Below are 56,175 nucleotides of genomic sequence, written 5' to 3'. Positions count from 1 at the left end.
GCTCCTGGTCGACCGGGCCGGGCTACCCCCGATCCGGCTGCACGACCTCCGCCACGGCGCCGCCACCCTCGCCCACACCGCCGGCGCCGACCTGAAAACCATCCAACATCAACTCGGCCACGCCACGATCCGGATCACCGCCGACACCTACACCACGAGCCTGCCCGCCACCCAGCACAAGGCTGCCGAGGCCACCGCCCGCCTCGTCCTCAACGCCGGCAAACCGGGCGCCGAGATGCGGCGGCCCGCTGGACGTCGCGACGCCGCAACGCGGTGCCCGACGACCGCCGAGAGAACGAAGCCAGCCGGCGACGCCCGCGCAGCGCAAAGGCGGTCCAAGACAAGGGACCAGGTCACGCCGACGGGCCGGAGTAGGCGGGAACGCGAAAGCCGGTGACGATCTCGTCACGGGCTGCCCGGGGAGGCGGGAACATGTCCCTGCCTCCCCGGGCAGCCCGACCGATTCCGGCGACGCCCAGCCCACCTGCCCACCCCACCGCAGGGGTTCGGTGACAGCGATCGCCAGGACAGTCAGGCCTGCGAGGCTCCCTCCAGCGACATACGGATCTTCGCGTGCGACAGCAGTAGTTCGGCGCTCGCCCGCACCGCCTCCTTGGCCATCTTCTTGAATACGTAGATGTAGGTCTCGGCGGTGGTGACCGGGCTGGCGTGGCCCAGGTCGTGCTGGATCATCTTCAGGTCCACCCCGGCCGCCGACGCCAGCCCCGCGGCCGCGTGCCGCAGGTCATGCAACCGCACCGGCGGAAGCCCCAACTGCTTGACCAGCTTCGCGAACCGGCGCGTCAGCCAGTCCGGGCTCACCGGGCGCCCGTTCGCGTGGACGAAGACCCGCCTCTTCGGATCCACCCCACCGCGTCGGCGCCGCTGCTCATGCCACAACTCCCATAACAGCTTCACCGTGGCCTCGTCGAGAGCCAACGTCCGCACCCCCGCCACCGACTTGGGTGGGCCGAGGTGCTCCCTCCCGCCGATGACGATGACCTGTTCCCTGATCGTCAGCTCTCCCGCGGCCAGGTCGATGTCCTCCCAACGCAGGCCCGCCATCTCACCCCGACGCGGGCCGCGCAGCGCCACCAGCCACCACAGCACGAACAGCGGATCGTCGCGCACCACCTCAAGGAACCGCGCCAGGTTGTCCAGGTCCCACACCGCGACCCGTGGGCGCACGCCAGTCTCACGCCACACCACCTCGTGCTCGTCATCCCACACCACAGCGTGCGGGCGAGCCCCGTTCGGCAGCCGCAGATTCCGCGCAGGGTTGTGGCCGACGATGCCCTGCCGTCTCGCCTCCGACAACGCGCTGCGCAGCACGGCCCGGATCCGGCTCACGCTGCCCGGCGAGATCAGCCGCCCACCGCGCACGACCTGACGACAGATCGCGTCCATGGCCCGCTGAACAGTCTTCACGCGCAGCTTGCTCAACCGAAAGCGGCCCAGGTGCGGGATCAGGTACTTCTCCACGATGCTGCGGTAGTTGAGCACCGTCGTGGGCCTCAACCGGCCCTCCAGCTCCGACAGCCAGAAGCGCAGCCAGCGGCGCACCGTCCAGGTTCGCGCCACCGCCTCTGGCCCCGGCAACTGGGCCAACTCCCAGCAGGCCCGCTCCGCCTCCGCGAGAGTCGCGAAGCCACCCCGCCGAACCCGATCACGACCGCCATCCACGCCGGGTACCTGCAGCGAGAAGTACCAGCGCCCGTGGCTGAGGTCCGCCAGGCGCTCGCAGCGAACGCCGAACTGCTTACCCGTCTCCTCGTCACGGCAGCCACACCGCCGGTACACCCGGCCCAGCCCATCCGAGGTGCACATCAGCGGCACCACCTGAAGGCGTCGCGACGCCCACCGACGGTGTGCCCTGACCTGTTCGAATCAGGCGAGCAACCCGCATGCGGACCCCGAGACCGGGCATTACGGCCGTACTTCTCGTTCCCGTAGCTTAGATGCAAAATTTTTCCTTAACGAATTTGGCATCTAACCAGGGACCAGAGGTCAGGGATCCAGGCCCTTCGGGCGCGTCCAGCCGATCCGCTGCGCGCTGGCACGAACGACCAGCTCAGCAGCGTCCGGCGAGTCACCGAACGTGAGCCACAGGCGTGACTCACACGTGACTCATACGACGACAGGGAAGATAGCCAATCGGCTATCTTCCCTGTTCAGATAAGCGCGCCCGAAGGGACTCGAACCCCTAACCTTCTGATCCGTAGTCAGATGCTCTATCCGTTGAGCTACGGGCGCTGGTGCTCGGCCAGTCTACACACCCCGACCTTGCGCGGAGACTCCGGGATTCGAACCCGGGAGGGGCGGTTAACCCCAACCGCATTAGCAGTGCGGCGCCATAGACCAGACTAGGCGAAGTCTCCACGGCGGCCCCACGGACCGCCGTCGACCGAGGATACAGGTCCGGCGTAGGACGGGCAAAACGGCTGGCCGATCGCGCCCCGACGAAGCACCACCCGGGCCGTTCAGACCTCGGAAACCGGCCAGATCATCCCGTCCCGGACGGTACGGGGGTGGCGCCCCGCGTCCGGTCCGGGCAACAGACCGAAGGACTGTCCGTTTCCAAGAGGTGAAGATCTATCGACCCGGTTAGGCTGCCTGGCTATGGAGGAGCAGCCGTCCCGCGAGCCCAGCAACCGCCCCCGGTCGACGTCGGCTCCGCGTTCACGCGGCACCCGCCCGGCGGCTGATCCGGCACAGCGGTCCACCCCGGCCCAGCCGCAGCAGCGCACCGCAGCCGGGTCGCCGCAACCCGAGCCGGCCGGGCCGGCACGGTCCGAGCCGACCGGGCGACCGGCCCCGGCCCGGCCCGCCCCGCGCCAGGTGCCAGGGGTGCTGTTCCAACCTCCGACCTCTCCGCCGGTCCGCGCCGAGCCGGATCCCGACCGGCCGCCCCGGGCCAGCACCACGCCCGGAAGCGGGACCACCCCGCCGACCGACGCCGCCGGCAACGGGGGAACAACGCCGCCCACCGGAAGCACCCCGGCAACCGAGGCAGTCCCGACCCGGAAGACCCCTGCGAGGAAGGCCGCGCCGGTGCGGCGGGCGACCCCGGCAAAGGAGCCCGCGCCGGTGCAGGAGGCCACCCCGGCCGAGGAAGCCGCACCCGCTAAGAAGGCCGCAGCAACGAAGAGAGCCACCCCGGCCAAGAAGGCCGTCCCCGCCCACGATGCCGTCCCCGCCAGAAAGGTCGCGGCCGGCAAAAAGGCCGCGCCCGCCAGGAAGGCCCCGCCCCCCGAGGCGGCACCAACCGAGGCGACGGCACCGACCGGGACCGCCACACCGACCAGGAAGACGCCCGCCGCCAAGAAGGCCGCGAAGAAGGCGGTAGCCGCCGAAACCACAACGGTCACCGGGACGCCGGCCGCCGTCAAGCAGGCCGGCGCGGTGCGGAAGCCCACCGACGCACCGGCAACCGCTACCCCGCCCACGGAGCCCACCCCGGCCGCGGCCACGGTCGCCACCCCGGACCGTACGCCGGTCGACCGACCGCCTGCGGAATCGGACGCGCCGGTACGGCGTACCCCGGAGCGGGTTGACCTGGTGGTGGTCGGCCGGCTCCTGACCGACCGGCCGGAGCAGGCACCCGAGCTGCTCGCCCTGGCCGCGGTGGCGTCGATCGGCCCCCGGGCCCGGGACTGGGCGGCCGGGATCCGGGCCGACTACCCGAACGCCACCCCGGACGGCGTGGCCGCGCTGGCCACCCGGCGGTTCGTCCGCCGGGCCGGTACGGGCGCGGCGATGGCCACCGCGGTCGGGCTCCTCGCCCCGTTCGCCGAGTTGGCGCTGACCTCGTGGGCGCAGGCCGGGCTGGTGCTGCACCTGGCCGCCGCCTACGGCCAGGATCCGACCCATCCGGACCGGGCCGTCGACCTGCTGCTGCTGTCCGGCATCGAGCCCGACGAGGACCGGGCCCGGCGGGCGCTGGCCGAGGCCCGCGCCGGCGGGCGGCCGGACGTGCGGGACCGACCCGCGGCCGGTCCGGACCACGGCGGCGATCAGGTCCCGTCGGTGGAGAAGCTGGTTCTGGCCGGTCAGCGGCTGGCGGCGCCGCTGCTGGCGCAGGGCGGCGGTTGGATGGCCGTACGGTTGGTGGCCCGGCTGTTGCCGGGTGCCGGACCGCTGGTGGCGGCCGGTGGTGGCGCGGCCGGCGCGGAACGGCTGGCCGCCCGGGCGGTGGCCCGGTACCGCCCCCGGGGCGCGGCCGGCCGGGCTCAGAGCCAGTCGAGCCAGGAGCGGGGCAGCACCGAGTAGCCGACGAAGGCCACCACGTCCAGCAGGGTGTGCGCGACGACCAGCGGCAGCACGCGGCGGGTGCGCAGGAAGAACAGGGTGAAGATCACGCCCATCACGGCGTTGCCGAGGAAGGCGCCGAAGCCCTGATAGAGGTGGTAGGAGCCGCGCAGGACGGCGCTGGCGCCGATCACCGTCCAGGTCCGCCAGCCCAGCTCGCGCAGCCGGGTGACCAGGTAGCCGACCACGACGATCTCTTCCAGGACGGCGTTCTGCGCGGCGGCCAGGATCAGCACCGGCACCGCCCACCAGACGTGCGGCAGGCCGGCCGGTACCACTGTCGCGTTGATGCCGAGCTGCTTCGCCGCCCAGAACAGGCCCAGCCCGGGCAGCCCGATCACCGCCGCCAGCAGCGCGCCGTACCCCAGGTCCCGGCCGGGCCGCCGCCGGTCCAGGCCGAGCAGCCCGCGCGCGTCGCCGGGCTGCCGGCCCAGCAGGTGTACGGCGAGCAGCACCGGCACCAACGCGAAGAAGATCCCCAACAGCTGGTACGTCAGGTCGAGCCAGGGCCGGTCCGACTGCGAGGCGTTCAGCGTGGCGGTCTGCTGGGACAGCGGCTTGTCGGCGGTCAGCCGGGCCACGATGGTGACCGCGGAGTAGATCGCCGACTGTCCCAGCGAGACGCCCAGCACCAGTAGGACCTCGGTGCCCGTGGTGCGCCGGGACACCGGCGTCGGAAGATCGACCGTCACGGGACCACTGTGCCGGAACGGGCGGCATCCGGCGAGACCCGTACTGGTTTGCGGCGATGTGTCCGTCAGAGACCCGTCAGTGGGAACCCGAATCGCACAGATTGTGCGACTCGCCGCGACGCTACGTGTTCATGCTCGTTACAGAGCACACAAATTTGATCCGCATCGACTTTGATCCGCGCGGATCAAAGTCGATATCGACCGACCACGGTCGTCACGGTCGTCACGGTCGGCGCCGGGGCGCACCCGACGCTCGACAATACCGAGAAGGACGTCAATGGACAACCTTGCGCGGCTGTTGAAGGAGAGTTGGGTTCTCGTCGAGGATCGGCGGGACCAACTCGCCAGCCACTTCTACGCCCGGCTCTTCGTCACCGATCCGACGTTGCGCACCCTGTTCCCCGTGCAGATGTCCGTCCAGCGCGAGCGGTTGCTGGAGGCCATCGTCGCCGCCACCGGATCGGTCGGCGATCCCGAGCGGTTCGACGAGTTCCTGCGGTCGCTGGGTCGCGACCACCGTAAGTTCCACGTCCGCCCGGAGCACTACACCGCACTCGGCGCGGCCCTGCTGCACGCCCTGCGGACCTTCGGCGGCGACCAGTGGACGGTCGAGTACGACCAGGCGTGGACCGAGGCGTACGCGGCGATGGCGGAGCGGATGCAGGCCGGCGCGGCGGCGGACGACAACCCGCCGTACTGGAACGCCGAGGTGCTCGGCCACGAGCGGCGCGGCACCGACATCGCGGTCATCACCTGCCGTCCGCTGCTCGACCCGCTGCCCTACCGGGCCGGCCAGTACGTCAGCGTGGAGGCACCCCGGCACCGGCCCCGGTTGTGGCGCACCTACTCCATCGCCAACGCCCCGCGCGAGGACAACGTCCTGGAGTTCCACGTTCGGGTGCTCGGCGCGGGCTGGGTGTCCGGTGCCCTGGTCCGGCAGGTCCAGCCGGGTGACCTGCTCCGGCTGGCGGCGCCGATGGGGTCGATGACGCTGGACCCGACCTCGACCCGGGACGTGGTGTGCGTGGCCGCCGGGGTCGGGCTGGCCCCGATCAAGGCGCTGGTGGAGGAGCTGAGCCGCGGCAACCGGACCCGCTGGGTGCACGTCTTCGTGGGCGGCCGTACCCGGGAGGACCTGTACGGGCTGCCCGAGCTGAACCGGATCGCGGCCCGGCACCCGTGGTTGTCCGTGGTCCCCTGCTGCAGCGACGACCTCGGCTTCGACGGCGAGCAGGGCGACGTCTCCGACGTGCTGGCCCGGTACGGCCCGTGGAAGGGGCACGACTGCTTCGTGGCCGGTTCCACGACGATGGTCCGCTCCGCGCTGCGGGTGCTGGCCGAACACGAGGTGCCGGCGGAGTCCATTCGCTACGACACGTTCGGCACCGTCTGACCTTCCCTCCCCCCGCCGGGGTCCGGGTCCCTGCCCGCGGGACCCGGACCCCGGCACCCCGCGTCGGTGCCGGGGTCGAATCCTCACTGCCAGGGTCGGCCGGTCTCCCGGTACGCCTCGATCGGCACGAGCGGGATGCCCGGCGCCATCCGGTCCACGTACAACCGCCCGTCCAGATGGTCGATCTCGTGCGCCACCAGCCGGGCCACCGCGAACTCGAAGGACGTGATCACCGGCCCGCCGTCGACGTTGGCGTGTTCCACGTCCAGCCGCAGCGACCGGGTCACCAGGCCGCGCTGGTCGAAGAAGGACAGACAGCCCTCGTACTGCTCGTCGGTGTCCGGCGACGCGTCCACGATCCGGGGGTTGAGCAGCACGATCGGGTCGGCGTCCCGGTCCGGTGGCCGGACGATCGCCGCGGCCCGGGACAGGCCGAGCTGCGGGGCGGCCAGGCCGACCCCGGTGTTGAGCGGGTGCAGGTCGTCGATCCGGTCCAGGGCCGCCCGCAGCTGGTCGATCACCGCCCGGGCCTCGGACTCCTCCCGGGGCAGGTCGAACGGGCGTACCGGTTGCCGCAGCACGTCGTCACCGAGCTGCGCGATCCCGGCGGCGCGCAACCGGTCGCTGGCCTTCGTCCCGACCGGACCGGCCGCCGCGGGCGGCCGCGGCGGGTTGCGGAACCGCCACTCCAGCCGGTAGCGGGCGTTCAGTGGCGGCTCGTCGGTGGACCATTCGTACGTCACCCGTCCGTTCGCCTCGGCCCGCGTCACCGGCGTACGCAGCGGGCCCTCCTCGGCGGACAGCGACGTCTCCACCCCCCAGACCTGTGGGTCCAGGTCGGCCGGCAGGTCCAGCCGGACCACGAGCTGCCGGGTCGGCAGCCGGACGGCCCGCTGGAACCAGTTCCCCCACTTCTCCTGGTTGACGGTGTAGGCGTACTCGATGACGACCCGGTTGCCCGGGTAGAGCGGGAACTTGCCGTTCTCGTTCTCGAACAGCAGCCAGACTTCCTTGAACGCGTCCCGGTCGTGCTTCTTGCGCCACTCCATCGGCTCCCGGGTGCCCTCCCCCTCGCAGTACGCCGCGAGGGTGAGTTCGGCGAAGGTCAACGGGTGCTCGCGGTGGTGCCGGTTGGACCGGCCCGGGTCGCTCGGGAAGCGGTCCACCGCGATCCGGGCCAGGTAGCGGGTGACCGGATCGGTGCCGGCGTTGTAGAGCGCCCGGCGGATGACGCACCGGTACGTGTCGTCGACGTAGGTGAGGGTGGCCACCTCCTGTTCGACGATCAGCCCGGTGCCCGGTGGCAGCCACTGGCCCGGTGCCGGCGGGTCGCGGTGGGCGGTCGTGGTCGCCCGCGCGTGCCGCAGTTCGTCGTACTCCTGGAAGCGTTGCCAGATGGCGCCGGCCGCGCCGAGGACCGCCTCGGCCCGCCGGGCGAAGTCCTCCGTCGGTCGGTGTCGACGACCTTCCACGTGGCTGACGTACGACGGGTCGAAGCCCATCCGCGCGGCGAGTTGCTTCTTGGTCATGCCCCGGGCGACCCGCCGCCGGGCAAGCTCCGCCGCGAACGAGTCGGCAGCCCGTTCGATGGGCGAGGTGGTCATGGGTTCCTCATGTGGCCGGGAATCTCAGTGTGCTGGGCGCACTACGCAGCCGGGCAGAACTGCCCCGTTCCCGACTTTTATCTTGACAAGATAACCAAGAGCATCGAGTATCGCCCTCCCGTCGCCCCGGTTCTGGTTAGGCTTGCCTTAGCTCGTACCGGAAGTTAGCCTAACCTTACCGAGCCGGCCGACCTGGCCGGTGGCAGCCGACGGGGGGACCGGAGTCCAGTGATCTCGACGCGCGACCGACGGTCGCTCCGAGCCGGCGGCTCCGCATGATCCGCCTCGCCGACCGCGCCGCGGCGGCCCCGCCGCTCGCCCCGGTCACCTCGGTGCTGCGGACCACCTTCGGCACCGACGACCTGCCCGGCCTGCATCCCGGCCTGCTCGTCGCCGACGAGACCGACTGGCACCCCGCCACCGCACTCACCGACAGCGGTCGGATGCCGGAGCTGCTCGCCTCGGCCCGTCGGCGCTGGAACGCCCAGCCGCCGGCCGCCGCCGCGCTGACCTGGAAGACGTACTGCTACTGGCTGGCCCTGCCGGCGGTGCTCGGTTGGGCGTCCGCCCGTCGGGTGCCGCTGCTGCGCGCGCCGGACGTGCTGGTCCGCTTCGAGGACCACCGGCCGTCGCTCACCGTCGGCCTGCGCCGGTCCACCCCGGTGGCGGTGCTGCCCACCGATCCGCTGGCGCTGGCCGGGCCGCCCGAGGTCCGGGTGGTGGCCGACGAGGCCGAGTTGCTGGCGATCCTGCGCTCCACGCTGCTGGACGACCATCTGGCGCACGTGCTCGCCGCGATCCGCCGGGAGGTACGAGTCGGCGAGCGCACCCTGCTCGGCTCGCTGGCCTCCGGCGTCGCCACGGCGATCCTGCGTTCGGCCGACGCGCTGCCCGGCTCGTCCGCGACGAACGTCCAGACGCTGCTCGGCACGCTCGGCGTCGACGACCTGATCGAACTCATTCCCGGACCGACCGGGGAGCTGACCGTGCAGCGCAAGACCTGCTGTCTCGCCTTCACCCTGCCGAGTCCCAAGATCTGCTCGGGCTGCTGCATCCGCACGGCCTGAGGGCGTACGTGCCGCCCGGCGGCGGGACCCGCCCGGCGGGCCGGCACACGTTCTGCGAGGTTTTGTCGTAGCGTTTCGGGGCGTAGCGGACCTTGCACGCACGGCGTGCTACGGTCCAGGGTTAGTCGCCGGAAAAACAGGCATTCGTCCGCATTGCGTACCTCCGATTTCCATACAGTGTGCTGAGATGGTTCACTCTGTCGGTCCGGGTGCAGGTCGAGTTCAGATTCGTGAGGAATCGACGCATGGCAGAGATCACGGGAGACCAACGGGTCCAATCGGAGGTACTCGAAGGGCTCGCCACCGCCGTGAACCACCGGCGCTGGTTCGTCGAACTGGCCGTGCCGTACCTCGGCGACAACCCGATCGAGATCGGCAGCGGCCTGGGCGACTACGCCCTGGAGTGGGCGCCGCACTTCGATCGGTTCACCGCCACCGAGGCCGACCCGGAGCGGCTGATCGCGCTCAAGGAGCGGCTCGCCACCGAGCCCAAGATCGAGGTGCGGGAGATGCTGCTGCCGCACTCGGGCCGGGGTGACTACTCGGCCGCCGTCTCGTACAACGTGCTCGAACACATCGAGGACCACGTCGGCGCGCTGCGCAGCATGCGCGACCTGGTCCGGCCCGGCGGGGCGATCGTGCTGATCGTGCCGGCGTTCGAGTTCGCCATGGGCCCGGCCGACATCGCCACCGGACATGTGCGCCGCTACACCAAGAAGACGATGCGGGCCGCGCTCACCGACGCGGGCCTGACCGTCGAGAAGCTGCACTACGCGAACGCGCTCGGCCTGATCGGCTACTTCATGGCGACCAAGGTGTTCCGCCTGATGCCGAAGGAGGGGCCGATGGTCAAGGTCTACGACACCCTCGTCCTGCCGGCGACCAAGGCCGCCGAGCAACTGGTCAAGCCGCCGTTCGGGCAGTCGGTCTTCGCGGTCGCCCGCGTGCCGGGCTGACCGCACCGCACGCCGGGCCGCCGGCGCCGCGAACCAGGTCGCGGCACCGGCGAGCGGGCCGTCCGGGTCAGTCCTTGACCTGGTACGTCGGGCGGATGACCGCCCGGGCCAGGGTGTGGAACGTCAGGTTGAAACCGACGTACGCCGGGGTCGCCTCCGGGGTCACCTCCAGCCGCTCCACGTCCAGGGCGTGCACGGCGAAGACGTACCGGTGCGGGCGGTCCCCCGGCGGCGGCGCGGCGCCCCCGTAACCCTGCGCGCCGTAGTCGTTGCGCACGCTGAACCCGCCGGCGGCGGCCTCGGAGCCGGCGCCCCGGGGCAACTGGGTGACCGACGCCGGCAGGTTCACCAGCACCCAGTGCCAGAAACCGCTGCCGGTCGGCGCGTCCGGATCGAAGCAGGTGACGACGAAACCGCGGGTCTCGGCGGGGAAGTCCGACCAGGCGAGCTGGGGCGAGACGTTCCCGCCGCCCACGCTGTCATGGGCGAACTCGGCGTCCATCGGCTCCCCGTTGGCGACGTCCTCGCTGGTCAGCGTGAACGTCTGGACCTGCGGGAGCAACTCGTACGGGTCCGGGGCGATCGGTCGATCAAGGGTCATGGGTGCATCCTTCCGCAAAACCTGTCGTGGCGGACACTTACCCAACCGCAGCCACCCCACCCGTGGACGCGGGGCGGCGGGGCGGCGATCGTCACCGGTACAGTGCCCGCCATGGGTGCTCTCCGGCCGTGGCATCTCGCGGTGCTCTGCTGCCTCATCACGTCGACGGCGCTGATCGCGGGCATCGTCCTGCTGGTCATGAAGCGGAACACCAACCGCCGCGGTTAGCGGCACCAGTCGTCGCATTCGGCGACAACACCGTCACGATTAGCGACCGGCCGGCCCAGGGCCCGCCGGTCGGCCGACGCCCGGCCACTGCCGCCCGGCCGGACCCGCGAAACCGATGACCGGTTGACAGCTTTCACGTTCGCCGATTTATCCGCTTCCCGACAGGCGGGACGCGAGTCGGGCCTGGACGGTCGACGACGCGGCGGACCAGCATGGACGCCGGACCGACCGGAACCGGATCCGCCCGGCAACACCGGGACGCGCTGCAGCCCACCGGTCGGGCGTACCCGCGACAGCACGCCGACGGGCGACGGACGCGGAGCCGGCGGGATCGCAACGACCCGCGCGGCGTAGGACACCCCCCGCTCGGCGTGGGAAAGCCACAAGGGACAGACGGATTCCGCGGAAAGGCGGCAACCGTGACACGAGACTGGAAAACAACCTACGCGGCAGCGTCCGCGACCACCCAACACACGATCACCTTTCCCCAGCCGGCCTCGGCCGGGCACCGCCTGGTGGCGTTCGCCTCCTCGGCGGCGACCATCGCGCTGCCGGCCGGCTGGACCGAACACGCCGGCCCGGTCGGTACGGTCGGCGAGCTGTCCGGGGCGTCGCGCACCGCGGCGGGCGGGGAAACCTCGCTGACCTGGGGCCGCGACCCGGGATCGTCGTTGTCCCCGCGCAGCCTCGCCGGCTGGGCCGAGTCCCGCGACGACGTGGGGGGCCTGCACGGCACGCCGCTGGTCTACAACGGCGTCACGATCGGCCTGGCCGAGACGTTCACCCTGGACCCGATCGTCACGGCGGTGGACGGCTGCCGGATCTACCTCGCGCTGTCCACCTTCGACAACCCGTGGCCGTGGGTGCCGTCCGTGGCCGCGCCACTGACCGTCGAGAACGTCGTCGCGGCAAACGGGTACGGCTACGAGAAGGTCCGGCTCGCGGTCATCTCGGGCGTCGCGCCGACCGCGGGGTCATACGCCATCACGGTGAGCGGACTGCCGGAGGGCGGGCGGTTCCAGATCGTCGCGTTCGCCCTGGCCCCCGCCGGTGGCGGTGGCGTCCCACCGGCCCAGACGGCGGTGGAGGCGGAGAACCGGCTGACCGGCACGATGGCCTGGGACGTCGACGGCGCCGGGCACCCGAGCATCCAGGGATTCGCCACGGCGATGAACGTGACCCGCGGCTCGACGCTCACCCTCAAGGTGCACAGCCCCAACTCGGCCTGGACCGGGAAGGTGTACCGGCTGGGCTACTACGGCGGGCAGGGCGGTCGGGAGGTCGACTCGGTGTCGGGCGCGCAGACCAGCCAACCGACCGGCACCACCGACCCGACCACCGGGATGGTGTCCTGCGCCAACTGGTCGGCGAACGGGTCGTGGTCGGTCCCGGCGACCGCCGCCGCGGGGGTGTACGTCATCAAGATCGCCCGTACCGACAACCCGGCCATGGCCAGCCACATCGGACCGTTCGTGGTCACCGATCCGGGCCGGAAGGCGGCGATCGCCGTCAAGCTGAGCGACTCGACCTGGCAGGCGTACAACCACGCCGGCGCCAACCCGGCCGCCCCGTTCGACGGCAAGAGCATCTACGGGATCGGCACCCAGCAGTCGTGGAGCTGGAACAACGACCAACGGACCCGGGCGGTCTCCTACGACCGGCCGCTGGTGACCCGCCTGCACCTGCCGCAGACGACCCTGTGGAACGCCGAGTACCCGCTGCTGCGCTGGTTGGAGCGGCTCGGCTACGACGTCGACTACCTCACCTGCGCACAGGTGGACGTCGACCCGTCGCTGCTGCTCGGCCGGGCCGCCGTGATCAGCTCCGGGCACGACGAGTACTGGTCGGCCGGGATGCGGGACGCCTTCGTCGGCGCCCGGGACAGCTCGACCGCCCGCTCGCACCTGCTGTTCATGTCCGGCAACGAGGCCTTCTGGCGGATCCGCTGGAACACCGACCGCCGGTCGTACGCCTGCTGGAAGGACAGCCTCGACGGGCAGCTCAACCCGACCGGGCAGTACAGCGGCACCTGGCAGGACACCCGGCCGTTCAACACCGACCGGCGGCCGGCCGCGCTGCTCACCGGCACCCGGTTCCGGCTCAACGGGGTGAACGCGTTCCGGCTGTCGGTGCCCGCGACGTACGCGGCGTCGCCGCTGTGGCGCAACACCGCGGTCGCCGCGCTGGGCACCGGACAGACCTGGGACAGCCCGCCCGGCATCGTCGGCTTCGAGGCCGACGAGCCCGCCGACACCAGCGCCACCGAACGCCCGGCCGGGCTGATCCGGCTGTCCCAGCTGTCCGTCCAGATCGACAGCTCGCTGGCCGACGACAACGGCGCCGCCTACGTCAACTCGGGCACGTTCGGGCACGCGCTCACCGCATACCGCAACACCGGCACCGGCGCGGCCGTCTTCGGCTTCGGCACCTGCCAGTACGCCTGGGGCCTGGACGACGTGCACGAACGCTCCGGCACCAGCGCGGTCAGCCCGGTGCTCCAGCAGGCCCTGGTAAACCTGCTCGCCGACCTCGGGGCGGTGCCACCGGCGTACCCGTTCCCGGCCGGCCTGGTCCGCCCGACGCCGGTCGCCCTGTCCACGTACTGGCCGCCGGCCTCGGCGCCGACGGCGGCGTCCGCCCCCGAACAGCGGACCGGCCACCCCGACGAGAGTGATCCCCTGGCCGAACCCGCGACACCCCCGACGACCATCTGACCAACCCGCCCGGCCAGGACCGCCGGCTGGGGAATCTGAGTGTCGTCCGGGTGACACTCAGATTCCCCAGCCCGCTGTCGCCCGCCGCGTGGCAGCGGGCCCGCCCGTTGACGATGCATTGATCAGCAATATATGTTGCTCGGGTGAAGGAGATGCGTGAGGTCACGTTCCTGATCCTGACCGCGCTGGCTGACGAACCACGGCACGGCTACGGGATCATCCAGGAGGTCGGCCTCCTCTCCGGCGACCGCGTCACCCTGTTACCGGGCACCCTCTACACCGCCCTGGACCGGCTGACCGCGCAGGGCCTGATCGAGCTCAGCCAGGAAGAGGTCGTCGACGGGCGGCTGCGCCGCTACTACCGGCTGCGCGCCGACGGCCGCGCCGAACTCGCGCGCCAGACCGAGCGGCTGCGCCAGTTGGCCACCGCCGCCGAGTCCCGGCTGCGCGGGCTGCGACCCAACCCCGCCTGACCTTCCTCATCCGCCGCACCGTCCCAGGGAGCGTCCATGCACCGCTGGCTACTGCTGGCCTACCCGCGCGACTACCGTCGGCAGCGCGGTGCCGAAATCCTCGAAACCGTACGCGACGTCGCACCCGCCAGGCGGATCCCGCGGGTGGCGGCCAACCTCGTCCGACACGGTCTGCGCGCCCGCCTCGGCCGCCCGGCCAGCCGCACCGTCGTCGCCTGGGCCACGATCTTCGCCCTGGTCTGCGGTCTGTTCGCCGCGTCCTTCGGCACCTGGCTCGCCTGGCTCGGCTCCCGCCCACTCGACCACAACGATTTCGCCGCGGCGGTCCACCAGCTCTACCCCGACCAGCCGGTGAGCCAGCTCGACACGCAGGACCCGGCCGCCGTGTTCCTCATCTACGACGGCCCGCTGAGCTGGAACTCCCTCGACGACCTGCTGCTGGGCGACGGCGGCGAGTACTCGCTGGCCACCGTCGGCGGGTCCTTCGGCCAACTACCGACCGACCGCCCACAGGTCCTCGCCCAACTCCAGCAACGACTCCAGGCCGCCGGCTGGGCCTACAGCGAACCGGTCTACTCCCCCTTGTACGCCTGCATTCCCGACGACCCGCGCTGCGACCCTACGTCGATACCGATGAACATCACGGTCTACGCCCAGCGGGCCGACAACATCCTCGAAGTGCACATCGCCGACGACACGACGACGCCGGTGATGAACTTTGGGATGACCCGGGCGACCCCCTGGAGCGCGTACCCCGCCGGCGTCGCCTCCTTCCTCCTGGGCACCCTGGGCGCCTGGTGCCTCTTCGGCTGGGCCAGCCGCCGCACGGAACGAGCCCACCCGGCCGCCCAGGCCCTGGCAAAGTTCCTGTACGGCTTCGCGATGTTCCTGTGGTGGGCCCCGATCCTGGTGGCCGCGCCGCAACTGCTCTCGCACCACCTCGACGAACCGCACTACCGTTGGCATCTCCCGTGGGAGTGGCTCGGCCAGCCCGCCCTGGCGCTAGCCTTCCTGCTGGGCTGCCTCACGCTGACGCTCACGCTGGCCCTGGCCCTGCCACCCCGCCGGCAACCCGCCGACCAGACCGTTGCCCACCACTGACCCGCCGTCCGGCGTCGCCACCTGCCGGCGCCCCGTTGATCGTTAACGTCTCAGCCGTCCGACACGCCGGTCAACCACCGCCTCAGACGTTAACGATCACTGGGTTCGGTCGTCCCTGCAGGGACGCGGGGAACGCTGGCACTTTTTCGGTTCGACACGCCGGGTGGGCTACCGAAAAAGTGTCAGCGTTGACTCGCGTCAGCGTCCGGGGTGGCTGTGGCCGTGGATGGTGCCCGTGATGATGAGGGCGGCCAGGAGGGCCAGTACGAGCCAGTAGAGGAGTCGCCCGCGGCGCGGGTCATCGGGCGTCACGGCTGCGGCCTGCCGGTCGTCCGAGCCCGGGACAGACGCCGCTCGGCCGGCTGGTCGCCGTGCGCCGCCACCAGGGCGGAGACTCCGGCACCGTCCCAGCACCAGCAGCGGCACTGGAGCACCCGACCGAGCCGGACCAGCGCACCCTTGCACCGTTCGTGCCGCTCGTGGATGCCCATCTCCCAGGCGCCCATGCAGGTCAGGCATAGCGGGCCCCGGGTCAGCGTACGGTTCACCGCTGACCACCCCGGCCGAAGTCGCGCCAAGTCCGCTCGGCCCAGTCGAGCTGCGCGCAGCCGTCGTCCGTGCACCGGTCACAGCGACGCTGGCGGGCCATGCCCGGCTCACAGTCGTGAGCCGCGAACGTCAGCCGGACCGCCCGCACGACACTCGACCGGTCCACCGGCTCGTCCGTGCCGGTCACCGGTTGCCGCCGATCCGGCCGGTCGGCCTGCCGTACCGGTCGCTGGTGTCGTTGCGCGCCTGTTCGAGCAGACGGGTGCGCGCTTGGGCGGCCTCTTCGGCGTCATCCTGGCCAGCGGCTTCGAGAATCTCGGTCCGCGCTGCCAGGATCGGGTCCTGCCGTCGGAGTGAGATGCGCACGTGCGTACCTCCGTAACGAGGGTCCGGCGGCACGCTGTCCGCTCCCCAGCATCAGGGCGTGCCGCCGGACCGATTTGAGGCACGGCGGAAGGAGTTCGGGGACGGACCGCCACGCCCGGCTGATTGGGCAACCCCGGCGGCGGCCGTACTCGGTGCTGATGGAGACGTGCTCGCCGCGGCAACCCTACGCTCGGGAATTTCCCGAGCAGCAAATCCCACGATGGCAGGCGTTCCTCAAGGTCACAAGAGTTTCACTGCCCGTGATGCGCAAAAGGTGGAGCCGGCACCCTCCGGCACCGGCTCCACTGTGGAAGTTACACGTCAGCGACGAAGATCCCCCGCCTTTACGGCACCAACGAAGGCGCCGAACGCGTGGCGTTCGAAGGTCAGAACCGGACCGCCCGGGTCCTTGCTATCCCGAACCCCCACCGCAGGGATGCTCTCGGCAACCTCCACGCAGTTACCTTCGTTGCCGCTGCGGGTCGACCGTCGCCAGTTGGTGAACTGTTCGCTACGCGAGCCGGACATGCGGTCCCTCCAGATCAGGTCGCGGCAGCCAGGGACTTGGCCACCTGCTTGATGAAGGCGACGCTGTCCTTGTCGGACAGAGCCGCCTCGCGCAGCCGCTGGTGCAGTTGCGCGTACTCCGCCACCTCGTCAACCGACGTGACCAGATGCGGATCCGTCACCCCGTCCACGATCACAATTGACGGATCGTCCCCGGGATACGCCATCTGGGCGAACGGTGCGCGCGGTGCTGGCCCGTCACCGAGCTTCGCATCGACCGGCACCACCCGGACGCTGTAGCCGGGCTCGTCGGCGAGGGCCAAGAGGTGACGAAGCTGGTCGAGCATCACCCCTGGCGGCACCGGATATCGCCGGACGGCTTGCTCTTCGAGTACCAGGCGATACGTCGTGCCCTGCGTCGCAAGCTGTTGCTGACGGCCCAGCCTCCCGGCGACCGCGGCTACGACATCGTCGCCGTGGCCTGCAAGGATCCGATGGCGCGCGTATGCCGCCGTCTGGACCAGGCCGGGCAGGAGGCCGGCCGCGTACTCGTCGATGCCGGTGGCACCGAGTTCGACAAGCGCGAACGTCTTCTGCCCCTCGCCCATCCGAGCAAAACGCGGCTCATCCCACCAGCGGCGATCGGCGGCGGCCTCGGCAAACTGCTCGATCTGAACGAACTCGGCCGAGCCGCGAGGGACGTCGAGGGCGTCGAGAAGCTTGCGAACGAACAGGATGTTCGGCCGGCGGCCCGGCTCGCCCGGACTCTCCAAGCGGCTGATGACAGATGGCTTGACGCCACTACGGCGGGCCAGCTCGGTCTGCCCGTAGCCAGCCTTGTCGCGGAGGTCGACCAAGGCGCGGCTGAGCCGCCGGCTCTTCGCGAGAGGGTTGGGTGTCACGGCACAATCCCTTCGTGCCCGACAGGATCCGCCGGTGGGCAAGCCGGTCCCCTCAGGGTATCGAGGGAAGCCTCGCGCTGGGAGGACCCGTGTCGAGGCTGGTCGGTAGTGGCCGGGGCGGCACTGCGGATCGGCTAACGGCGCGGGGATCTGAACGCTCCACCGGCCCAGTAGCCCGGCCAGTCTGAGATACGCACGTCCTTACGTGCTCACGTCATTATGTGAATCTCGGCCCCGCGTACGGTCCTGGCATGATCGACGCGCACTCGGGTGTGCCTCGCTGGCGGCAGATGGCCAACGACCTTCGCCGACGGATCGTGGCGGGCGAGCTGGCCCCGGGTGCGGACCTGCCGTCAGAAGCTCGGCTCGGCCAGGACTACGGCGTGGGACGAGCGACGGTCCGACGGGCGATCGCACAACTCCGCACGGAACAGCTCATCGATGTCGTCCACGGGTACGGCACCCGGGTTCGCGAGGATGTACCGAGGGAGCGAGTCGCCGTCCAACGCGGCTCCATCATCCGGTCCCGTCCTGCCAGCCCCGATGAACGAGCCACCTGGGATCTCCCGGAAGGCGGACACGTCCTTGTCGTCATGTCGGGCGACCAGATCCGCGGGACGTACCCCGCCGATCGGACGGATCTCACCACAGCCTGACTTCCAGGCGCTTCACCGGAGTTCGAGTTCGAAGATGAGGTTGTACGCTGCGCGGGAGCGGAGGGTGTGGGATTCGAACCCACGAAGACATCGCTGCCTTACCGGTTTTCAAGACCAGCGCCATCGGCCACTAGGCGAACCCTCCCGGACGGAGAATCCGGCTTCGCCGGCCCCCGCCGTGCCTAGTGTGCCATGCGGAACGTCCCGCGTTCGACCGCCCGGTTCTGCGACCATCGACACGTGCCCGCACCCGTACCGGACCAGCCGGTGATCGTTCTGCTCACCGGGGTGATGGCCTCGGGCAAGTCGACGGTGGGGCAGGCGTTGGCCGAGCGGTTGCCGCGCTCGGTGCACCTGCGCGGTGACGTCTTCCGCCGCATGATCGTCAACGGCCGGGAGGAGTACGGGCCGGAGCCCACCGAGGAGGCGGTCCGGCAGGTCGAGCTGCGCTACCGGCTGGCGTCCCGTACCGCGGACGCGTACTTCACGGCGGGCTTCAGCGTCGTACTCCAGGATGTGGTGCTCGGGCCGGAACTGCCCGCGCAGGTCGCCCGGATCGTCGGCCGGCCGTTGCTGGTGGTGGTGCTCGCGCCGGAGCCGGCGGTGGTGGCGCGGCGGGAGGCCGGACGGGCCAAGAACGGGTACGGCGAGTGGACGCCCGCCCAGCTCGACGCCGGGATGCGGGCCACCACGCCACGGCTCGGACTCTGGCTGGACAACTCCCACCAGACGCCGGCCGAGACGGTCGACGAGATCCTCACCCGCGCCTGGACCGAGGCCGCCGTCCCGTAGCGGGGCGGCCGTCGTGAGACGAGCCGGGGCACCGGCGTCGGACGCTGGCGACGGCGGGTGCCGCACGGGGCGCCGGGCCCGCGCGGGTAAGCCGGGCCCGGTGGGGTATGACTGAGCCATGCGAGCGATCACCGTTCCGGAGCCCGGCGGACCCGACGCGCTGGTGTGGGCCGAGGTGCCCGACCCGGAGCCCGGCCCCGGCGAGGTGGTGATCGACGTCCGGGCCAGCGCGGTGAACCGGGCCGACCTGCTGCAACGGCAGGGCAACTACCCGCCGCCGCCGGGCGCGCCGGCGTACCCGGGTCTGGAGTGCTCGGGGGTGATCGGCGCGGTCGGGTCGGAGGTGACCGGGTGGCGGGTCGGTGACCAGGTCTGCGCGCTGCTGGCCGGCGGCGGCTACGCCGAGCGGGTCGCGGTGCCGGCCGGGCAGCTGTTGCCGGTGCCGGCGGGCGTCGACCTGGTCGACGCGGCCGCGCTGCCCGAGGTGGCCTGCACGGTCTGGTCCAACGTCGTCGACCTGGCCAGGCTGGCCGAGGGGGAGACCCTGCTGGTGCACGGCGGGGGCAGCGGAATCGGCACGTTCGCCATCCAGCTCGGCCGGACGCTCGGCGCGACCGTGCTGGCGACGGCCCGCGCGGCCAAGCACGGCCCGCTGCGCGAGCTCGGCGCGGCGCACACGATCGACTACACGACCACCGACTTCGTCGAGGAGGTCAAGCGGGTCACCGACGGGCAGGGCGCCGACGTGATCCTGGACATCATCGGCGGCAAGTATCTGGGCCCGAACGTGGCCGCGCTGGCCACCGGCGGCCGGCTCGTCGTGATCGGCATGCAGGGCGGTCGCAAGGGCGAGCTGGACCTGGGTGCCCTGCTGGCCAAGCGGGGCACGGTCGCGGCGACCGCGCTGCGGTCCCGGCCGCTCGACCAGAAGGCGGCCATCACCCGAGGGGTACGCGAGCAGGTGTGGCCGCTGGTCGAGGCCGGCTCGGTACGCCCGATCGTCGACCGGCGGGTCCCGCTGCGGGAGGCGGCGCAGGCGCACCGGGTGGTCGAGGCGAGTGACCACCTCGGCAAGGTGCTGCTGGTCAACGAGGCTGCATGAGCCGGGCGCCCGGACCCTCGGCCGCCAGGACGTCGCCGGGGTTGTAGAGATTGCAGCGCTGCAGGGACAGGCAGCCGCAGCCGATGCAGCCGGTCAGGTCGTCCCGGAGCCGGGTGAGTGCGTCGATCTTCTCGTCCAGCCGGCTGCGCCAGACGTGGGACAGCCGGGTCCAGTCGGCCCGGGTCGGCGTCCGGGACTCGGGCAGTTCGTCCAGGGCGGCCTTGATCTCCTCCAGTGAGACCCCGACCTGTTGGGAGATCCGGATGAACGCCACCCGGCGCAGCTCGGCCCGTTCGTAGCGGCGCTGGTTGCCGCCGGTGCGGCTGGCCCGGATCAGGCCGAGCCGCTCGTAGTAGCGCAGCGCCGAGGGCGCCACGCCGGACCGGGCGGCGAGATCGCCGATGGTCATTGCCTCGTGCATCACACCTCATTGAGCTGAAGTTGACTTCAACTTGCAGGCTATCCGCATGACGACCTCGACGACCACCGCGCGGCCGACGGACCGGCTGGAGCGGTTGCTGAGCCGGGTCACCGGCGACGAGAAGCACGGCCCGAGCGCCCATTCCACACTGGACGTGCTGTGGGTGCTCTACGACCGCGTCCTGCGGGTGTCCCCGGACACCGTCGACGCGCTGGACCGGGACCGGTTCGTGCTCTCCAAGGGCCACGGTCCGGCCGCCTACTACGCCGTCCTGGCCGCCAAGGGGTTCATCCCCGAGGAGTGGCTGGACGATCTCGCCGGGCGGGACAGCCGCCTCGGGCACCACCCCGACCGCGTGCTGGTGCCCGGCGTCGAGATCGGCTCCGGCTCGCTCGGCCACGGGCTCGGCCTGGCCGTCGGGATGCTGCTCGGCCTGCGCGCCCAGGGACTGCTGACCCCCCGAGCGTACGTCCTGCTGGGCGACGCGGAGCTGGACGAGGGCTCCAACCACGAGGCGATCGCGTACGCCGGGCTGACCGGACTGGGCAACCTGACCGCGATCGTGATCGACAACCGGTCGGCCACGCACGGCTGGTCGGCGGGCGCCACGATGCCACTGTCGGCAGGCGCGCCGGTGCCACTGTCGGCGGGTGGGCACGCGCGGTCGGCCAACTCGGCCGGCATCGCCGCCCGGTTCACCGTGAACGGCTGGACCGCCGTCACCGTCGACGGCCGGGACCACGACGCCATCCAGGCCGGCCTCGACCGGCGCCAACCGGACCGGCCGCACGTGGTGGTGGCCGAGATCAACACGAAGGGCTGAGCCGATGCGGGAACGGTTCATCGAAACCACCACCGACCTGCTGGCCGACGACCCGCGCAGCGCGCTGGTGCTGGCCGACATCTCGGCCGCCTCGTTCACGTCGGCCGCCCGACGGCACCCGGACCGGGTGCTCAACGTCGGGATCCGGGAACAACTCATGATCGGGGTGGCCGGCGGGCTCGCCCTGACCGGGCTGCGCCCGATCGTGCACAGCTACGCGACGTTCCTGGTGGACCGGGCGTACGAGCAGATCAAGCTCGACCTCGACCACCAGGGCGTCGGCGCGGTGCTGGTCAGCATCGGCGGCTCGTACGACGGGTCGGCGGCAGGCCGGACGCACATGTCACCGGGGGACGTGGCACTGTTCGACACGCTGGGCGACTGGACCGTGCACGTGCCCGGGCACCCGGACGAGGTGGCGGGGCTGCTGCGGGCCGCGGTCGGCGGTGACGAGCCGGTCTACCTGCGGTTGTCCACCCAGACCAACGACGCGGCGTACCCCGGGGACGGGCGGATCCGGGTGCTGCGCCGGGGCACCGCGGGCGCGCCGCTGGTGCTGGCCGTCGGGCCGACGCTGACGGCGACCCTGGCCGCCACCGCCGGCATGGACGTCACGGTCGGCTACACGCACACGCCCCGACCGTTGGACGCCGCCGGCGTGCGGGAACTCGCCGGGTCGGCGGTGGTGCTGGTGGAGCCGTACCTGGCCGGCACGTCCAGCGCGGCCGTCGGGCGGGCGCTGCGGGACGTACCGCATCGGTTGCTGGCCCTCGGCGTGGAGCGCACCGACCTGCGGCGCTACGGATCCCCGGCCGACCACGCCCGGTGGCACGGCCTGGACGCGGCCGGGCTGCGCCGGTCGATCAGCGCGTTCCTCGGCTGACCCGGGCCTGGCGGCGGGCGCGCTCGCGGCCCAGGATCCAGAGCGCCTCGACGCCGTCCTTCCAGGTGATCTTCTTGCCCTCTTCACGGTTACGGGCGCGGTAGGAGATCGGCACCTCGTACGGGCGGATCTTGCGCCGCAGCAGCTTGCCGGTCACCTCGGCCTCCATGCCGAAGCCGCGGGAGCGGATGTCGAGCGACCGGTACAGCGCCACCGGCAGGAGCTTGAAGCAGGTCTCCAGGTCGCCGATGTAGGAGTTGTAGAGGATGTTCGCGGCGGTGGTGACGGCCTTGTTGCCCATCACGTACCAGAAGCTGTAGGCGCTGTGGCTGCCGAAGGTCCGATTTCCGTAGACGACCGTGGCCCGCCCGTCCAGCACCGGGTCGAGCAGCTTGGGGATGTCCTGCGGGTCGTACTCCAGGTCGGCGTCGAGGATGACCATGTACTCACCCTCGGCGCTGTCCACGGCGGTCTTGATCGCCGCGCCCTTGCCGGCGTTGCGCGGGTGGGTGATCACCCGGACCCGGGTGTCGTCGGCCCGGCCGAGGATCTCCCCGGTGCCGTCCCGGCTACCGTCGTTGACGACGACCAGCTCGATCTCGCACGGGTAGTCGACCGCCAGTGCCTGCTTGAGGGCGTCCGCTAGGCGTTCTTCCTCGTTGTAGACGGGCATCAGGATCGAGAGCTTCACTGGAGTCTCCAGGGTGCGGACGGCATATCCGCCCCAGCGTACTCTGACGCACTCGGCCGCTCGTGCCCAGCGCCGTCCCGGTACGCCCGTCCGGGGCATCCGACGTCGGGCGGCTGCCGTCCGGGCATCCGACGTCGGGCGGCTCAGGAAGATCGTGTTTACTTCGGCCATGCCGGCCGTTTGGTCCCCGCTCGTGGCGGCGCCGGCCGCCGCACTGCTTCTACTCACGTACGCGAGCCGTCCTCGGACCGCCGGCACCGCCGAACGCCGGCCGGACCAGGGCGACGTGGTCGGGCCGGTGCGGCTCGCGGTGGTCCGGGCCGCCCTGGGTACGGGACTGTTCGCGGTGCTCTCGGTCGAGCTGCTCGGCGCTCGCGGCGACCTGACCGCCCTCCCGGTGGCGGTCGGCTGGCTGGTCTTCCTGGCCGTGGCGGTCGGGCTGGCCGTCCGGCGTCGACGGCGGCACCCGTGGACCCCCAGCCCGCTCCGGCTCCGCGACCGGTGGCGGTCGTACGGCCGCGGCGACCGGTTCATGATCGCCACCATCGGCGTCCTGCTGCTCGCCGAACTCGTCGTCGCGCTGCTCGCCCCGCCGAACAACTACGACTCGCAGACGTACCACCTGCCGAAGGTGGAACACTGGGTGGCCCAGGGCAGCCTCGACTTCTGGCCGACCGCCATCCACCGGCAGGTGACCATCCCGCCCGGCGCCGAGTACCTGCTGTTGCACCTGCGGCTGCTCACCGGCGGCGACGCGCTGTACAACCTGGTGCAGTGGGCGGCCGGGATCGGCTGCGTGCTGGTGGCGTCGCGGATCGCCGGGCAACTCGGCGGCTCCCGCCGGGCCCAGTTGATCACCGCCTTCCTGGTGGCCGGCACCCCGATGGTGGCCCTGCAGGCGACCAGTACCCAGACCGACCTGGTGGTGGCCGCCTGGGTGGGCTGCGTCGGCACGCTGGTCCTGGACGGCCTGCGCCGGGTCGCCGACACCGCGTCGGTGCTGGTGTTGGGGGTGGCGACCGGGTTGACCACGATCACCAAGACCAGCGGCATGATCGGGGCCGGCCCGCTGCTGGCGCTCTGGGGTCTGGCCCAGCTCCGGCTGGCGCTGCGCCCGCCCGGGTCCGCCGGACGACGGGGGCGGGGAGTGGTCCGGATCGTCGGACAGTCGGCCGCCGTGCTGGCGATCACCGCGTTGGTCGCCGGTCCGTTCCTGCTGCGGGTGCAGGCCGAGTTCGGCAACCCGCTCGGGCCGCCCCGGCTGCGGGACTCGATCCCGATGCAGCGGCACGACCCGGCCGCCGTCGCGGTCAACCTGCTGCGGATCGGGCACACCGCGTTCGACACCCCGCTCGCACCGCTGCGGCACGCCTCCGCCACGGCGATCGAACGGTTCGCCACCCTAGTCGGGGTGCCGCCCAACGACCGGGCGATCACGTTCGGCCAGAGCACCTTCCCGGTCCCGGCCTGGTATCCGGACGAGGACCGGGTGGCCTTCCCGCTCACCGGGGCGCTGGCGCTGATCGGCGCGGTGCTGGCACTGGCCCGGCCCCGCGCGATCACCGCCGATCCACCGGCAACGGCCGCCGAGGCTCAGGGGGCCGAGGGCGAGGCCGGGGCCGGGACGGCCGGGGCCGCTCGGGGCAGCGTCGGGGTGCTGCGGGCGTACGCGGGGACGGTGGTGCTCACCGTCCTGCTGCACGCCGCGATGATCAAGTGGCAGCCGTGGGGGAACCGGCTGCTGCTCTACGCGCTGGTGCTCGCCGTACCGCTGGCCGGGGTGTGGCTGGACGCGCTGTTCCGCCGGCGGGCCGGGACCGGCCGGCGCTCGGTCGCCGCGGGCGCCGCCGTCGCCGTGCTGGCCACCGCCGCGCTCGCCGGCGTGCTGGCCGTCTCGTACGGGTTCCCGCGCCGGCTGGTCGGCGCCGGGTCGGTGCTGACCACGTCGGACGAGGACCTGCGCTTCCTGCGGCGGCCGCAGTGGGAGGCGGAGTACCGCTGGGCGGCCGGCCGGGTCGAGGCGGCGGGCGCCCGACGGGTCGGGCTGGTCCAGGGCAACGACGACTGGGAGTACCCGTGGTGGGTGCTGCTGGTCCAGTCGGACCCCGCCGCCCACCGGGAGATCGTGCCGCTCCAGTCGGTCCTGCCGCACCGGCCGGCGGACCCGCCCACCACGGTCGACGCCGTCATCTGCACCGCGCCGCAGCGCACCTGCGCCGCGCTGATCCCGCCGGGCTGGCGGGTCGACACCGACGGCGTCGTCACCGTCGCCCTGCCGCTCGGGTGACCGGTTCGGCATGACGTGGGGTCGCCGCTGCCGGTGCGGCAGCCGCGACCCCGGTCCGGCCCGCCCGAGCCATGCCGCGCCGGGAGCGGGCACCTACTTCTTCTTCGGGACGACCACCAGGCGGGCGACGCCCTTGTCGCCGTCCTTGGTCCCGGCGACGCCGAGTTCCGTGCCGACCTTCACGTCGCCGGGCTGGATCGTGGTGCGCTTCTCGACCACCTTCAGCTCCGGGCCGAAGGTCCAGGTCATGGTGAAGCCGTCGGTGGACTTCACGGTCATCGACTTGTCGTCGATCGCGGTCACCGTGCCGCGTTGGACGGCGACCGTCTTGGTACCGTCCTTGGTCTGCACGACCACCTCGCCGTGCAACGTGTTCTTCCGCAGCAGCACCCGCGCCTGGTGGCGCTTGCGCCAACCCTCGCCCCGCTGATCGGCCTTGCCGGGGCCGGCGCTGGAGCCGGCGGACGGCGTGGCGGACGGGTTCGTGGCCGGGTCGGCCGCCGCGATCGTCTCCGGGTCGAAGCCCATCGCCGCGAGCGCCTGCCCGTCCGCGCCCATCGCCGCGGCCACGTCGACCGCGGCCTGCTGGGCGGTGTCCCGGGCGGCGCCGACCGTGCCGCAGCCGGCCAACCCGAGCGTGCCGACGGCGGCCAGCAACCCGGTCGTGACAGCGATCTTCCAACGGTTCATGGTTTCCCTCTCCTGGGGCGTTCCTCGCCGGGTCGTGGGGACCGTGCCGAGCCAGCATCGCCGGGCAGCGCGAGCGGACCGTCAACCGGATGTTCGGATCGGGTAAGAGCGGGCCGTCGACGGCGGAAGGCCGGCACCGGCCCCCTGGCTGGGAGCCGGTGCCGGCCTTCTCCGGACCGTGCCGGGGCCGCCGCCCCGACGTGACCGATCGGCTATGCCGCGGTGAACCGCCACCGCTGGTTGCCGTTGCCGTTGCAACCCCACTGCAGCAGCCGCGCCCCGTCGGCGGTGGACGCGCCGTTCACGTCCACACACAGCCCGCTCAGCACGCTCTTCACCGTGTAGACGCCCGAGGTGCCGGTCGCGGTCGCGGTGAACTTCTGCTGGTTGCCGTTGTTGCAGGTGCTCTGCTGCAGGTACGTCCCCTGGGCCGTGGAGCCTCCCGTGACGTCGAGGCACTTGCCGCTGTGCACCGCCTTCAGGTAGACCGCGCCGCCACCGGCGTCGACGGCCTGCCACTTCTGGTTGTTGCCACCGGTGGACGCCCACTGGACGACCTGGGCCCCGTCGGCGGTGGAGACGCCGCTGACGTCCATCAGCTTGTTGCTGTGCTGGGCGGTGAGGGTCCACGTCTTGCCGGCCACGCCGTCAGCCGGCGGGTTCGGGTCGCCCGGCAGGCCGACGCCCTCCCCGCCGAAGGTGAACGAGTCGAGGTCGAACGTGTTGTTGGCGTTCTTGAACACCATGTACAACGTGTGGCTGCCGGCCAGCGCGGCGACGTTCACCGGCGGCGTGGACTGGTAGTTGTTCCAGCCGCCGGTGCTCGGCACCGAGGTGGTGGCCAGCAGCGTGCCGGTGGGCGAGTCGGCCCGCAACTCGATCGTCCCGCCGGCGGCGCTCGACGCCACCCGGTAGCTGACGGTGGTGATCCCCGCCAGGCTCATCGGGTTGTACGACACCCAGTCGTTGCTGGAGATGTCCCCGACCCGCTTGGTGCTCTCCGCGCCGGCCTGGTCGACGACCTGGACGCCGGACTGGGCGGTGAAGTACTCCGCCTGCTTGTGCTTCGGCTGCAGGATCACCCGCGCGTAGCCGGTGAGCGGGGCCGCCCCGCCGGGACCGCCGTTGTCCGTGTAGCGGGCGTTGAGCGCGTAGTACAGGTTGGCCCCGTCCGGGTGTCCACCGAGCAGGCTGGTCGGGATGGTGCCCGAGCAGCCGGGATATTCGGTGGTCTCGTGCTGGTGTTCGTCGTGGCCGAGCGCCGGGTTGACGAACACCTTGGCGCAGTCGACCGGGTCACCGTCCGGGTCGGTGACGCTGACGCTGTACGGCACCTTGTCGCCGAAGGTGAGCATGCCGCCGTCGGGTGGGGCGGTGATGGTGACCACCGGTGTGGTGTTGCCGACGGTGATCTGCACGTTGGCGAAGCCGGTCTTGTTGGTGTTGTCGGTGACCTTCAACTGCGCGTTGAAGTTGCCGTTGGTGGTGTAGGTGTGCGACGGGTTGGCCTCCGTGGAGGTGCCACCGTCCCCGAAGGTCCACTGGTAGCTGAGCGTCCCGCCGTCGGGGTCGGTCGTGCCGGCGCTGCTGAACTGGACGGTCAGCGGAGCCTTACCGCTGGTGGGCGTGCCGGTGGCCTTGGCGATCGGCGTGCCACCGCCCGGCTGCTGCTTGTAGTCGATCCGGTAGAGGCCGGAGTCGTTGTTGCCGCCGTTGAAGTTGCTGCCCCACTCCAGCAGGTACAGCGAGCCGTCCGGGCCGAACTCCATGTCCATCGGGCTGCGGTAGCCCCCGCCGGGCAGGAACGAGTTGGTCCGGGTGACCGCCGTCGTCGAGTCGAAGTGGACCTCCTTGATGTAGTTGCGCGACCACTCGTAGAAGAAGTGCACGCCGTCGTAGTACGGCGGGAACTTCGTCGTGGACGGGTTCGCCGGGTCGTAGCGGTAGACCGGGCCGCCCATGGGTGCCGAGCCGCCGGAGCCGAGTTCCGGGAAGTCCGGCGAGGCCGGGTAGCCGTACCACATGTTCGGCATGACGATCGGCTTGAGGTTGACCAGGCCGGTGTTGTTGGGCGAGTTGTTGACCGGCGCGTTGCAGTTGAACTTGGCGCCGACCACCTTGGTGTCCGGGTTGTACGGCGCGTACGGCTGGTTGTTGCCGTGGCAGAACGGCCAGCCGTAGTTGCCCGGGGACTTGATGACGTTCAGCTCGACCAGTCCTTCCGGGCCGCGGTTGGTGGTCGGCGGGTTCCGGTCGGGCCCGTAGTCGGCGAGGTAGACCCAGCCGGTGGCCTTGTCGATGGAGAATCGGAACGGGTTACGGAAGCCCATCGCGTAGACCTCGGGGCGGGTCTGCGCCGTCCCCTCCGGGTAGAGGTTGCCGGCCGGGATGGTGTAACCACCGCTGGCCGAGGGCCGGATCCGGAGCAGCTTGCCGCGCAGGTCGTTGGTGTTGCCGGCGCTGCGGGCCGCGTCGAGGTTGGCCTTGCCGGGGCGCCAGTCCAGCGGGGCGTAGCCCTGCCAGTTGGCGTCGAGGTTCGGCGGCGTGTCGTCACCGGTGCCGATGTAGAGGTTGCCGTCCGGGCCGAACTCGATGTAGCCGCCGGTGTGCCCGGGCTCCGGGAACGTCCGGTCGCGGTACGCCGGGATGTCGATGATCTTGACTTCGCTGGAGAGGTTCACCGTGTCACCGCTGACCGTGAAGCGGGAGACCCGGTTGACGTCCGTCGAACTGCTCGCCGGCGAGTGGTACAGGTACAGGTAGCCGTTGGTGGCGAAGTTCGGGTCGAGCGCGAGCCCGGTGAGGCCGTCCTCGCCGCCGGTGTAGACGCTGAGCGTGCCGGCGGTGACCGTCGTGTTCGTGGTCGGCTTGAAGATCTTGATCTGACCGCCCCGCTGGACGTAGAACACCCGCTTGTCCGGGGCCACGGCCAGCGCCATCGGGTCGCGCGTGCTGTTGTCGAGGGTGCGCTTCTCGAAGTTGCTCCAGACGGTGCCGCCGCACTCCCCGGGCACGTTGCCGGCCGCCCACTTGACCCCGCCGAGGACGTGGTTGCGGAAGTTCGTCTCGCTGTAGGACTCGATCGCGTGCCCCATGGCGGTGGCCCAGACCCGGCCGCCGGAGACGTTGCGGCACCAGGAGATCGGGTGGTCCGGACCCATCGCCTTGCCGCCCGGGTTGTAGGTGCGTTCGTCGGCGGTCACCAGGACGTGGACCTTGCCGCGCGGGTTGGCGTCGAAGTTGTACCACTCCTCGCTCCGGTTCCACCGGTCCGGCAGGCTGGCCGTCGACGGGTGCTGCTTGTCGGCGACGATGGCCGTGCCGGGCAGCACACCGGGCGAGTGCTCCGGCATGTGGGCACCGGCGTTGACGGTCTGGTCCCACCACGGGTACTCGCCCTCGATGCCCATGTCGGTGGCGTTGTGGACGGCGACGATGCCCTTGCCGCTGGCGAGGTAGCCCTCGACCGCCTGGCGTTGGGCCGCCGTGGTCCACACCATGCCCGAGGTCTGGAACATGATCAGGACGTCGAAGGTGGCGAGGTTGGCCGGGGTGAAGACGCTGGCGTCCTCGGTATGCACGAGCTCGAAGTTGTTGGCCGCCGCCTGCTGCTGGAACATGGAGATTCCGGCGGGTATCGAGTCGTGCCGGTAGCCGGCCGTCTTGGTGAACAACAGGGCGCGGAAGGCCGGGGCGGCCGACGCGGGGTGGACGAGCCCGAGCGATATCAACACGCCCGTGATCGTGGCGATGAGCAGAGATCTGCGACGCATGCCGTCTCCTTTTCAGCGGGGCACGAGTGGCGACCACGGGCATGCGGTAACCGCACACCGCCGTACGCGCGTCAGGTTGTGCCTGGGAGCGCGCCGGAGGCGTGCGGGGGTGCCGATGGGATCGTCGTGCCGTCCGCCGCGACGGGCAGTCAGTTCCGCGGGGGTGGTGACTCTGTGTTACGTCGAGGATGCACCTGGTCCGTGGTCTTGGCGGCCAGCATGCGTGAGACATCGTCTCGTGTCAATCTTTTGCCTCGTGGAATCGGTTCGACCACCGTCTCGCGGGCAGCTCGGGGCGGCGGATCAGCCGTTCGACGGACGCCACTTTGGCCGTATGACCGACGTCAATCATTCGGGACTCTGCCGGGATTGCGGGATGGTCATCAAGTATTTACGCTCGTAGCTGCCATGTTTGGTCGGATTCGGCGAAAGTTCACGTCCGTTCGGCGAAAGCCATGGCGAGAGTCGGCACCTCGGTTCTGCCCGCAATCGGTTCGACCGCATCGACACCCCCACAGCCACTACTTTCGGTGAGGAACTTGAGATGTCCGACCCGCCGCCGTCACCCCTGCTGCGCCTCCGGGGCATCGGCAAGTCGTTCCTCGGCGTACGGGTCCTTGACGCGGTCGACCTGGACGTCTCACCCGGCGAGGTGCACGCGGTGGTCGGCGAGAACGGCGCCGGCAAGTCGACCCTCATGAAGATCGTCTCCGGTGGGCACCCGCCGGACGAGGGCACCGTCGAGTTCGCCGGCACACCCCGGGTGTTCCGGGGCCCACGGGACGCCCAGCGAGCCGGCATCGGCATCATCCACCAGGAGTTCAACCTGCTGCCGGAGCGCACCGTCGCGGAGAACGTCTACCTCGGCCACGAGCCGGTACGCCGGGGCCTGGTCGACCGGCGGGCGATGCGCGACGGAACCGCCGAGCTGCTCGCCTCGATCGGGGAGAGTTCGCTGCCGGCGGACGCCCGGGTGGGCGGGCTCGGTGTCGCGCAGCAGCAGGTCGTCGAGATCGTCAAGGCGCTCGCCCTCGACGCGCGGTTGCTCATCATGGACGAGCCCACCGCGGCCCTCGCCGATCACGAGGTCGAACTGCTCTACCGGCTGGTGCGCCGATTGCAGCAACGGGGGATCGGCCTGCTGTACGTGTCGCACCGGTTGACCGAGGTCTTCGACCTGTCCGACCGGATCACGGTGCTCAAGGACGGTCGGCGGGTGACCACCACCGGCACCGCCGCGACCACCGTCGACGAGCTGGTACGGCACATGGTCGGCCGGGAACTGGCCGACTACTACCCGGAGCGGGCCCGTCCCGCCGACCTCGGCCCGGTCCGGCTGAGCGTACGCGCGGGCCGGAACCACAAGCTGCACGACATCGACCTGCGGCTGCGCGCCGGCGAGGTGCTCGGGATCGGCGGCCTGCAGGGCTCCGGCCGCTCGACGCTGGCCCGGGCGCTGTTCGGAGCCGCCCCGTTCACCGCCGGTGCGGTGACGCTCGACGGCGCCCCGGTCCGACTGCGCTCGCCGCGCACCGCCATCCGCGCCGGCATCGCGTACCTCACCGACGACCGTAAGGGCGAGGGCCTCGTCGCCCGGCAGTCGGTCCTGGACAACGGGCTGCTCGCCGGTCGGGCCGTCTTCCCGAGGTGGACCGGCCGGGCGGCGCGGGCCGGACGCCTGCGCGAGTTGCTCGCCGCCGTCGAACTCCGGGCCGCCGGCGACGACCAGGAGATCCGGTACCTGTCCGGCGGCAACCAGCAGAAGGTGGTGCTGGCCCGGTGGCTCGCGCTCGACCCCGGGATCCTGCTCTTCGACGAGCCGACCCGGGGCATCGACGTGGGCGCCAAGTCGACCATCCACGACCTCGTCCGCCGGCTCGCCCGGGCCGGCGCGGCGGTACTGATGATCTCGTCGGAGCTGCCGGAACTGCTCGGCATGAGCGACCGGATCGTCGTCATGCGCGACGGCCGGATCGCCGGCGAACTGCCCGCCGGATCGACCGAGGAGGACGTCCTGGCCCTGGCGGTCGGCACCGACCGGGGGACCGCCGGATGATCACCGCGATGAGCCTGCCGACCCGGCGGAGCGTCCCGGGGGTGTTCGTCGCCCTGGCCCTGGTGCTGGCGCTCGGCTGGCTGGTCGTGACGGTCGACGGCGGCCACCTGTTCAACCAGTCGACGACGGTGAGCCTGCTGCACGTCGCCGCCGGCCTCGGGCTGGTCGCCGTCGGTCAGACCCTGGTCATCCTCGGCGGCTCGCTCGACCTGTCCGTGGCGTACGTGGTCAGCCTCAGCACCCTGGTGGCCGCCGAGACGATGGCCGGCCGCGACGGCGCACTGCTGCCGGCGATCGGCCTCGCGCTCGCGGTCAGCGCCGGCATCGGGCTGCTCAACGGCCTGCTCGTCACCCGGCTGCGGATCAACGCGTTCATCGCGACCGTCGGGGTCGGGTTGCTGCTCAAGGGATACCTCGACAACGGCTACGACGGCCCGTCCGGCCGGACCGCGCCCGCGCTCGTGCAGACCCTCGGCTACCAGCGCGTCGGACCGGTGCCGCTGTCGTTCCTGCTGCTGCTCGTCGTCACCGCGGCGGCCTGGCTGACGCTCACGCGAACGCGATTCGGCCACCACCTGATCGCCGTCGGCGGTGATCCGGAGGTCTCCCGCCTCTCCGGCGTACGCACGCACCGGGTGCTCGTCGGCGCGCACGTGCTCTGCTCGCTCTGCGCCGGTCTCGCCGGGATCTACCTGTCCAGCCGGCTCGGCTCGGGCGCTCCCCGGGTGGGCACCGAGGGCCTGTACGACCTGGAGTCGATCGCGGCGGTGGTCCTCGGCGGCACCGCCCTGGCGGGCGGGCGCGGCGGCGTGCTCGGCACCGTCGGCGGCGTGCTGCTGCTCGCCAGCGTCGACGCCGTCTTCAACCAGCTCGACGTGGACGCCTTCTTCAAGCAGGTGATCCGCGGCGTGATCATCATCGCGGCGGTGGCCGTCTACGCCCGGCGGACCTACCGGAAGGCCCGGTCCTGACCATGCAGACCGTCGAGCACCGTTCGTTCCCGCTGCGGCTGCCGCGCCCGCGGCCCGGCGGCGTCCTGCCGATCGTCGTCATCCTCGCCGTGCTGCTGGCGCTGCTCGCGGTCCGGCAGCCCGGCTTCCTCGCGCCCTCGTCGCTGATGTCGTTCCTCGGCCGCTCCGCACCGATCGTCCTGCTCGCCGCCGGGCAGTACTTCGTGATCGTCTCCGGTGAGTTCGACCTCTCCGTCGGTTCCCTGGTCACCGCCCAGGTCGTCGTCGCCGCCCGGCTGATCGACAGCGACCCGTCCCGCACCTGGCCGGTCGTGGCGCTGCTGCTGGCCGCCGGCGCGCTCGTCGGGCTGGTCAACGGTCTGGTCACGACGCGGCTGCGGGTGCCCTCGTTCATCACCACCCTCGGCATGTTCCTGATCCTCGTCGGCGCGGTCTACCTGTGGTCCAACGGCGCACCCAGGGGTGGCCTGTCCGAGGAGTTCCGGCGGTTCGGCCGGCGGGCGGTCGAGGACGTCCCGGTGCTCGGCCGGATCCCGTACGCGCTGGTGGTCCTGCTCGTGGCGGGGGCGCTCGCGGTGCTGGTCATGCGCTCCGACTTCGGCCGGACCCTGGTCGCCGTCGGCGACAACGCGCGGACCGCTGAGCTGGCCGGGGTCTGGGTCCGACGGACCAAAACGATCGCGTTCGTGCTCAGCGGGCTCGCCGCCGCCGTCGCGGCGGTCCTGCTCGGCGGGTACAGCGGGGTCTCCTTCCAGGCCGGCGCCGGGCTGGAGTTCGGCGCGATCACCGCGGTCGTCCTCGGCGGGGTCGCCCTGGGCGGTGGCCGGGGCTCGGTCGTGGGCGCGATGCTCGGTGCGCTGACCCTGGAGACGCTCTTCGCCCTGATGAACTTCTACGGCGTCTCCGGCGCCCTCAGGCCGACCGTCCAGGGGGCGATCATCCTCGCCGCCGTGGCGGTCTCGTCCATGCGTTCTTCGTCGAGATAAGGGGATTCAGTGCGACGATCCATCACGGCCCTGGCCGCTGTCACCGTGCTCTCGCTCGCCGGCTGCGCCACCGACGAACCGGCACCGACGCCGTCCGGCACCGCGTCCGAGTCCGCCGGGTCGGGCACCGGTGGCCACTCGAAGTTCTTCAAGCAGGCCGACTACGACAACGAACTCGCCCTGCTCGACGCCGCACCGACCGGACCGGCCGACAAGCCGTGGGAGCAGGTGCTCAACCCGAAACCGGTGGACACCGCGAAGTTCAAGAAGCCCGGCCCGTACAAGATCTGTTTCTCGAACGCCGCGCTGAACAACCCCTGGCGGCAGGTCGGCTTCAAGACCATGCAGGCCGAGGTGGAGCGGAACAAGAGCAGGATCAAGGAGTTCGTGCACGTCGACGCCGAGGGCAAGGACCAGAAGCAGATCGCGGACATCAACGACCTGCTGGGCAAGGGTTGCGACGCGCTCATCGTCTCGCCGAACACCACCGCCACGCTCACCCCCGCCGTCGAGGCGGCCTGCCGCAAGGGCCTACCCGTGATCGTGTTCGACCGCGGGGTCGACACGACCTGCCCGGTGACGTTCATCAACCCGATCGGCGGCTACGGCTTCGGTCACGTCGGGGCCGACTTCGTCAGCAAGCGGATGAAGCCCGGCGGCAAGGTGCTCGCCCTGCGCATCCTGCCCGGCGTCGACGTGCTGGAGACCCGCTGGTCGGCCGCGAAGATCGCGTTCGACAAGGCCAAGGTGAACGTCGTAGGGGTCGAGTTCACCGACGGCGACCCGGCCAAGACCAAGAAGATCGTCGACGACTACCTGCAGCGGTACGGCACGATCGACGGCGTCTGGATGGACGCGGGAGCGGTCGCCGTCGCGGCGGTCGAGGCGTTCCAGGACGCCGGCAAGCCCGTGCCACCGATCAACGGCGAGGACCAGCTCGACTTCCTGAAGATGTGGAAGGACAAGAAGCTCACCGCCATCGCGCCCACCTACCCGACCTACCAGTGGCGTACGCCGATCATCGCCGCGCTGCGGGTGCTCGGCGGCGAGCAGGTGTCCAACCCGTGGAAGCTGCCGCAGCCGACCATCACCCAGGAGAACCTGGACCAGTACGTCGACCCGAACATGCCGCCGTTGCACTACGCGATGTGCGGCTGCACCGACCTGCCCGGTTACCCGCAGCGCTGGAAGTAGGTGCCGGTGTACGCCATCGGCGTCAACCCCTGGGTGTGGGCCTCCCCCGTCGACGACCGGGTGCTCGCCGACCTGATCCCGAAGATCGCCGCGTTCGGCTTCGAGGCGGTCGAGCTGCCGATCGAGCAACCCGGCGACTGGGATCCGGTCCGTACCCGTGACCTGTTGGCAGCGCACGGGCTGGTCGCGGCCGGCGTCTGCGCGGTCACCCCGCCCGGGCGGGACCTCGTGGACGCCGCGCCGGCGGTCGTCGAGTCGACCGTGGCGTACCTGAGGACCTGCGTGGACGCCGCGGCGGCGGTCGGTGCCGGCTGCGTCGGCGGCCCGGTCTACGCCGCGGTCGGCCGGACCTGGCGGATGTCGCCGGCGGCCCGGTCGGCCTGCTACGCGGACTTCCGGGCGGCGCTCGCGCCGGTCGCCGGGTACGCCGGCGAGCGGGGGGTGAGCATCGGGGTGGAGGCCCTCAACCGCTACGAGACGAGCGTGGTCAACACCGTGGAGCAGACCCTCGACATGATCGAGGGCCTGCCGGCCAACGTCGGCCTCATGCTCGACACGTATCACCTGAACATCGAGGAGGCCGATCCCTGCGCGGCCGTCACGCTGGCCGGCCCGTACATCAAGCACGTGCAGGTCAGCGGCACCAACCGCGGGGCGCCCGGGGCGGACCACTTCGACTGGCCCGGTTTCTTCGCCGCGCTGCGGGCGACCGGCTACCGCGGCGCGGTCTGCCTGGAGTCGTTCACCGCCGAGAACGAGACCATCGCCACCGCGGCCTCGATCTGGCGACCGCTCGCCCCGTCGCAGGACCGGCTCGCCATCGACGGGCTGACCTACCTGCGCCGGGTCGCCCGATGAGCCCCGGCACGGTCAGGGGCGGGGCGGCAGGCGTACCGAGAACCGGGCTCCGCCCTCGGGCGCGTGGTCGGCGGTGATGCCACCGCCCAGCCGGCGGACCAGCCCGGCGGCCAGGGCCAGCCCGAGCCCGCTGCCCACCTTACGGACGCCCTGGTAGCGCTGGTGCAGCGCGCCGCGTTCGAAGGCCACCGCCAGGTCGTCCTCGGTGAAACCCGGACCGCCGTCCCGTACCTCGATCACGCCGCCGGCCCCGGGCGCCGGGCGGACCGCGAGGACCACCGGCGCGCCGGGCGGCACCACCCGCAGCGCGTTCTCCAGCAGGCCGTCGACGACCTGACGGATCCGGCCCGCGTCGGTGTACGCCGGCACCGGCTCGGCCGGGATCTCGGTGCGCAGCACCACCCCGACCGTCGCGCAGCGCGCACTCCAGGCGTTCGCGGCGTCGGCGACCAGCCGGCCGAGGTCGACCGTGGTGGGTTCGACGGGGAAGTCGGCCGCCTCCAGCCGGGCCAGCGCCAGCAGGTCGCTGACCAGCCGATCCAGGTGTTCGGCCTGGGCCAGCATGGTCTGTCCGGCGCGCTGCGAGCCCTCCGGTCCGACCACCCCGTCGGCCAGCGCCTCGGCGTAGCCGCGGATCGCCGTCAACGGCGTACGCAGTTCGTGCGACACCGACAGCAGGAACTCCCGCTGCCGGCCCTCGCTGGTGGCCAGCGCCGCGGCGAGGTCGTTCAGCGCGTACGCCAGGTCGGCGGCCTCCTCGGGCGGCTCGACGGCCAGCCGGACGTCCCGGTCGCCGGCCCGCAGCCGGGCGGCCGCGGTCGCCGCGTTGCGGATCGGACCGGCCAGCCGGCGGGCCAGCAACGCCCCGGCGACCACGCCGGCCGCCAGCCCGGCCAGCAGCGGCAGCCACAGGCTGCCGGCGACCTGCCGCCACAGACCGGTGCCGATCCGCCGGGCCAGCACCACACCGTTCCCGCCGGGCAGGAACCGACCCTCGACGAACGCGGGCGTGCCGCCCACCCTCGCCCGGCCGGAGAAGTTCCGGCCGCCGGAGACCCGGGCGACGACCTCGTCCGGCAGGCCGGTCCGGTCGGGCCGACCGGCCCGGATCAGGTACGCGTCGATGTTCTCGGCCCGCAACTGCCGGATGATCCGCTCCTCGTCGGCGGTACGCCCGCGGTCCACCCGGGGTCGCAGGCTCTGCGCCGCCAGGGTGGCCTGCGCGGCCAACGCCTGGCGGGCCTGCTGCTCGGCCCGGGCGGCCGCCACCGGCAGCGCCACCAGGGCGGTGACCAGCACCGAGATCAGCGCGACGGCGCAACTGACCAGGACCGCGCGGGCGGTCAGGGTGGCGCCGAACCGGCGCCGGGGACGGCCGGTCGCGCCCGGGCCGACCGGGCCGGCCGGGCCGGTCGGTGGGCCGGCCGGACCGAGCACCGGCAGCGGCACGGTCAGGTGCTGTTCCGGCCGCGCCCGGTCGGGCGGGTGGTGTTCCGGCCGCGGCCGGTCGGACGGGTGGTGTTCGGGGCGCGCCCGGTCGGGCGGGTCAGCCGACACAGGCGTATCCGACGCCGCGGTGGGTCCGGATCACCTCGGCCGCCGGGCCGAGCTTGGCGCGGACCTGGGCAACGTGCACGTCCACGGTCCGGGTGCCGCTGTGCGCGGCGTAGCCCCAGACGGTGGCCAGCAACTCCTCCCGGGTGAACACCCGACCGGGCCGGCTCATCAGGTGCGCCAGCAGGTCGAACTCGGTCGACGTCAGCTGCACCGGCCGACCGGACACGGCGACCGCGCGGCGGCCCGGGTCGAGCGTGATCGGGCCGACCGACCGGGGCCGTTCGGTCCGTTCCGGCGTCCCGGCCGTGCGGCGCAGCACCGCGCGGATCCGGGCCACCAGTTCGCGCGGGCTGAACGGCTTGGTCACGTAGTCGTCGGCGCCGAGTTCCAGGCCGACGATTCGGTCGACCTCGTCGTCCCGGGCGGTGAGGAAGATGACCGGCGTCCAGTCGCCGGACTCCCGCAACCGGCGGCAGAGTTCGGTGCCGGCCATCCCGGGCAGGGCGATGTCCAGCACGCAGGCCACCGGCCGCAGCCGCCGGGCGGCGGCCAGGCCGGCGGTGCCCTCGGTCTCCACGTGTACGCCGAAGCCGTCCCGGCTCAGGTAGAGCCGGACCAGGTCGGCGATGGCCGGCTCGTCCTCGACCACCAGGACCAGCCCCCGTTGCCGCGGGTCGGAACTCACGTACCCATCTTGGCCGACGCGGGTACGCGACGCGGTGGCGCCGATGTTCGGATCGTGTACGGGTCCGCCGCGCCCGGGTCAGCGGGCGATCGCCGGGGTGAGTCGCGTCGAGCGACCGGGACCGGGCAGCGCGTCGGGCACGGTGGCGGTGCCCGGGGAGTAACGGATGTGCCGGTTGGTGTCCTGGCTCCGGAACGCCTGGCCGAGCAGGGCGTCGAGGTGCCACACCTGCTTCGGGTGGCCGGTCCGGATCAGGAACCGCTCGCGGATGCCGTCGACCGCGGTGGCGGCCAACTCGACGCAGGAGAGCCGGGGGTCGGGATTCCAGGTGACGTTGCTCAGGTGCCGTAGCTCCGCGTTGAGGTGCAGGCGGAGCCGGTGCAGGACCCGGGTCTGCTGGGTGACCACCAGTCGGCGGGCGGTCAGCAGGAGGAGGTAGTCGCCGCCCTGCACGGACCGGTCGGGGCGGTTGCAGCGGGTGACGAGGACGGCGGCGTCGCGGGACTCGACGCACCGACGGAACACCGGCATGTGCCGGCTGACGGTCGCGACGGCCAGTCCGGCCTCCGCCGCGGCGGGCAGGAACGTACGTGAGAACACGTCCATGCGCAGTTCAACGACGATTCACCGGGGAATGGTTCGGCAGGACATGGATGAAAGTTGAATTACAGAAGTTCTACCGAGGTAAGGCGTACTGACAACTTCCACGGACACTCTGCGTGATCATCGAGACCGCCGGGTCGCCGCGCGGGTCATCAGAGCAGTTCGACGACGGTGGCGTTGGCCATCCCGCCGCCCTCGCACATGGTCTGCAGGCCGTACCGGATGCCGTTGTCCCGCATGTGGTGCAGCATCGTGGTCATGATCCGCGCACCGGAGCCGCCGAGCGGATGACCCAGGGCGATCGCCCCGCCGCGCGGGTTGAGCCGCTCCGGGTCCGCCTCGGTCTCGGCGAGCCAGGCCAACGGCACCGGCGCGAACGCCTCGTTGACCTCGTACACGCCGATCTCCTCGATGCCGAGGCCGGCCCGGCGCAGCGCCTTGGCGGTGGCCGGGATCGGCGCGGTGAGCATCACCACCGGGTCGTCCGCGGCGACCACCGCGGTGTGGATCCGGGCCAGTGGGCGCAGCCCGTGCCGGCCGGCCCACTCGGAGGTGGTGACGGCGAGCGCGGCGGCGCCGTCGGAGATCTGCGAGGCCGAGCCGGCGGTGACCACCCCGTCGGCCTTGAACGGCGTGGCCAGCTCGGCCAGCCGGTCGAGGGAGGTGTCCCGGCGGATGCCCTCGTCGGCGGAGACCTTGTGCCCGTCGCCGACCGCCACCGGGGCGATCTCCGCCTCGAAGGCGCCGGCGTCCTGGGCGGCCGCCGCCTTCTGGTGACTGGCCAGGGCGTACTCGTCGAGCTGGCGGCGGGACAGGTGCCACCGGTCGGCGATCATCTCGGCGCCCACGCCCTGGTTGAACGGGACCGGCTGGTCGGCCTGGAAACCCTCGGCGCCCCGGTAGCGGTCCCGCAGCAGCTCGCCGTACGGCTGGCCGGTGCCCGCGCTGGTGCCCATCGGCACCCGGGTCATCGACTCCACCCCGCCCGCGACCACCAGGTCTGCCTGCCCCGCGACGACCGCTGCGGCGGCGAAGTGCAGGGCCTGCTGGCTGGAGCCGCACTGCCGGTCCAGGGTCGTCCCGGGCACCGACTCGGGCCAGCCGGCGGCCAGCACGGCGTTGCGGCCGACGTTCCACGCCTGCTCGCCGACCTGGGAGACACAACCCCAGACCACGTCGTCCACATCGGCCGGATCGAGGGCGGTGCGCTCGGCCAGGGCCCGCAGGACGTGCGCGGACAGGTCGACCGGGTGCACCCCGGCGAGCCCGCCCTTGCGCCGGCCGACCGGGGTCCGCACCGCGCCGACGATGACCGCGTCTCTCATCTCTACTCCCCGGTAACTTGGCCTGTCCCCGATCCTACGTCGGGACCGGCTCGGCCGGCACCCGCGTCCGACCGGCACCGCGCTCGGCCACACCGGCTCCCGGCCGACATCGCCACTCGGTCACCCCCGCAGCCGGGCGGCACCGGCGACCGCTGGCATCCTTGACCGATGCGGTCCGGTGCGGGGGAGTCGGTGCTGAGGTGGGGCGTGCCCCGCACGCTGCCGGCGGCCAAGTTCGGCGGGGCGGCCGGATTCGTGCTGCTCGGCGTGCTGCTGGCCGACGGCGATCCGGTCCGGCTCTGGCTGGCCGGACTGGCCGCGCTCGGCCTGGCCGGCTGGGGACTGCGGGACCTGGTCGCGCCGGTCCGGTTGACCGCCGATTCCGGCGGGGTCACGGTGGCCACCGGCCTCGCCGGTTCGCGCCGGTTCGGCTGGGCCGAGATCGAACGGATCGGGGTGGACACCCGACCCCGGCTCGGGCTGCGCACCGAGACGCTGGAGATCGACACCGGCGAGACCCTGCACCTGTTCGGCCGCGCCGACCTGGGGGCCGCCCCGGACGAGGTGGCGCGACACCTCCGGTCGCTGCACGGCGGCCCGGCCGCGGCCAACTGAGACGTCGGGCTTCGGACGCGCCCGGCAACAGCGGCCCCCAACCGTGCCCGGCAGCGACGGCCCCCAGGCGTGCCCGCCCCCAGGCGTGCTCGGCAGCGGCGGCCCTCAGGTGGCCAGCAGCAGGGCGGTGCGGGCCACCGTCACGGCGATCAGGCCCACCACGATCAGCGCGCCGCCGGCCACCTGGACCAGCGTCCGCCGCCCCTGCGGCGCGTACGCCAGCAGCAGCGCCATGGCCGCGCCGGTGACCAGCCCGCCGAGGTGCCCGGCGATGGAGATGTTCGGCACCGTGAAGGTGAAGATCAGGTTGATCACCAGGATCGGGATCACCGCCGAGGTGTCCCGGCCGAGCCGCCGCATGATCACGAAGAGCGCCGCGAACAGCCCGAAGATCGCCGTCGAGGCGCCGGCGGTGGCGTGGTCGGGGCTGAAGACGTACGCGGCGACGTTGCCGCCGACGCCGGCCACCAGGTAGAGGGCCAGGAACCGGGCCGGCCCGAGCACGGCCTCCAGCGACCGGCCGAGCACCCACAGCGCCCACATGTTCAGCAACAGGTGAAGCGCGCCGTAGTGCAGGAACATGGCGGTCAGCAGCCGGTAGAACTCGCCCGCCGGGATGCCGTACGCGACGCCGGTGGGCGAGACCACGCCGAACACCGCGCCCAAGCTGGTGACCGGGGTACTGCCGCCCATCAGGCCGCCCAGTCCACCGCCGGCCACCGAGTTGCCACCCCGGTCCGACCAGATGGACAGGGCCATCACCAGGACGTTGACCGCGATCAGCGCCTTGGTGACGTACCCGTGCCGGCCGGCGGCACCGCCACCGAAGACGGTGCGCGCCGGCCGCTGGGTACGACGGCCCTCGGCCACGCATTCCGGGCACTGGTGCCCGACCGCCGCGTCCCGCATGCAGTCCGGGCAGATCGGCCGCCCACAGCGGCTGCACCGGACGTACGTCTCGCGCGACGGATGGCGGTAGCAGACCGGAGTCGCCGGCGGGGACTCACCCACGCCGTCACCTCCGCCGGGCTCCGGATGCGTGGTCATGCGAGCAAAGGTACCGCGCGTTCGGTCAGGCCTGGCCGCGCTGGATCTCGACGCGCTCGATCACCACGTCCTGCACCGGCTTGTCGGCCGGGGTGGTCTGGGTGTTCGAGATCGCCTCGACCACCTTCTCCGACGCCTCGTCGGCGACCCGTCCGAAGATCGTGTGCCGGTTGTTCAGGTGCGGCGTGGGCGCGACGGTGATGAAGAACTGCGACCCGTTGGTGCCCGGCCCGGCGTTCGCCATGGCGAGCAGGTACGGCCGGTCGAAGCGCAGCTCCGGGTGGAACTCGTCGGCGAAGGTGAAGCCCGGCCCGCCCCGGCCGGTGCCGGTCGGGTCGCCCATCTGGACCATGAAGCCGCTGATCACCCGGTGCGAGATGGTCCCGTCGTAGTACGGGCCGGAGCCGGGCTGACCGGTGCGCGGGTCGACGTACTCCTTGCTGCCCTCGGCGAGTTCGACGAAGTTGCGCACGGTCTTCGGGGCGTGGTTCGGAAAGAGCTCCAGCCGGATCGGGCCGGCATTGGTGTGCAAGGTGGCGTAGATGGTCTCGGCCACGGGTACTCCTCGGTCGATGGTCAGTTTCCATGCGGATCCTCCCATGTGCCCGTTCTGGCAGTACGGAGGCATCCGAAGGTGGAGGATGACGGAGACGTCACAGCAGGAGGTGGACACCGTGTTTGGATTCGGGCGCCGCAGGACCCACCGCGATCTCGTCAAGGCTGAGCTGGGCGAGAGCCTCGAGCACTTCGTACAGGCGGCGACGCACGCCGCGGGTGGCGTGGGCGCGACGGTCGGGCCGCGGGTGCGGGCCGCCCAGGCCCAGGTCGCCCCGACCGCGACCAAGATCCGGGACGGCGCGTCGAGCGGCTGGGGTTCGACCGTGGCGGCGTTCGCGCCGCTGGCGGCGGCCGCCACCGACGGCGCGCGGAACGCCGGCAAGGCCGCGAAGAAGGCCAAGGCGAAGAGCCTGCGGCCGGTCCGCCGGAAGCAGTCGTTCGTGGCCCGGCGCAAGTGGCCGATGGTGGCCGGCGCGCTGGCCGCCGGTGCGATCGCCGGTGGTGTGGTCGCGGCCCGGCGGCGGCGGGCGGCCGAGGTGGAGTGGGAGGCCTACCACCCGGACACCCTGGCGGACCTGGACGGCGACCGGACCACCCGGGACCTGCCCGTGGACGGTTCGGCGGGCGGCGGTTCGGCGGCGGGCGGCTCGGCGGTCGGCGGGGTGACGAAGGACAACCCCACCGTCGCGACCGGAAAGGCCGCCGCGGCCAAGGACGCCGCCGCCAAGGCCGAGGACCGACTCGCCTCGGCCGCCGGCACCGTCACCGACGGGGCCAAGCAGGGCGCGGCGAAGAACACGAACGGCAAGGCGAACGGCAAGGCCGACGGCGTGATGGGCAACACCACCGGCTCGTCGAGCCACAACTGACCGGCCGGTCACCGGCATGGCGCCCTCGTACCGGTGGCGGCGGACCAGCTCCGTCGCCACCGGTTCGACCGTCACAACCAGCCGTTGCGGCGGAACCAGCGGTACAGGACCAGGGAGATGAGCAACATCACACACCAGACGCCGGGATAGCCGTACGTCCACTTCAGCTCCGGCATGTGGTCGAAGTTCATGCCGTAGATGCCGACGATGGCGGTCCACACCGCGCCGATGGCGGCCCAGGCGGCGATCTTGCGCATGTCGTTGTTCTGCTCGACGCTGACCTGCGCCAACCGGGCCTGGAGGATCGAATTGAGCAGGTCGTCGTAGGAGTTGACCTGCTCGACCGTACGCGTGAGGTGGTCCTGCACGTCGCGGAAGTAGCGCCGGATCTCCTTGGGCACCGCGCGGTTCATCTGCCCGGTCAACGACAACATCGGCCGTTGCAGCGGCACCACCGCCCGCTTGAACTCGACCAACTCCCGCTTCATCTGGTAGATCCGCTGGATCCGGCCGGTCGTCTGGCGGGAGAAGACCTCCGCCTCCAGGGTGTCCAGGTCGTCCTCCACCTTGTCGGCCACCTCCACGTACAGGTCGACCACCCGGTCGGTGACCGCGTAGACAACCGCCCACGGCCCCTGTTCCAGCAGTTCCTTCTTGGTTTCGAGGTCGGCCCGGACCGGGGAGAGCCGGCAGGCGTCGCCGTGCCGCACAGTGATCACGAACTGCGGACCGATGAAGAGCATCACGTGGCCGGTCTCGACCACCTCGGAGTTCTCGGTCAGCTCGTCGTGCTCGCAGTACCGGGCCGTCTTCAGCACCAGGAAGCTCACCTCGCCGAACTGCTCCAGCTTCGGCCGCTGAGCCGCCTTGACCGCGTCCTCGACCGCCAGTTCGTGCAGGCCGTAGGTCTCGGCGATGCCGGCGAGATCATCCGCTCCGGGCTCGTGCAGGCCCAGCCAGACGAACGCGTTCGACTGCCCCCGGGCCGCGGCGAGCGCCTCGACGTAGTCCCAGTCGCCCGGCTGCCGGACGCCGTCCACGTACAGTGCGCAGTCGACCACGGCGTTGTGCCCGGCCCGCGCGGCCGGCGGGCGGCGCTGCTGATTGCCGTCGGCGCTGAGGATGCGGCTCATCGCCCGGGCCGGCGCGGTCCAGGCGCGCGATCTCGTACGGGCGGTCCCGTTGCCGGTGGCCCGTTCCGGGTTGAGTCGGTCGGTCATCGCGGCGCACCCCCTTCCGCCGGGTTCGGGTGTCTGCGCCTGAAGGGTACGCCGCCGCGCCCGCGGCAGCGTGATCAACTGCGCCGGCGCGCGGGGCCACGCCGAGCCGGACTCGCGTCACCGCGGTCCGGCCCGCGTGGTCGGTGGGCCCGCCCGGTCAGCCGCGGACCGCGGCGACCGCCTCGGCCAGCCGGCGCACACCCTCCTCGATCCGGTCCGCGGTGACCGCCGAGAAGGCCAGCCGCAGCGCGTGTCGGCCGCCGTCGAGCATGAAGTCGGTGCCCTTGACCACCGCCACCCCACGCTCGGCCGCCGCTGGCGCGATCCTCTCCGCCAGTACGTCGGTGGGCAACTCGATCCAGAGGAAGTAGCCGCCGTCCGGCTCGGTGAACCGGGCCTCGGGCAGGTGGGTGCGCAGCGCCTCGGCGAGCAACCGGGCCCGCTCGCCGAGGGCCGTCCGGACGGTCTCGATCGACCGGTCGATGTCCCCGGAGACGCAGAACTGGTGCACGATCGCCTGGGCGACCATGCCGGGCGAGATGTAGAGGTTCGTCGCCTTCTTGGCGATGTCGGCGATCAGGTCGGCCGGGCCGATCAGGTAGCCGACCCGGACCCCCGGGCAGACCGTCTTGGTGAAGCTGGAGGCGTGCACGACCCGGTTGCCGGTGTCCAGCGACAACATCGACGGCAGCCGCTCGCCGCGGAACCGGATGTCCGCGTACGGGTCGTCCTCGAAGATGATGAAGTCGTACTCGGCGGCGAGGTCGAGCAGTTCGCGCCGCTTGTCCAGGGAGAGCGTGACGCCGGCCGGGTTCTGGTAGTTGGGGATGATGTGGGCGAGCCGGGGGCGGATCCCCGACTCCAGCAGCTTGCGCAACTCGGCGGTGTCCACGCCGTCCGGCTGGACGGTCACCGCGTGCACCTCACCGGCCTGCTGCCGCAGGTTGAGCAGGGTGCGGTCGTACGTCGGGCGTTCCACCACGACGGCGTCACCGGAGGAGACGAGATGGTCGAAGAGGAAGGCGTCGGCCTGCAACGAACCGTTCGTCACCAGCACCTGGTCCGGCGACACGCCGTGCTTGGTGGCGATCCATTCACGCAGCGGCAGGTATCCCACCGATGTGCCGTACGCGGTGATGCCCGCGGGGTCGGCGTCGAAGGCGCGGACGGCCGCGGCCTTCAGTCCGTCGACATCGACGATGTCCAGTGAGGGTGCCCCACGGGCGAAAGAGATCAGCTGCTCGGCGGTCATGACTACCCAGAGTACGGGCGACCGTGGTAGTTGCGCCGCAGGACCGGCCGTGTCCGCATACTGAGCGACCCGACCGGTACGGCACCGCCGATACCGACCCGGCGAGGAGCGGCGTGGCGGTCGGCGACGCCGGTGCGGTCAGAGCCGGGCGGCGGTCCGGTGGCCGGTCCAGACCCGGACGATGTCCCGGACCGAGATCACGCCGAGCACCTCGCTGCCCGCCATGACGACCAGGTGCCGGAACCCGCCCCGGGCCATCGCCTCGGCCGCCTCGTCCACCGTCCAGTCCGGGTCCGCGTAGACCACCTCCGAGGTGAGGTGCGCGGCGGTGCGTTCGGTGTCGCAGTCGAGCCCGGCACCGATCGCGTTCAAGACGTCCCGCTCGGTCATGATGCCGACGCCCTCGGAGTCCGGATCGATGACGATCGCGGAGCCGACCCGCCGTTCGGCCATCATCCGAGCCGCCTGTCGAAGCGTGTGATCCGGTCCGACGACGAGGATCTCACTGGACATCGCTTCCCGTACCTGCATCGCGCATCACCTCATTGGAAGGCCGGACAGGTACGGACATCGTGCTGCCTTCCGTCGATGCGGACAAGACCTCACGCTGCGCATCAGCCCTCCGTGGTGACTAATGTCGACCAGGTGCCCCCTCTCCGCTGCGCTGGTGCGCTGGTCGTGGACGACGACGGTCGGATCTTCATCCAGCGCAGGTCACCCCGGCGACGACTGTTCCCGAACTGCTGGGACATCGTCGGCGGGCACCTGGAGCCGGGCGAGTCCGACGACGACGCGTTGCGCCGCGAGGTCACCGAGGAGACCGGCTGGACCGTCTCGCACGTCCTCGGCCAGGTCGGCAGCTACGCGTACACGGGGGACGACGGGCTGGACCGGATCGAGAACGACTTCCTGGTCCGGGTGGACGGCGACCTGGCCCGCCCCCGGTTGGAGGCCGGCAAGCACACCGAGTTCCGCTGGATCGCCGAGCACGAGACGGTGATCCTGGACGAGCACCGCGAGGCGGGCGACGGGCTGCTCCGCCGCATCGTCGACGACGGTTTCGCGGCGCTGCACTCGATCGGCCTGTGACCGCCGTCCCGACCCGGCCGGTGATGCGCGGGTGAACGATCCGGTCGAGCTGGCGCCGTACCGGTTCGCGGCGCTTGTCGCACCGGCCGTCGACCGGATCTGTCTCGGGGTGCTGCGGGCCGCCGGCGCGGCCGGCCGGCCGGAACTCGACCGGCGGTACGGCGGCCCGGCGGCCACCGGCTTCCTGGTGGACCTGCGCACCCGGCTCGCCGTGCCGGGCGGCACGGTCAGCGGTCCCGGCTTCGCCGCGGTGACCCGGTACGCCGACCCGGCAAGGTGCCAGCGCGCGCTGGACAAGCAGGTGGCGCACGGGATGATCTACCGGACCGCCGGCGGTGGGCTGTGCGCCACCGAGCGGGGCGTGGCCTATCTGACCGAGATCGCCGAGCTGCACGCCCGGGTCACCGAACGGCTCTGGGACGGGCACCGGGCCCGGGTGACCCGGCTGGTCGGCACCGTGGGCCGGTTGCTGGTCCGGGCCGCCCGCCCGGCACCGGCCGACGGGACGGATCCGGCGACCGGTGCGCACCGGTCCGGCCCGACCGACCCGGTGGGCGCGGCGGGCGAACCGGACGAACCGACCTGGTCGGACCAGTGGGCCCGGGAGGCCGGGTCCGCGTTCCACGCGCTCGGCCCGCCGTACGAGCCGGACGGCACCCCGGCCGGCGTGCTGCTGCTGAACCGGCTGAGCACATTGCGTTACCACCGGGCCGACGCGCACGCCGCCGCCTGGACCGCGGCGGGACACACCGCGCGGAGCATCAGCGCCCTGCCCGACGGCCCCGAGCGGCGCGCCATCGAGCTGGAGACCGACCGCCGGGCCGCCGGGCCGTACCGGGCGATCGCCCCGACCGAGCGGCTCGAACTGCTCGCCGACCTGGCCGCCCTGCCCGGCTGAGCACGGCTGCGGCCGGCCGTGCTGTCACGCAGCGCTATCCTCCTGCGGTAGCCGTCGTCCACGGACCGCGGTGCCACCGAACCTGCGGAGAAGGAGTATTCGATGATCGGCCTGGTGCTCGCCGCCGGCGCGGGACGTCGGCTGCGGCCGTACACGGACACCCTGCCCAAGGCACTCGTACCGGTGGACGGCGAGACGACGATCCTGGACATCGCCCTGCGCAACCTCGCCGCGGTGGGGCTCACCGACGTGGTGATCGTGGTCGGCTACGCCGCCGAGGCGGTCGAGGCCCGCCTGGACGATCTCCAGTCGAGGTACGGCGTGAAGATCACCCTGGTGCACAACGACAAGGCCGAGGAGTGGAACAACGCGTACTCGCTCTGGCTGGCCCGGGAGCACTTCGCGCGGGGCGCGCTGCTGGTGAACGGGGACACCGTGCACCCGGTCAGCGTCGAGCGGACCCTGCTGGCCGAGCGCGGACCGGGCATCCTGCTGGCCCTGGACACCGTCAAGAAGTGCGCCGACGAGGAGATGAAGACGGTCTTCGACGAGCACGGCCAGCTCACCAAGATCACCAAGCTGATGGATCCGGCCGAGGCGTACGGCGAGTACATCGGCGCGACGCTGATAGAGCCGCACGCCGCGGCGGGCCTGGCCGAGGCGCTGGAGGCCACCTGGCGACGCGACCCCAACCTCTACTACGAGGACGGCTACCAGGAGTACGCGAACCGGGGCGGCGAGGTGCGCGGCGCGTCGATCGGCGACGTCGAGTGGGTCGAGGTCGACAACCACGACGACCTGATCCGGGCCCGGGAGATCGCGTGCCGCTACTAGCCCGTTCCGTACAGACCCCGCTGCACATCGACGTGCGGCGGGGGGCGGTGGCCGACCTGGGCGCGATCCTGGCCGACGGCCGGATCTCCGCCGGTGGTGACGTCGCGGTGGTGGTCGGGCCGGGCCAGGGCGAGAAGATCGCCGAGTTGATCGGCCCGTCGTTGGGCTCCGCCGACGTCTTCACCGTCGCCGGTGCCACCCTGGACGCCGCCAACGACCTCGGCGCGAAGCTGCGCTCCCGGTCGTACGACGCGGTGGTCGGGATCGGCGGCGGCAAGACCGTCGACGTGGCCAAGTACGCGGCGATGCGGCGCGGCCTGCCGATGGTCTCGGTGGCCACCGCGCTGGCCAACGACGGCATCGCCTCCCCGGTGGCCAGCCTGGTCACCGACGGGATCAAGGGCTCGTACGGGGTGCACATCCCGATCGCCGTGATCGTCGACCTGGACTTCGTGGATGCCGGCCCGGAGCGGCACAACCGGGCCGGCATCGGCGACGTGATCAGCAACATCAGCGCGCTCGCCGACTGGGACCTGGCCCGCCGGGTACGCGGCGAACCGGTCGACGGGCTGGCCGCCTCGCTGGCCCGGGCCGCCGCCGAGGCGATCATCAATCATCCGGGCGACATGGGCGACGACGACTTCCTCACCGTGCTCGCCGAGGGGCTGATCTCCAGCGGCCTGGCGATGGCGGTCTGCGGCAGCAGCCGGCCGGCCAGCGGCGGCTGCCACGAGATCATGCACGCCATCGACACGCTGTACCCGGCGACCGCCTCGCACGGTGAGCTGGCCGGTCTCGGTGCGCTGTTCTGCACCTGGCTGCGCGGTGACCAACGGCGGTTCGCGCAGATGTCGGCCTGCCTGGACCGGCACAACCTGCCCCGCGTCCCGGCCGACGTGGGGTTGACCGGGGAACAGTTCGCCGAGGCGGTGGCATTCGCGCCACGGACCCGGCCGGACCGCTACACCATCCTGGAGCACCTCGACCTGTCGCCGGAGGAGATCCGGGACCGGCTGGCAGACTACGTCGATGCGATCCGCGACCTCGGTGTCTGACGCCACCCGCCCCACCGCCGCCGACTTCTACCGGGTCAACCGGGGTGGTGGGCTGTTCAGCGAGGCGATCAGCCAGCGGATCGGTGCGGCGCTGGCCGTCGGGGCCGACCGGGCGGGGCTGCCGCCGACCGCGTTGACCCTCGCCAACCTGGTGCTCGGGCTGGCCGCCTCGGTGGCCGTGGTCGCGCTGGCGCCGGCGGTGGCCGTCGGGGACGTACCGGCCTGGCCGGTCGGCCTGGTCGCGCTGCTGGCCTGGCAGCTCGCGTACGCCCTGGACTGTGCCGACGGGCAGTTGGCCCGGGTCACCGGGCAGGGCAGCCCGGCGGGCGCCCGGGTCGACGTGCTGTGCGACGTGGCCGCGCAGATCGCGCTGGTCGCGGCGCTGTCCGCGACCGCGGTGGCGCAGCGTCCGGGCATCCCGAGCTGGCTGGTGGCCGGGTTCGCCGGCACCTGGATGGTCAACCTGGTGACCTCGGTGATGCAGGCCGGCCCGAACGCCGCCAGCATGGTCCCGTCCACCTCGCTGCCGGTCCGCCTGGTCAAGCTGATCCGCGACTACGGCGCGGTGATCTTCCTGGCCGGCCTGGTGCTGACCGTGACGCCGGCCTGGACGATCTGGCTGGTCGCCGCCTTCACCGTGATCAACGGCGGCTTCCTGCTGGCCAGCATCGCCTTCTCCGCCCGCTCCTCCCTCCGCTGACACCCACCCGCCCGCTGCCCGCACCCCGCGCCGCGCTGCCGCGCGGCGGGGCGCGGGCGGGGCGCCCGCGCGGGGGTGGTGGGGGTCAGGGGCGGCGGGTGGCCTCGTAGGTGGCGAGGAGTTGTTTCGTGACGACGTCGGGGTGGAAGGTGCGTTCGTAGCGGGCCCGGGCGGCGGCGGCGAGGCCGGGGGCGCCGGCGCGGGCCACCGGCAGTGCGACAGCCAACTCGTCGGGTTCCGGCCGCACGGCCCAGCCGGCGGCCCGGGTCGGGTCGTCCACGCCGAGCAGGTACGGGATGCCGCCCAGCGCGGTGCCGAGCACCGGCCGGCCGGCGGCCAGCGCCTCGATCACCACGGTGGGCAGCACGTCGTGCCAGGTCGGCACGGCCAGCACCACGGCGGTGTCGCGCAGCGCGGCGGCGACGCCGGCCCGGTCCAGCGGCCCGAGGTACTTCACGTCGGTCCGCTCGGCGGCGGCCCGTTCGGCCAGTGGGCGCAGTTCGCCGTCACCGGCGATCCGCAGCGGGCCGAGGTCGCCGTCGGGATGCCGCCGCCAGGCGTCCAGCAGCAGGTCGAGGCCCTTCTCCGGGGAGAGCCGGCCGAAGAACAGGAAACCGTCGCCGAGCGGGGCCGGCGGTCCCGGGTCGGGGACGGCGTTCGGCTTCACCGTGATCCGGTCCGCCGGGATGCCGTAGTCCCGCAGGTGATCGGCGATCGCCGAGGTGAGCGCGATGTAGCGGTCCACCGACCGCCAGGTGGGCCGGTGCACGGCGAGGGTGGTGGCCATCAGCGCGCTCTGCGCCCGGGAGCCGCGGTAGCAGCGGTGCACCACCGCCGGCAAACCGAACGCCCGGCCCCGGCAGTCGGTGCAGATCCGGCCGTCCCGGAAGTACACCCCGGACGAGCAGACCTGCCGGTAGTTGTGCACCGTCTGCACCACCGGCACGCCGTGCCGGTGCGCGGTCCGCACCACCCAGGGCGAGATCAACGGGTACGGGTTGTGCAGGTGCACCACGTCCGGCCGGTGTTCGGCGAGCAGCCGACCCAGGTCCCGCTGGGCCTGCGGCGCCCAGATCGGGGAGATCGGCAGCAGTGCCTTGGCAGTCGCCGGCAGCGCCGGGATCTCGTCCGAGCTGCGCAGGAACGGCAGCACCTCGACCCCGGCCGCGGTGAGCTGGGCGATCTCCAGGTCGACGATGGTGTTCTCGCCGGACGGCTGGGCCTCGCGGTACCGGTTGTGCGCCACGACCACCTTCACACGTCCAGAGGCTACCGTTGGGGACGTGCCTGAGTTACCGGAGGTCGAAGCACTCGCCGCCTATCTGCGGGAGCGGGCGGTGGGTCGCCGGGTGGACCGGATCGAGGTCTCGGCGATCAGCGCCCTGAAGACGTACGACCCGCCGCCGTCCGCCGCGGCCGGCCGCGAGGTCACCGACGCGGGGCGGCACGGCAAGTTCCTGGACGTCGTGCTGGACGGCGAGCTGCACCTCGTGGTGCACCTGGCCCGGGCCGGCTGGCTGCACTACCGGGACGCCTTCTCCTCCGGGGTCCCGCTGCGGCCGGGCAAGGGCCCGATCGCCCTGCGGGTACGCCTCGACGACGGTTCCGGCTTCGACCTGACCGAGGCCGGTACGCAGAAGAAGCTGGCCGCCTACCTGGTGACCGACCCGGCGCAGGTGCCGGGGGTGGCCCGGCTCGGGCCGGACGCGGCGACCGTCGACCTGGCGACCTTCGCCGAGCGGATGCGCGGCCGACGCGGCCAGCTCAAGGGTGTGCTGACCGATCAGCAGGTGCTCGCCGGCGTCGGCAACGCGTACTCCGACGAGATCCTGCACGCGGCCCGGTTGTCCCCGTTCGTGATCAGCGACCGGCTCACCGACGACCAGGTCGCGGCCCTGCACACCGCGACGCGGGAGGTGCTCGGCGGCGCGGTCGAGCGTTCGGTCGGTCAGCGGGCGGCGGAGTTGAAGGGTGAGAAGCGGTCCGGTTTGCGGGTGCACGCGCGGACCGGACTACCCTGCCCGGTCTGTGGTGACACGGTGCGTGAGGTGTCGTTCGCCGATTCCAGCCTCCAGTACTGCCCCACCTGTCAGACCGGCGGAAAGCCCCTTGCTGACCGTCGGTTGTCCCGACTTGTGCGGTAGGTGACCGAAAATCACCGCTGCAAAGAAAATCACTAATCCACCGATGAACTCCGGACTCCGAGGTCTACCGAAGCGGTCATCCATCGGTATAGTGGCCCGGTCGCGGATCCACCGGCGGCAGCACACCGGCTCACATCGAGGTGGTGGGGCGTAAAGTCCCACGGGTCCACGTTCCGGGTGATCCCGCGTGGGAGACTGGAAGTGTGGGCGATCCGAGCCCCTATGGCGAGTGGGCGGCACGTGTCATGCGGGAGGACTTAGGTGAGGTGACGACCAGCCTCCAACGCCCGGCCACCGGCACCGGCCGAGGCGGGCCATTGCGGCACGTCGACAGCTTCGAGATCCAGGGACCAGCACCCCAGTCGCCCAACGGGGTGCCCCGCTCCGCCTGGGCACGGGCCCGCCGTCGGGTTTCCCGCTGGCACCGCCCCTACACGGCGGTGCTGGTGCTCCTCGACTTCGGCGCCGTGGCGCTGGTCAGCCTCATCGCCATCGCCTCGTTCGAGCAGGCCGCGTCCGGCTTCGCCGCGAACCGGGACCTGTTCAACACCATCGCCTACCTGCTGCTGCCGCTGAGCTGGCTGTTCCTGTTGTGGGCGAACGGCGCCTACGACCGGCGGTATCTCGGGCTGGGCACCGACGAGTTCCGTCGGGTGGTCCGGGCCGCGGTCACCGTGGCGGCGACCGTCTCGTTCGTCGCCTTCGCCACCAAGACGGACCTGTCCCGGTTCACCGTGGGCACCGCCCTGGTCGGCACGATGGTGCTGATCCTGCTGATCCGGTTCACCGCCCGCCTGGTCCTGCAACGACTGCGCCGGCAGGCCGGTTACGCCGGGCACCGGATGGTGCTGGTGGGCAACCTGCCGGACGCGCTGGAGGTGCACAAGGCGGTCACCCGCAACCCGTCCGCCGGTCTGGTGCCGGTCGCCATCCACCTGACCGACGGCATCGCCGCGGCCCGGGGGATCGAGACCCCGGTCCCGGTGTACGCCGGCCGGGACATCCTGGCGCTGGTCCGGGAGGTCGGCGGCGACACCATCGCGGTCTGCGGTTCGGCCACCGCCGAGCCGGGTGAACTGCGCCGCCTGGCCTGGCAGTTGGAGGGCTCCGGGGTCGACCTGGTGGTCGCGCCGCAGCTCACCGACATCGCCGGCCCGCGGGTGCACATCCGGCCGATCGAGGGCCTGCCCCTGCTGCACGTCGAGGAGCCGACCCTGTCCGGGCCGGCCCTGCTGGCCAAGAGCCTGCTCGACCGGTGCGCCGCCGGACTCGGGCTGCTGCTGCTCGTCCCGCTGTTCATCGCCATCGCGGTGGCGATCCGGCTGAGCGACCCGGGCCCGGTCTTCTTCCGGCAGCCCCGGGTCGGGCACGAGGGACGGACGTTCCGGGTCTGGAAATTCCGGACGATGTACGTGGACGCCGAGGACCGCCTCGCCGGCCTGGTGGACCAGAACGAGACCGACGGGATGCTGTTCAAGATCAAGCAAGACCCGCGGGTCTTCCCGATCGGCCGGTTCCTGCGGGCCAGCTCGCTCGACGAACTGCCTCAGTTGATCAACGTACTGTGGGGCGAGATGTCGCTGGTCGGGCCGCGACCGCTGCCGGCCGACGACGGCGACTTCCTCGGCGACGTCCGACGTCGGCTGCTGGTCCGACCCGGGATGACCGGTCTGTGGCAGGTGTCCGGACGGTCCGATCTGTCCTGGGACGAGTCGGTCCGGCTCGACCTGTACTACGTCGACAACTGGTCGCTCGCCTACGACCTGAGCATCCTGTGGCGCACCATCGGCGTGGTGCTGGCCCGCAAGGGCGCCTACTGACCCACCCGCCGGGGTGGCGCGGTCGGGGCGCACCGGACAGGATCGACGGCGTGCGAGCCAACCTGTCCGCGGCGCTCGCGGTGCTGGCACTCGTCACCGCGCTGACCGCGGCCGTCTTCGCCGTCGTCCGGTTGCGCGGACGGCGTGGCATCGCCACCCCGATGCAACGGGCCACCTACGACGTCCTGCACACCGCCGGGTTGGCCGCCGAACCGCTGCGGGCCGGCCTCACCGCCGGCAACGCCGCCAAGGTCGTACGCCATCTGCGGGTGCTGGTCGGCGCGGCCGGCCTGGCCCTGGTGGACGACGGGGGCGTGCTCGCCCTGGACGGCGGCGGCGGGCACCACCGTGACCAACTCGTGCTGGCCGCCCGACGCGCGGTGGCCGCCGACCGGTCCACCGTGCTGGGCGAGTCGGAACTGCACTGCGACCGGGTCGACTGTCCGGTGCGCGGCGCGGTCGTGGCCCCGCTGCGCGGACCGGACGGGCGGCCGGTGGGCGCCCTGGTCGCCGTCGCCGACGGGCAGCCGGCACCGGGGCTGGTCCAGGCCACCCTGGAGACCGCGCACTGGGCCGGCTCGCAGCTCGCCCTGGCCGAGCTGGAGTCGTCCCGGGAGCGCCTGGCCCGGGCCGAGGTACGGGCCCTGCGCGCCCAGATCAGCCCGCACTTCATCTACAACGCGCTGACCGCCATCGCGTCCTTCGTGCGGACCGATCCGGAACGGGCCCGGGAGCTGATCCTGGAGTTCGCCGAGTTCACCCGGTACTCGTTCCGGGCGCACGGCGACTTCACCACGTTGGCCGAGGAGTTGCGCTCGATCGACCGCTACCTCACGATCGAACGGGCCCGGTTCGGCGACCGCCTGCAGGTACGCCTGCAGATCGCCCCCGAGGTGTTGCCGGTCAGTCTGCCGTTCCTGTGCCTGCAACCGCTGGTGGAGAACGCCGTACGGCACGGACTGTCGCGCAAGACGGGGGTGGGGATGGTGAGCATCGAGGCGCGGGACGCCGGAGCCGAGTGCCACATCACCGTCGAGGACGACGGGGTGGGCATGGATCCGGCCGGGCTGGCCGCCGGGATGGCCGCGGCGGCCACCGACCCGGCCGACGACTCCGGCCAGCACGTCGGCCTGTCGAACGTGGACGAACGACTGCGGTCGGCCTTCGGGGACCAGTTCGGGCTGGTGGTGGAGACCGGCCTGGGAGCTGGTACGAAGGTGAGCATGCGGGTGCCGAAGTTCCACCGTCACGTCCGGGCCGGCACGTGACCGCCTTCCTGCGGGTCCTCGCGGTCGACGACGAGCCGCCCGCGCTGGACGAGTTGGCCTACCTGCTGCGGGCCGACCCACGGGTCGCCCTGCTGCACACCGCGTCCGACGCGACCGAGGCGTTGCGGGTGCTGCGGGACACCGACGTGGACGCGGTGTTCCTGGACATCCGGATGCCCGGCCTGGACGGGATGGAACTGGCCCGGCTGCTGCGCCGGTTCGCCCGGCCGCCCGCCGTCGTCTTCGTCACCGCGTACGACGACGGGGCGGTGGACGCGTTCGACCTGGGCGTCACCGACTACGTCCGCAAGCCGGTCCGGGCCGAACGGCTGGCCGAGTCGCTGCGCCGGGTGGTGGGTTCCCGGGTGGTGCCGAGCCACCCGGCGGCCCTGGCCCGGACCGAGGAGGACCCGACCATTCCGGTCGAGTTGGCCGGCACCACCCGGATGCTGCCTCGGTCGGCGGTGCGCTGGGTGGAGGCGCAGGGCGACTACGCCCGGTTGCACACCGCCGACGGCTCGCACCTGGTCCGGGTGTCGCTGGCCACCCTGGCCGAACGCTGGGCCGACGCGGGCTTCGTCCGGATCCACCGGTCCTACCTGGTGCAGTTGCGGCTGATCGCGGAGCTGCGGCTGGCCAACTCCGGGTACGTGGTGGTCGTCGACGAGACCGAGCTGCCGGTCAGCCGGCGGCACACCCGGGAGTTGAAGGACAAGCTGGTCCGGGCGGCCAAGCAGGACTGGGGTCGCTGAGCACCGCCGGCCCCGGTGGCGCGCGGCCGCCAGGCGCACCGGAACCGGCCCGCGGGCCGGGAACCCGCCGGGAGGCGACTGCTGGCCCCGCGGGCCGGGAACCCGCCGGGAGGCGGCCGCCGACCGGCCGAAAAGCGGACCACCCGATCAACGCCGGTGACATATCCTCCGGGGGCCGACCGGCGAGCGGGGCGCGGGTCGGGGCGTTTCCGGCGTGTCTGTCGCCGTGCCTGCCCCGCA

At 72.0% G+C, this 56,175-nt stretch carries 53 protein-coding genes and 3 tRNA genes (1 of these 56 running past the window's edge); 30 read left to right on the top strand and 26 right to left on the bottom strand.

What is annotated here, in order from left to right:
• Window positions 1-397, top strand: partial view of a tyrosine-type recombinase/integrase gene (locus ACFOX0_RS12080; protein WP_377544814.1) — the final stretch only. It extends 1,046 nt beyond the left edge of the window; only the last 397 of its 1,443 coding nucleotides appear in the window; the start codon falls outside the window, past its left edge; its stop codon occupies window positions 395-397.
• Between the two features lie 134 nt (window positions 398-531).
• Here the strand turns inward: ACFOX0_RS12080 and ACFOX0_RS12075 are convergent, their stop codons facing one another.
• The 4 genes from ACFOX0_RS12075 to ACFOX0_RS12060 form a co-directional block, all read right to left on the bottom strand.
• On the bottom strand, window positions 532-1,827 hold the full coding sequence (locus ACFOX0_RS12075; protein WP_377544812.1) for a tyrosine-type recombinase/integrase: 1,296 nt from the start codon (window positions 1,825-1,827) through the stop codon (window positions 532-534).
• Between the two features lie 353 nt (window positions 1,828-2,180).
• Window positions 2,181-2,253 (bottom strand) — tRNA-Arg (locus ACFOX0_RS12070).
• A 35-nt stretch (window positions 2,254-2,288) separates the two neighbouring features.
• Window positions 2,289-2,378, bottom strand: a tRNA-Ser gene (locus tag ACFOX0_RS12065).
• Between the two features lie 301 nt (window positions 2,379-2,679).
• Complete coding sequence (locus tag ACFOX0_RS12060; protein WP_377544810.1) at window positions 2,680-2,859, bottom strand: hypothetical protein; 180 nt, start codon at window positions 2,857-2,859, stop codon at window positions 2,680-2,682.
• Between the two features lie 228 nt (window positions 2,860-3,087).
• On the opposite strand from ACFOX0_RS12060, the gene ACFOX0_RS12055 reads away from it, so the two are divergent.
• On the top strand, window positions 3,088-4,269 hold the full coding sequence (locus ACFOX0_RS12055; RefSeq protein ID WP_377544808.1) for a hypothetical protein: 1,182 nt from the start codon (window positions 3,088-3,090) through the stop codon (window positions 4,267-4,269).
• Here ACFOX0_RS12055 and ACFOX0_RS12050 read toward each other — a convergent pair.
• The gene (locus ACFOX0_RS12050; RefSeq protein WP_377544806.1) at window positions 4,230-5,000 is read right to left on the bottom strand and encodes a CPBP family intramembrane glutamic endopeptidase; all 771 of its coding nucleotides are present in this window, start codon (window positions 4,998-5,000) and stop codon (window positions 4,230-4,232) included. The two genes, ACFOX0_RS12055 and ACFOX0_RS12050, sit on opposite strands and share 40 nt — an antisense overlap.
• Before the next feature lie 277 nt (window positions 5,001-5,277).
• On the opposite strand from ACFOX0_RS12050, the gene ACFOX0_RS12045 reads away from it, so the two are divergent.
• Entirely contained in the window at window positions 5,278-6,393 is a 1,116-nt protein-coding gene (locus ACFOX0_RS12045; protein WP_377544804.1) for a globin domain-containing protein, read from the top strand.
• 83 nt (window positions 6,394-6,476) lie between these two features.
• Here the strand turns inward: ACFOX0_RS12045 and ACFOX0_RS12040 are convergent, their stop codons facing one another.
• Window positions 6,477-7,997: a peptide deformylase gene (locus ACFOX0_RS12040; RefSeq protein ID WP_377544802.1), complete on the bottom strand. Its 1,521-nt coding sequence runs from the start codon at window positions 7,995-7,997 to the stop codon at window positions 6,477-6,479.
• A 275-nt stretch (window positions 7,998-8,272) separates the two neighbouring features.
• On the opposite strand from ACFOX0_RS12040, the gene ACFOX0_RS12035 reads away from it, so the two are divergent.
• The gene (locus tag ACFOX0_RS12035) at window positions 8,273-9,064 is read left to right on the top strand and encodes an IucA/IucC family C-terminal-domain containing protein (RefSeq protein ID WP_377544800.1); all 792 of its coding nucleotides are present in this window, start codon (window positions 8,273-8,275) and stop codon (window positions 9,062-9,064) included.
• 245 nt (window positions 9,065-9,309) lie between these two features.
• Complete coding sequence (locus ACFOX0_RS12030) at window positions 9,310-10,020, top strand: class I SAM-dependent methyltransferase (protein WP_377544798.1); 711 nt, start codon at window positions 9,310-9,312, stop codon at window positions 10,018-10,020.
• Between the two features lie 67 nt (window positions 10,021-10,087).
• Here the strand turns inward: ACFOX0_RS12030 and ACFOX0_RS12025 are convergent, their stop codons facing one another.
• Entirely contained in the window at window positions 10,088-10,621 is a 534-nt protein-coding gene (locus ACFOX0_RS12025; protein ID WP_377544796.1) for a YbhB/YbcL family Raf kinase inhibitor-like protein, read from the bottom strand.
• A 647-nt stretch (window positions 10,622-11,268) separates the two neighbouring features.
• On the opposite strand from ACFOX0_RS12025, the gene ACFOX0_RS12020 reads away from it, so the two are divergent.
• The 3 genes from ACFOX0_RS12020 (at window position 11,269) to ACFOX0_RS12010 (ending at window position 15,137) form a co-directional block, all read left to right on the top strand.
• Entirely contained in the window at window positions 11,269-13,563 is a 2,295-nt protein-coding gene (locus ACFOX0_RS12020; RefSeq protein WP_377544794.1) for a N,N-dimethylformamidase beta subunit family domain-containing protein, read from the top strand.
• Between the two features lie 152 nt (window positions 13,564-13,715).
• A complete protein-coding gene (locus ACFOX0_RS12015; protein ID WP_377544902.1) occupies window positions 13,716-14,036 on the top strand; it encodes a PadR family transcriptional regulator in 321 nt (106 codons plus the stop codon).
• A 36-nt stretch (window positions 14,037-14,072) separates the two neighbouring features.
• On the top strand, window positions 14,073-15,137 hold the full coding sequence (locus ACFOX0_RS12010; RefSeq protein WP_377544792.1) for a hypothetical protein: 1,065 nt from the start codon (window positions 14,073-14,075) through the stop codon (window positions 15,135-15,137).
• 308 nt (window positions 15,138-15,445) lie between these two features.
• On the opposite strand, the gene ACFOX0_RS12005 is transcribed toward ACFOX0_RS12010, so the two are convergent.
• From ACFOX0_RS12005 to ACFOX0_RS11990, 4 genes are all read right to left on the bottom strand, one after another.
• A complete protein-coding gene (locus ACFOX0_RS12005; RefSeq protein WP_377544790.1) occupies window positions 15,446-15,685 on the bottom strand; it encodes a hypothetical protein in 240 nt (79 codons plus the stop codon).
• Window positions 15,686-15,869: 184 nt separating this feature from the next.
• The gene (locus ACFOX0_RS12000) at window positions 15,870-16,052 is read right to left on the bottom strand and encodes a hypothetical protein (protein ID WP_377544788.1); all 183 of its coding nucleotides are present in this window, start codon (window positions 16,050-16,052) and stop codon (window positions 15,870-15,872) included.
• A 321-nt stretch (window positions 16,053-16,373) separates the two neighbouring features.
• Window positions 16,374-16,580 carry a DUF397 domain-containing protein gene (locus ACFOX0_RS11995; protein WP_377544786.1) on the bottom strand — a complete coding sequence of 69 codons (207 nt, stop codon included), beginning with the start codon at window positions 16,578-16,580 and terminating at the stop codon, window positions 16,374-16,376.
• Between the two features lie 14 nt (window positions 16,581-16,594).
• The gene (locus ACFOX0_RS11990) at window positions 16,595-17,461 is read right to left on the bottom strand and encodes a helix-turn-helix domain-containing protein (RefSeq protein WP_377544784.1); all 867 of its coding nucleotides are present in this window, start codon (window positions 17,459-17,461) and stop codon (window positions 16,595-16,597) included.
• A 251-nt stretch (window positions 17,462-17,712) separates the two neighbouring features.
• Between ACFOX0_RS11990 and ACFOX0_RS11985 the strand changes: the two genes are divergently transcribed.
• On the top strand, window positions 17,713-18,117 hold the full coding sequence (locus ACFOX0_RS11985; protein WP_377544782.1) for a GntR family transcriptional regulator: 405 nt from the start codon (window positions 17,713-17,715) through the stop codon (window positions 18,115-18,117).
• Between the two features lie 58 nt (window positions 18,118-18,175).
• Here the strand turns inward: ACFOX0_RS11985 and ACFOX0_RS11980 are convergent.
• Window positions 18,176-18,262: transfer RNA gene (locus ACFOX0_RS11980), tRNA-Ser, on the bottom strand.
• Window positions 18,263-18,357: 95 nt separating this feature from the next.
• Between ACFOX0_RS11980 and ACFOX0_RS11975 the strand changes: the two genes are divergently transcribed.
• Together ACFOX0_RS11975 and ACFOX0_RS11970 are read left to right on the top strand one after the other, a co-directional pair.
• Window positions 18,358-18,909, top strand: coding sequence for an AAA family ATPase (locus ACFOX0_RS11975; protein ID WP_377544781.1), 552 nt, complete (start codon window positions 18,358-18,360; stop codon window positions 18,907-18,909).
• Window positions 18,910-19,027: 118 nt separating this feature from the next.
• Window positions 19,028-20,011, top strand: a complete 984-nt coding sequence (locus tag ACFOX0_RS11970) for an NAD(P)H-quinone oxidoreductase (RefSeq protein ID WP_377544779.1) — start codon at window positions 19,028-19,030, stop codon at window positions 20,009-20,011.
• Here the strand turns inward: ACFOX0_RS11970 and soxR are convergent.
• A complete protein-coding gene (soxR, locus tag ACFOX0_RS11965; protein ID WP_377544777.1) occupies window positions 19,995-20,432 on the bottom strand; it encodes a redox-sensitive transcriptional activator SoxR in 438 nt (145 codons plus the stop codon). The genes ACFOX0_RS11970 and soxR overlap by 17 nt on opposite strands.
• 46 nt (window positions 20,433-20,478) lie before the next feature.
• Here soxR and ACFOX0_RS11960 point away from each other — a divergent pair, with 46 nt between their 5' ends.
• A complete protein-coding gene (locus ACFOX0_RS11960) occupies window positions 20,479-21,255 on the top strand; it encodes a transketolase (protein WP_377544775.1) in 777 nt (258 codons plus the stop codon).
• 4 nt (window positions 21,256-21,259) lie between these two features.
• Window positions 21,260-22,138, top strand: coding sequence for a transketolase family protein (locus tag ACFOX0_RS11955; protein WP_377544773.1), 879 nt, complete (start codon window positions 21,260-21,262; stop codon window positions 22,136-22,138).
• On the opposite strand, the gene ACFOX0_RS11950 is transcribed toward ACFOX0_RS11955, so the two are convergent.
• Entirely contained in the window at window positions 22,119-22,829 is a 711-nt protein-coding gene (locus tag ACFOX0_RS11950; RefSeq protein ID WP_377544771.1) for a glycosyltransferase family 2 protein, read from the bottom strand. The genes ACFOX0_RS11955 and ACFOX0_RS11950 overlap by 20 nt on opposite strands.
• Before the next feature lie 169 nt (window positions 22,830-22,998).
• On the opposite strand from ACFOX0_RS11950, the gene ACFOX0_RS11945 reads away from it, so the two are divergent.
• Entirely contained in the window at window positions 22,999-25,116 is a 2,118-nt protein-coding gene (locus tag ACFOX0_RS11945) for a hypothetical protein (RefSeq protein WP_377544769.1), read from the top strand.
• 93 nt (window positions 25,117-25,209) lie between these two features.
• Here the strand turns inward: ACFOX0_RS11945 and ACFOX0_RS11940 are convergent, their stop codons facing one another.
• On the bottom strand, window positions 25,210-25,806 hold the full coding sequence (locus tag ACFOX0_RS11940; RefSeq protein WP_377544767.1) for a hypothetical protein: 597 nt from the start codon (window positions 25,804-25,806) through the stop codon (window positions 25,210-25,212).
• A gap of 212 nt (window positions 25,807-26,018) precedes the next feature.
• Window positions 26,019-29,579: a ThuA domain-containing protein gene (locus ACFOX0_RS11935; protein ID WP_377544765.1), complete on the bottom strand. Its 3,561-nt coding sequence runs from the start codon at window positions 29,577-29,579 to the stop codon at window positions 26,019-26,021.
• Window positions 29,580-30,123: 544 nt separating this feature from the next.
• Between ACFOX0_RS11935 and ACFOX0_RS11930 the strand changes: the two genes are divergently transcribed.
• Genes ACFOX0_RS11930 through ACFOX0_RS11910 form a run of 5 tightly spaced genes read left to right on the top strand, consistent with a single transcriptional unit; the run spans window position 30,124 to window position 35,644 of the window.
• Entirely contained in the window at window positions 30,124-31,635 is a 1,512-nt protein-coding gene (locus tag ACFOX0_RS11930; protein WP_377544763.1) for a sugar ABC transporter ATP-binding protein, read from the top strand.
• Window positions 31,632-32,606 carry an ABC transporter permease gene (locus tag ACFOX0_RS11925; protein ID WP_377544760.1) on the top strand — a complete coding sequence of 325 codons (975 nt, stop codon included), beginning with the start codon at window positions 31,632-31,634 and terminating at the stop codon, window positions 32,604-32,606. Before ACFOX0_RS11930 ends, ACFOX0_RS11925 begins: the two co-directional genes overlap by 4 nt.
• Window positions 32,607-32,608: 2 nt before the next feature.
• Window positions 32,609-33,592 carry an ABC transporter permease gene (locus ACFOX0_RS11920; protein ID WP_377544758.1) on the top strand — a complete coding sequence of 328 codons (984 nt, stop codon included), beginning with the start codon at window positions 32,609-32,611 and terminating at the stop codon, window positions 33,590-33,592.
• A gap of 9 nt (window positions 33,593-33,601) precedes the next feature.
• Complete coding sequence (locus ACFOX0_RS11915; RefSeq protein WP_377544756.1) at window positions 33,602-34,786, top strand: substrate-binding domain-containing protein; 1,185 nt, start codon at window positions 33,602-33,604, stop codon at window positions 34,784-34,786.
• A gap of 6 nt (window positions 34,787-34,792) precedes the next feature.
• Window positions 34,793-35,644: a sugar phosphate isomerase/epimerase family protein gene (locus ACFOX0_RS11910; protein ID WP_377544754.1), complete on the top strand. Its 852-nt coding sequence runs from the start codon at window positions 34,793-34,795 to the stop codon at window positions 35,642-35,644.
• 12 nt (window positions 35,645-35,656) lie between these two features.
• Here ACFOX0_RS11910 and ACFOX0_RS11905 read toward each other — a convergent pair whose 3' ends face one another.
• From ACFOX0_RS11905 to ACFOX0_RS11890, 4 genes are all read right to left on the bottom strand, one after another.
• Window positions 35,657-37,099 (bottom strand): sensor histidine kinase, encoded by a 1,443-nt coding sequence (locus ACFOX0_RS11905; RefSeq protein ID WP_377544900.1) that lies wholly within the window; start codon window positions 37,097-37,099, stop codon window positions 35,657-35,659.
• Between the two features lie 91 nt (window positions 37,100-37,190).
• The gene (locus ACFOX0_RS11900) at window positions 37,191-37,886 is read right to left on the bottom strand and encodes a response regulator (protein ID WP_377544753.1); all 696 of its coding nucleotides are present in this window, start codon (window positions 37,884-37,886) and stop codon (window positions 37,191-37,193) included.
• A 78-nt stretch (window positions 37,887-37,964) separates the two neighbouring features.
• Window positions 37,965-38,492, bottom strand: a complete 528-nt coding sequence (locus ACFOX0_RS11895; RefSeq protein WP_377544751.1) for a hypothetical protein — start codon at window positions 38,490-38,492, stop codon at window positions 37,965-37,967.
• A gap of 149 nt (window positions 38,493-38,641) precedes the next feature.
• Entirely contained in the window at window positions 38,642-39,814 is a 1,173-nt protein-coding gene (locus ACFOX0_RS11890) for a thiolase family protein (protein ID WP_377544748.1), read from the bottom strand.
• Window positions 39,815-39,982: 168 nt separating this feature from the next.
• On the opposite strand from ACFOX0_RS11890, the gene ACFOX0_RS11885 reads away from it, so the two are divergent.
• The gene (locus tag ACFOX0_RS11885) at window positions 39,983-40,429 is read left to right on the top strand and encodes a PH domain-containing protein (protein ID WP_377544746.1); all 447 of its coding nucleotides are present in this window, start codon (window positions 39,983-39,985) and stop codon (window positions 40,427-40,429) included.
• Between the two features lie 105 nt (window positions 40,430-40,534).
• Here ACFOX0_RS11885 and ACFOX0_RS11880 read toward each other — a convergent pair whose 3' ends face one another.
• Both ACFOX0_RS11880 and ACFOX0_RS11875 read right to left on the bottom strand, forming a co-directional pair.
• Window positions 40,535-41,440, bottom strand: a complete 906-nt coding sequence (locus tag ACFOX0_RS11880; RefSeq protein WP_377544898.1) for a rhomboid family intramembrane serine protease — start codon at window positions 41,438-41,440, stop codon at window positions 40,535-40,537.
• A gap of 61 nt (window positions 41,441-41,501) precedes the next feature.
• Window positions 41,502-42,032, bottom strand: a complete 531-nt coding sequence (locus tag ACFOX0_RS11875; RefSeq protein WP_377544744.1) for a peptidylprolyl isomerase — start codon at window positions 42,030-42,032, stop codon at window positions 41,502-41,504.
• A gap of 85 nt (window positions 42,033-42,117) precedes the next feature.
• Here ACFOX0_RS11875 and ACFOX0_RS11870 point away from each other — a divergent pair, with 85 nt between their 5' ends.
• A complete protein-coding gene (locus ACFOX0_RS11870) occupies window positions 42,118-42,903 on the top strand; it encodes a hypothetical protein (protein ID WP_377544742.1) in 786 nt (261 codons plus the stop codon).
• Window positions 42,904-42,974: 71 nt separating this feature from the next.
• Here ACFOX0_RS11870 and corA read toward each other — a convergent pair whose 3' ends face one another.
• From corA to ACFOX0_RS11855, 3 genes are all read right to left on the bottom strand, one after another.
• Complete coding sequence (gene corA / locus ACFOX0_RS11865; protein WP_377544739.1) at window positions 42,975-44,123, bottom strand: magnesium/cobalt transporter CorA; 1,149 nt, start codon at window positions 44,121-44,123, stop codon at window positions 42,975-42,977.
• Between the two features lie 157 nt (window positions 44,124-44,280).
• Window positions 44,281-45,375, bottom strand: a complete 1,095-nt coding sequence (locus ACFOX0_RS11860) for an aminotransferase-like domain-containing protein (RefSeq protein WP_377544736.1) — start codon at window positions 45,373-45,375, stop codon at window positions 44,281-44,283.
• A 138-nt stretch (window positions 45,376-45,513) separates the two neighbouring features.
• Window positions 45,514-45,906, bottom strand: coding sequence for a CBS domain-containing protein (locus ACFOX0_RS11855; RefSeq protein WP_377544733.1), 393 nt, complete (start codon window positions 45,904-45,906; stop codon window positions 45,514-45,516).
• Window positions 45,907-46,020: 114 nt separating this feature from the next.
• Between ACFOX0_RS11855 and ACFOX0_RS11850 the strand changes: the two genes are divergently transcribed.
• The 5 genes from ACFOX0_RS11850 (at window position 46,021) to ACFOX0_RS11830 (ending at window position 49,951) form a co-directional block, all read left to right on the top strand.
• Window positions 46,021-46,464, top strand: a complete 444-nt coding sequence (locus tag ACFOX0_RS11850) for an NUDIX domain-containing protein (protein WP_377544730.1) — start codon at window positions 46,021-46,023, stop codon at window positions 46,462-46,464.
• Between the two features lie 31 nt (window positions 46,465-46,495).
• Window positions 46,496-47,362 (top strand): hypothetical protein, encoded by an 867-nt coding sequence (locus ACFOX0_RS11845; protein WP_377544727.1) that lies wholly within the window; start codon window positions 46,496-46,498, stop codon window positions 47,360-47,362.
• 102 nt (window positions 47,363-47,464) lie between these two features.
• On the top strand, window positions 47,465-48,196 hold the full coding sequence (locus tag ACFOX0_RS11840; RefSeq protein ID WP_377544724.1) for a phosphocholine cytidylyltransferase family protein: 732 nt from the start codon (window positions 47,465-47,467) through the stop codon (window positions 48,194-48,196).
• Window positions 48,184-49,251, top strand: a complete 1,068-nt coding sequence (locus ACFOX0_RS11835) for an iron-containing alcohol dehydrogenase family protein (protein ID WP_377544721.1) — start codon at window positions 48,184-48,186, stop codon at window positions 49,249-49,251. The genes ACFOX0_RS11840 and ACFOX0_RS11835 overlap by 13 nt, the downstream gene beginning before the upstream one ends.
• Entirely contained in the window at window positions 49,226-49,951 is a 726-nt protein-coding gene (locus ACFOX0_RS11830) for a CDP-alcohol phosphatidyltransferase family protein (RefSeq protein WP_377544718.1), read from the top strand. The genes ACFOX0_RS11835 and ACFOX0_RS11830 overlap by 26 nt, the downstream gene beginning before the upstream one ends.
• An 85-nt stretch (window positions 49,952-50,036) precedes the next feature.
• Here the strand turns inward: ACFOX0_RS11830 and ACFOX0_RS11825 are convergent, their stop codons facing one another.
• A complete protein-coding gene (locus tag ACFOX0_RS11825; protein ID WP_377544715.1) occupies window positions 50,037-51,209 on the bottom strand; it encodes a glycosyltransferase in 1,173 nt (390 codons plus the stop codon).
• 25 nt (window positions 51,210-51,234) lie between these two features.
• Here ACFOX0_RS11825 and ACFOX0_RS11820 point away from each other — a divergent pair, with 25 nt between their 5' ends.
• From ACFOX0_RS11820 to ACFOX0_RS11805, 4 genes are all read left to right on the top strand, one after another.
• Window positions 51,235-52,095 carry an Fpg/Nei family DNA glycosylase gene (locus ACFOX0_RS11820; RefSeq protein WP_377544713.1) on the top strand — a complete coding sequence of 287 codons (861 nt, stop codon included), beginning with the start codon at window positions 51,235-51,237 and terminating at the stop codon, window positions 52,093-52,095.
• A gap of 317 nt (window positions 52,096-52,412) precedes the next feature.
• Window positions 52,413-53,915: a sugar transferase gene (locus ACFOX0_RS11815; protein WP_377544896.1), complete on the top strand. Its 1,503-nt coding sequence runs from the start codon at window positions 52,413-52,415 to the stop codon at window positions 53,913-53,915.
• A gap of 50 nt (window positions 53,916-53,965) precedes the next feature.
• Window positions 53,966-55,183: a sensor histidine kinase gene (locus ACFOX0_RS11810; protein ID WP_377544711.1), complete on the top strand. Its 1,218-nt coding sequence runs from the start codon at window positions 53,966-53,968 to the stop codon at window positions 55,181-55,183.
• The gene (locus ACFOX0_RS11805) at window positions 55,180-55,935 is read left to right on the top strand and encodes a LytR/AlgR family response regulator transcription factor (RefSeq protein WP_377544708.1); all 756 of its coding nucleotides are present in this window, start codon (window positions 55,180-55,182) and stop codon (window positions 55,933-55,935) included. The genes ACFOX0_RS11810 and ACFOX0_RS11805 overlap by 4 nt, the downstream gene beginning before the upstream one ends.
• The last annotated feature ends 240 nt before the right edge of the window (window positions 55,936-56,175 follow it).

It is taken from the genome of Micromonospora zhanjiangensis, assembly GCF_042650605.1.
In the GTDB taxonomy this organism is placed as follows: domain Bacteria; phylum Actinomycetota; class Actinomycetes; order Mycobacteriales; family Micromonosporaceae; genus Micromonospora_J; species Micromonospora_J zhanjiangensis.
Note: the sequence above shows the minus strand (reverse complement) of the source record. Positions and strands in the feature narration are given on the sequence as shown.

Excerpts from the sequence above, each read along its gene's own strand:
- ACFOX0_RS12075 (WP_377544812.1), bottom strand. The coding sequence starts at position 1,827 with ATGTGCACCTCGGATGGGCTGGGCCGGGTGTACCGGCGGTGTGGCTGC.
- ACFOX0_RS12045 (WP_377544804.1), top strand. The coding sequence starts at position 5,278 with ATGGACAACCTTGCGCGGCTGTTGAAGGAGAGTTGGGTTCTCGTCGAG.
- ACFOX0_RS12040 (WP_377544802.1), bottom strand. The coding sequence starts at position 7,997 with ATGACCACCTCGCCCATCGAACGGGCTGCCGACTCGTTCGCGGCGGAG.
- ACFOX0_RS12035 (WP_377544800.1), top strand. The coding sequence starts at position 8,273 with ATGATCCGCCTCGCCGACCGCGCCGCGGCGGCCCCGCCGCTCGCCCCG.
- ACFOX0_RS12030 (WP_377544798.1), top strand. The coding sequence starts at position 9,310 with ATGGCAGAGATCACGGGAGACCAACGGGTCCAATCGGAGGTACTCGAA.
- ACFOX0_RS12025 (WP_377544796.1), bottom strand. The coding sequence starts at position 10,621 with ATGACCCTTGATCGACCGATCGCCCCGGACCCGTACGAGTTGCTCCCG.
- ACFOX0_RS12015 (WP_377544902.1), top strand. The coding sequence starts at position 13,716 with ATGCGTGAGGTCACGTTCCTGATCCTGACCGCGCTGGCTGACGAACCA.
- ACFOX0_RS12010 (WP_377544792.1), top strand. The coding sequence starts at position 14,073 with ATGCACCGCTGGCTACTGCTGGCCTACCCGCGCGACTACCGTCGGCAG.
- ACFOX0_RS11995 (WP_377544786.1), bottom strand. The coding sequence starts at position 16,580 with ATGTCCGGCTCGCGTAGCGAACAGTTCACCAACTGGCGACGGTCGACC.
- ACFOX0_RS11985 (WP_377544782.1), top strand. The coding sequence starts at position 17,713 with ATGATCGACGCGCACTCGGGTGTGCCTCGCTGGCGGCAGATGGCCAAC.
- ACFOX0_RS11970 (WP_377544779.1), top strand. The coding sequence starts at position 19,028 with ATGCGAGCGATCACCGTTCCGGAGCCCGGCGGACCCGACGCGCTGGTG.
- soxR (WP_377544777.1), bottom strand. The coding sequence starts at position 20,432 with ATGCACGAGGCAATGACCATCGGCGATCTCGCCGCCCGGTCCGGCGTG.
- ACFOX0_RS11960 (WP_377544775.1), top strand. The coding sequence starts at position 20,479 with ATGACGACCTCGACGACCACCGCGCGGCCGACGGACCGGCTGGAGCGG.
- ACFOX0_RS11955 (WP_377544773.1), top strand. The coding sequence starts at position 21,260 with ATGCGGGAACGGTTCATCGAAACCACCACCGACCTGCTGGCCGACGAC.
- ACFOX0_RS11945 (WP_377544769.1), top strand. The coding sequence starts at position 22,999 with ATGCCGGCCGTTTGGTCCCCGCTCGTGGCGGCGCCGGCCGCCGCACTG.
- ACFOX0_RS11940 (WP_377544767.1), bottom strand. The coding sequence starts at position 25,806 with ATGAACCGTTGGAAGATCGCTGTCACGACCGGGTTGCTGGCCGCCGTC.
- ACFOX0_RS11935 (WP_377544765.1), bottom strand. The coding sequence starts at position 29,579 with ATGCGTCGCAGATCTCTGCTCATCGCCACGATCACGGGCGTGTTGATA.
- ACFOX0_RS11930 (WP_377544763.1), top strand. The coding sequence starts at position 30,124 with ATGTCCGACCCGCCGCCGTCACCCCTGCTGCGCCTCCGGGGCATCGGC.
- ACFOX0_RS11925 (WP_377544760.1), top strand. The coding sequence starts at position 31,632 with ATGATCACCGCGATGAGCCTGCCGACCCGGCGGAGCGTCCCGGGGGTG.
- ACFOX0_RS11920 (WP_377544758.1), top strand. The coding sequence starts at position 32,609 with ATGCAGACCGTCGAGCACCGTTCGTTCCCGCTGCGGCTGCCGCGCCCG.
- ACFOX0_RS11895 (WP_377544751.1), bottom strand. The coding sequence starts at position 38,492 with ATGGACGTGTTCTCACGTACGTTCCTGCCCGCCGCGGCGGAGGCCGGA.
- ACFOX0_RS11890 (WP_377544748.1), bottom strand. The coding sequence starts at position 39,814 with ATGAGAGACGCGGTCATCGTCGGCGCGGTGCGGACCCCGGTCGGCCGG.
- ACFOX0_RS11885 (WP_377544746.1), top strand. The coding sequence starts at position 39,983 with ATGCGGTCCGGTGCGGGGGAGTCGGTGCTGAGGTGGGGCGTGCCCCGC.
- ACFOX0_RS11870 (WP_377544742.1), top strand. The coding sequence starts at position 42,118 with ATGACGGAGACGTCACAGCAGGAGGTGGACACCGTGTTTGGATTCGGG.
- corA (WP_377544739.1), bottom strand. The coding sequence starts at position 44,123 with ATGACCGACCGACTCAACCCGGAACGGGCCACCGGCAACGGGACCGCC.
- ACFOX0_RS11860 (WP_377544736.1), bottom strand. The coding sequence starts at position 45,375 with ATGACCGCCGAGCAGCTGATCTCTTTCGCCCGTGGGGCACCCTCACTG.
- ACFOX0_RS11855 (WP_377544733.1), bottom strand. The coding sequence starts at position 45,906 with ATGCAGGTACGGGAAGCGATGTCCAGTGAGATCCTCGTCGTCGGACCG.
- ACFOX0_RS11840 (WP_377544724.1), top strand. The coding sequence starts at position 47,465 with ATGATCGGCCTGGTGCTCGCCGCCGGCGCGGGACGTCGGCTGCGGCCG.
- ACFOX0_RS11830 (WP_377544718.1), top strand. The coding sequence starts at position 49,226 with ATGCGATCCGCGACCTCGGTGTCTGACGCCACCCGCCCCACCGCCGCC.